Source organism: Sphaerisporangium sp. NPDC051017, assembly GCF_040683095.1.
Classification (GTDB): Bacteria; Actinomycetota; Actinomycetes; order Streptosporangiales; family Streptosporangiaceae; genus Sphaerisporangium.
The window spans coordinates 1-57,671 of sequence record NZ_JBFBCI010000037.1; the positions used below are offsets into that span (position 1 = coordinate 1).

Annotated in this window: 44 protein-coding genes and 1 pseudogene (1 of these 45 running past the window's edge); 24 read left to right on the forward strand and 21 right to left on the reverse strand. The window is 68.6% G+C overall.

The genetic code is table 11. From position 1 onward, the window contains the following. Together AB0M95_RS25855 and AB0M95_RS25860 are read left to right on the forward strand one after the other, a co-directional pair. The coding region (locus AB0M95_RS25855) for a DUF4082 domain-containing protein (protein WP_363769474.1) at positions 1-4,100 on the forward strand (4,100 nt) is incomplete at its 5' end. 66 nt (positions 4,101-4,166) lie between these two features. Then, positions 4,167-4,793, forward strand: a complete 627-nt coding sequence (locus AB0M95_RS25860; RefSeq protein ID WP_363769477.1) for a hypothetical protein — start codon at positions 4,167-4,169, stop codon at positions 4,791-4,793. A gap of 596 nt (positions 4,794-5,389) precedes the next feature. Here the strand turns inward: AB0M95_RS25860 and AB0M95_RS25865 are convergent. Both AB0M95_RS25865 and AB0M95_RS25870 read right to left on the reverse strand, forming a co-directional pair. Then, a complete protein-coding gene (locus AB0M95_RS25865) occupies positions 5,390-5,890 on the reverse strand; it encodes a hypothetical protein (RefSeq protein ID WP_363769480.1) in 501 nt (166 codons plus the stop codon). Positions 5,891-5,893: 3 nt separating this feature from the next. Continuing rightward, positions 5,894-7,672 (reverse strand): hypothetical protein, encoded by a 1,779-nt coding sequence (locus AB0M95_RS25870; RefSeq protein ID WP_363769483.1) that lies wholly within the window; start codon positions 7,670-7,672, stop codon positions 5,894-5,896. A 633-nt stretch (positions 7,673-8,305) separates the two neighbouring features. On the opposite strand from AB0M95_RS25870, the gene AB0M95_RS25875 reads away from it, so the two are divergent. The 7 genes from AB0M95_RS25875 (at position 8,306) to AB0M95_RS25905 (ending at position 13,190) form a co-directional block, all read left to right on the forward strand. After that, a complete protein-coding gene (locus AB0M95_RS25875; RefSeq protein ID WP_363769486.1) occupies positions 8,306-9,130 on the forward strand; it encodes a DUF6461 domain-containing protein in 825 nt (274 codons plus the stop codon). Between the two features lie 216 nt (positions 9,131-9,346). Then, complete coding sequence (locus tag AB0M95_RS25880; RefSeq protein WP_363769489.1) at positions 9,347-10,579, forward strand: helix-turn-helix transcriptional regulator; 1,233 nt, start codon at positions 9,347-9,349, stop codon at positions 10,577-10,579. A gap of 359 nt (positions 10,580-10,938) precedes the next feature. After that, complete coding sequence (locus AB0M95_RS25885; RefSeq protein ID WP_363769492.1) at positions 10,939-11,247, forward strand: hypothetical protein; 309 nt, start codon at positions 10,939-10,941, stop codon at positions 11,245-11,247. Between the two features lie 136 nt (positions 11,248-11,383). After that, the gene (locus tag AB0M95_RS25890) at positions 11,384-11,539 is read left to right on the forward strand and encodes a hypothetical protein (protein WP_363769495.1); all 156 of its coding nucleotides are present in this window, start codon (positions 11,384-11,386) and stop codon (positions 11,537-11,539) included. Positions 11,540-11,756: 217 nt separating this feature from the next. Next, on the forward strand, positions 11,757-12,203 hold the full coding sequence (locus AB0M95_RS25895) for an ATP-binding protein (protein WP_363769498.1): 447 nt from the start codon (positions 11,757-11,759) through the stop codon (positions 12,201-12,203). Positions 12,204-12,519: 316 nt separating this feature from the next. After that, on the forward strand, positions 12,520-12,759 hold the full coding sequence (locus tag AB0M95_RS25900; RefSeq protein ID WP_363769501.1) for a CopG family transcriptional regulator: 240 nt from the start codon (positions 12,520-12,522) through the stop codon (positions 12,757-12,759). Further along, a complete protein-coding gene (locus AB0M95_RS25905) occupies positions 12,756-13,190 on the forward strand; it encodes a PIN domain-containing protein (protein ID WP_363769504.1) in 435 nt (144 codons plus the stop codon). The genes AB0M95_RS25900 and AB0M95_RS25905 overlap by 4 nt, the downstream gene beginning before the upstream one ends. 66 nt (positions 13,191-13,256) lie before the next feature. Here AB0M95_RS25905 and AB0M95_RS25910 read toward each other — a convergent pair whose 3' ends face one another. From AB0M95_RS25910 to AB0M95_RS25920, 3 genes are all read right to left on the reverse strand, one after another. Further along, a complete protein-coding gene (locus AB0M95_RS25910; protein WP_363769507.1) occupies positions 13,257-13,679 on the reverse strand; it encodes a PH domain-containing protein in 423 nt (140 codons plus the stop codon). 184 nt (positions 13,680-13,863) lie between these two features. Next, the gene (locus AB0M95_RS25915; RefSeq protein WP_363769510.1) at positions 13,864-14,685 is read right to left on the reverse strand and encodes a cytochrome c oxidase assembly protein; all 822 of its coding nucleotides are present in this window, start codon (positions 14,683-14,685) and stop codon (positions 13,864-13,866) included. Beyond that, positions 14,637-15,200 carry a DUF2243 domain-containing protein gene (locus AB0M95_RS25920; RefSeq protein ID WP_363769513.1) on the reverse strand — a complete coding sequence of 188 codons (564 nt, stop codon included), beginning with the start codon at positions 15,198-15,200 and terminating at the stop codon, positions 14,637-14,639. Before AB0M95_RS25920 ends, AB0M95_RS25915 begins: the two co-directional genes overlap by 49 nt. A 298-nt stretch (positions 15,201-15,498) precedes the next feature. Here AB0M95_RS25920 and AB0M95_RS25925 point away from each other — a divergent pair, with 298 nt between their 5' ends. Next, entirely contained in the window at positions 15,499-16,509 is a 1,011-nt protein-coding gene (locus tag AB0M95_RS25925) for a LacI family DNA-binding transcriptional regulator (protein ID WP_363769516.1), read from the forward strand. A gap of 36 nt (positions 16,510-16,545) precedes the next feature. Here AB0M95_RS25925 and AB0M95_RS25930 read toward each other — a convergent pair whose 3' ends face one another. The 3 genes from AB0M95_RS25930 to AB0M95_RS25940 all read right to left on the reverse strand — a co-directional run bounded on the left by AB0M95_RS25930 (position 16,546) and on the right by AB0M95_RS25940 (position 20,580). Then, positions 16,546-17,919: an NADP-dependent succinic semialdehyde dehydrogenase gene (locus tag AB0M95_RS25930; protein ID WP_363769519.1), complete on the reverse strand. Its 1,374-nt coding sequence runs from the start codon at positions 17,917-17,919 to the stop codon at positions 16,546-16,548. A gap of 109 nt (positions 17,920-18,028) precedes the next feature. Then, positions 18,029-18,448, reverse strand: coding sequence for a hypothetical protein (locus AB0M95_RS25935; protein WP_363769522.1), 420 nt, complete (start codon positions 18,446-18,448; stop codon positions 18,029-18,031). A gap of 50 nt (positions 18,449-18,498) precedes the next feature. Continuing rightward, complete coding sequence (locus AB0M95_RS25940) at positions 18,499-20,580, reverse strand: ATPase (RefSeq protein WP_363769525.1); 2,082 nt, start codon at positions 20,578-20,580, stop codon at positions 18,499-18,501. 249 nt (positions 20,581-20,829) lie between these two features. Here AB0M95_RS25940 and AB0M95_RS25945 point away from each other — a divergent pair, with 249 nt between their 5' ends. Further along, complete coding sequence (locus AB0M95_RS25945) at positions 20,830-21,258, forward strand: hypothetical protein (RefSeq protein ID WP_363769528.1); 429 nt, start codon at positions 20,830-20,832, stop codon at positions 21,256-21,258. 85 nt (positions 21,259-21,343) lie between these two features. Here the strand turns inward: AB0M95_RS25945 and AB0M95_RS25950 are convergent, their stop codons facing one another. Then, on the reverse strand, positions 21,344-24,451 hold the full coding sequence (locus tag AB0M95_RS25950) for a tetratricopeptide repeat protein (protein WP_363769531.1): 3,108 nt from the start codon (positions 24,449-24,451) through the stop codon (positions 21,344-21,346). A 657-nt stretch (positions 24,452-25,108) separates the two neighbouring features. Between AB0M95_RS25950 and AB0M95_RS25955 the strand changes: the two genes are divergently transcribed. After that, positions 25,109-26,290 (forward strand): hypothetical protein, encoded by a 1,182-nt coding sequence (locus AB0M95_RS25955; protein WP_363769534.1) that lies wholly within the window; start codon positions 25,109-25,111, stop codon positions 26,288-26,290. Beyond that, positions 26,287-26,715, forward strand: coding sequence for a hypothetical protein (locus AB0M95_RS25960; protein ID WP_363769537.1), 429 nt, complete (start codon positions 26,287-26,289; stop codon positions 26,713-26,715). The genes AB0M95_RS25955 and AB0M95_RS25960 overlap by 4 nt, the downstream gene beginning before the upstream one ends. Here the strand turns inward: AB0M95_RS25960 and AB0M95_RS25965 are convergent. Together AB0M95_RS25965 and AB0M95_RS25970 are read right to left on the reverse strand one after the other, a co-directional pair. Further along, entirely contained in the window at positions 26,633-28,690 is a 2,058-nt protein-coding gene (locus AB0M95_RS25965; RefSeq protein ID WP_363769540.1) for a tetratricopeptide repeat protein, read from the reverse strand. The genes AB0M95_RS25960 and AB0M95_RS25965 overlap by 83 nt on opposite strands. A gap of 307 nt (positions 28,691-28,997) precedes the next feature. After that, positions 28,998-29,162, reverse strand: coding sequence for a hypothetical protein (locus AB0M95_RS25970; RefSeq protein ID WP_363769663.1), 165 nt, complete (start codon positions 29,160-29,162; stop codon positions 28,998-29,000). Between the two features lie 17 nt (positions 29,163-29,179). Here AB0M95_RS25970 and AB0M95_RS25975 point away from each other — a divergent pair, with 17 nt between their 5' ends. The 3 genes from AB0M95_RS25975 to AB0M95_RS25985 all read left to right on the forward strand — a co-directional run bounded on the left by AB0M95_RS25975 (position 29,180) and on the right by AB0M95_RS25985 (position 37,989). Continuing rightward, positions 29,180-29,848, forward strand: a complete 669-nt coding sequence (locus tag AB0M95_RS25975; RefSeq protein ID WP_358526247.1) for a hypothetical protein — start codon at positions 29,180-29,182, stop codon at positions 29,846-29,848. Positions 29,849-30,318: 470 nt separating this feature from the next. After that, a complete protein-coding gene (pulA, locus tag AB0M95_RS25980; RefSeq protein WP_363769543.1) occupies positions 30,319-36,162 on the forward strand; it encodes a pullulanase-type alpha-1,6-glucosidase in 5,844 nt (1,947 codons plus the stop codon). Positions 36,163-36,252: 90 nt separating this feature from the next. Next, the gene (locus tag AB0M95_RS25985; RefSeq protein ID WP_363769546.1) at positions 36,253-37,989 is read left to right on the forward strand and encodes a carbohydrate-binding module family 20 domain-containing protein; all 1,737 of its coding nucleotides are present in this window, start codon (positions 36,253-36,255) and stop codon (positions 37,987-37,989) included. 128 nt (positions 37,990-38,117) lie between these two features. Here AB0M95_RS25985 and AB0M95_RS25990 read toward each other — a convergent pair whose 3' ends face one another. Beyond that, the gene (locus tag AB0M95_RS25990; RefSeq protein WP_363769549.1) at positions 38,118-38,744 is read right to left on the reverse strand and encodes an ATP-binding protein; all 627 of its coding nucleotides are present in this window, start codon (positions 38,742-38,744) and stop codon (positions 38,118-38,120) included. A 220-nt stretch (positions 38,745-38,964) separates the two neighbouring features. On the opposite strand from AB0M95_RS25990, the gene AB0M95_RS25995 reads away from it, so the two are divergent. Next, the gene (locus AB0M95_RS25995; RefSeq protein WP_363769552.1) at positions 38,965-40,344 is read left to right on the forward strand and encodes a helix-turn-helix transcriptional regulator; all 1,380 of its coding nucleotides are present in this window, start codon (positions 38,965-38,967) and stop codon (positions 40,342-40,344) included. Positions 40,345-40,362: 18 nt separating this feature from the next. On the opposite strand, the gene AB0M95_RS26000 is transcribed toward AB0M95_RS25995, so the two are convergent. The 8 genes from AB0M95_RS26000 to AB0M95_RS26035 form a co-directional block, all read right to left on the reverse strand. Next, on the reverse strand, positions 40,363-41,337 hold the full coding sequence (locus tag AB0M95_RS26000) for a thiopeptide-type bacteriocin biosynthesis protein (protein ID WP_363769555.1): 975 nt from the start codon (positions 41,335-41,337) through the stop codon (positions 40,363-40,365). Positions 41,338-41,356: 19 nt separating this feature from the next. Then, positions 41,357-41,857, reverse strand: coding sequence for a hypothetical protein (locus AB0M95_RS26005; RefSeq protein WP_363769558.1), 501 nt, complete (start codon positions 41,855-41,857; stop codon positions 41,357-41,359). Then, positions 41,857-44,721 (reverse strand): lantibiotic dehydratase, encoded by a 2,865-nt coding sequence (locus AB0M95_RS26010; protein WP_363769561.1) that lies wholly within the window; start codon positions 44,719-44,721, stop codon positions 41,857-41,859. The genes AB0M95_RS26005 and AB0M95_RS26010 overlap by 1 nt, the downstream gene beginning before the upstream one ends. A 77-nt stretch (positions 44,722-44,798) precedes the next feature. After that, the gene (locus AB0M95_RS26015; RefSeq protein ID WP_363769564.1) at positions 44,799-44,933 is read right to left on the reverse strand and encodes a hypothetical protein; all 135 of its coding nucleotides are present in this window, start codon (positions 44,931-44,933) and stop codon (positions 44,799-44,801) included. Between the two features lie 36 nt (positions 44,934-44,969). After that, entirely contained in the window at positions 44,970-46,193 is a 1,224-nt protein-coding gene (gene fxlM / locus AB0M95_RS26020; protein ID WP_363769567.1) for a methyltransferase, FxLD system, read from the reverse strand. Between the two features lie 447 nt (positions 46,194-46,640). Then, positions 46,641-47,324, reverse strand: coding sequence for a DUF6879 family protein (locus tag AB0M95_RS26025; protein WP_363769570.1), 684 nt, complete (start codon positions 47,322-47,324; stop codon positions 46,641-46,643). A 91-nt stretch (positions 47,325-47,415) separates the two neighbouring features. Beyond that, positions 47,416-48,324, reverse strand: coding sequence for a helix-turn-helix transcriptional regulator (locus AB0M95_RS26030; RefSeq protein ID WP_363769573.1), 909 nt, complete (start codon positions 48,322-48,324; stop codon positions 47,416-47,418). Between the two features lie 276 nt (positions 48,325-48,600). Further along, positions 48,601-49,551, reverse strand: coding sequence for an endonuclease/exonuclease/phosphatase family protein (locus AB0M95_RS26035; protein WP_363769576.1), 951 nt, complete (start codon positions 49,549-49,551; stop codon positions 48,601-48,603). A gap of 340 nt (positions 49,552-49,891) precedes the next feature. On the opposite strand from AB0M95_RS26035, the gene AB0M95_RS26040 reads away from it, so the two are divergent. Then, positions 49,892-50,176, forward strand: a complete 285-nt coding sequence (locus AB0M95_RS26040) for an iron-sulfur cluster biosynthesis family protein (RefSeq protein ID WP_358526253.1) — start codon at positions 49,892-49,894, stop codon at positions 50,174-50,176. Positions 50,177-50,266: 90 nt separating this feature from the next. On the opposite strand, the gene AB0M95_RS26045 is transcribed toward AB0M95_RS26040, so the two are convergent. Beyond that, positions 50,267-50,827 carry a GNAT family N-acetyltransferase gene (locus AB0M95_RS26045; RefSeq protein ID WP_363769579.1) on the reverse strand — a complete coding sequence of 187 codons (561 nt, stop codon included), beginning with the start codon at positions 50,825-50,827 and terminating at the stop codon, positions 50,267-50,269. 524 nt (positions 50,828-51,351) lie between these two features. Between AB0M95_RS26045 and AB0M95_RS26050 the strand changes: the two are divergent. The 6 genes and pseudogenes from AB0M95_RS26050 to AB0M95_RS26075 all read left to right on the forward strand — a co-directional run. Next, positions 51,352-51,525: pseudogene (locus tag AB0M95_RS26050) on the forward strand (LacI family DNA-binding transcriptional regulator); the annotation flags it as partial. 191 nt (positions 51,526-51,716) lie between these two features. After that, positions 51,717-53,099: an extracellular solute-binding protein gene (locus AB0M95_RS26055; protein ID WP_363769582.1), complete on the forward strand. Its 1,383-nt coding sequence runs from the start codon at positions 51,717-51,719 to the stop codon at positions 53,097-53,099. Between the two features lie 70 nt (positions 53,100-53,169). After that, complete coding sequence (locus tag AB0M95_RS26060) at positions 53,170-54,087, forward strand: sugar ABC transporter permease (protein ID WP_363769585.1); 918 nt, start codon at positions 53,170-53,172, stop codon at positions 54,085-54,087. Positions 54,088-54,099: 12 nt separating this feature from the next. Beyond that, positions 54,100-55,104 (forward strand): carbohydrate ABC transporter permease, encoded by a 1,005-nt coding sequence (locus AB0M95_RS26065; protein WP_363769588.1) that lies wholly within the window; start codon positions 54,100-54,102, stop codon positions 55,102-55,104. Between the two features lie 104 nt (positions 55,105-55,208). After that, on the forward strand, positions 55,209-56,765 hold the full coding sequence (locus AB0M95_RS26070; RefSeq protein WP_363769591.1) for an alpha-amylase family glycosyl hydrolase: 1,557 nt from the start codon (positions 55,209-55,211) through the stop codon (positions 56,763-56,765). Between the two features lie 234 nt (positions 56,766-56,999). Then, on the forward strand, positions 57,000-57,671 hold the beginning of the coding sequence (locus AB0M95_RS26075; RefSeq protein ID WP_363769594.1) for a glycosyl hydrolase family 28-related protein. Its footprint extends 1,377 nt past the window's final position; 672 of the gene's 2,049 nt are visible here — the first part of the coding sequence; it begins with the start codon at positions 57,000-57,002; its stop codon lies off the right edge, out of view.

Below are 57,671 nucleotides of genomic sequence, written 5' to 3' on the forward strand. Positions count from 1 at the left end.
CCAGCTGGGCCAAGAAAGAGTGGGATCTCGTCCACTCGGTCAACGGCATCGTTCAAGCCTGGGCAGACGGCCAGCCGAACTACGGCTTCCAGCTCGCCGCGGGCAACGAATCCGACATCACCAACTGGCGCCGCTACCGTACCACCGAATACACCATCTGCAACAACGGCACAGCCTGCGAAACACACCCGCACCAGCCCCTGCTCTTCGTCGACTATGAACCTCTCATACTCGACAAGGTTACCTATATTCAGTCCGAGAAGCCTTCGGATACTCTTTCCGTCGCCGAGATGGAAGAAATGAGGACCAGGGAGAGCGATGTCGTTCCCACATTCCCGTACGTAAGCGATCAAGAATCGATACAGAGCGGCCGTGTATCCGATGCAAGGTTCACAGTGGATGCTGGTTCACTTGAACCGCCTCCGGATCTCACACCCGAGCAGCTCGAATGGCTCAAAGACCCAAACGAGGGGCCAGGATATTACGAAGCGAGCGACGATTCTGACCCACCCCCCGGACCGGACACCACCGCTCCGTCCGTATACACCACCAACCCTATGGTTGATGCCGTCGACGTTCCCGTCGATACCGACGTGAGGGTGATGTTCACCGAGGCCGTCAAAGATGCGAGCATAACTCTCAAAAACGCTGATGGAAAAGCCATCCCCGGGCACGCAACCGCTAGCGAGGACGGAAAGGGAATAACGTTTGCCCCACAGCAAGCTCTGACCTTCTCGACGAAGTACTCAGTTCAGGTATCCGACGCGCGAGATTCGGCTGGTCATGTGATGACAGCCTTCTCTTGGTCCTTCACCACTCGCGCTGGATATGCGCCAGACGGTGAACGCGCCCGTTGGAAGTTCGACGAAGGGACCGGGAAAAGCGCGGCAGACTCGACAGGCCACGGGTACGATGCCACTCTGAGTGATTCAGCATCGTGGGTAACCGGTAAGAGCGGAAACGCCGTTTCGAACACCGGCACCACAGGTGGGCATGAGGGCAGCTCGCCGGTGTCGGGTATGACGTTCGAGGATCATTCCGAAAGCGGGTACGTGGTGTTCACCGCCGCGGACGGCTCTCAGCTCACTTACAAGCACCAGGCGGACGGCGTTTACCGCCACGACTCCGATCCCGCTGACGCCAGTAAAGTAGTCAAGGATTCTGCCACCCAGTTCACCCACGTCGCAGCGGACGGCGTCAAAACCGTGCTGAAGGCGGTAAGCGTCCCTGCGAGCACCCCAGCACGCCTTTTCACTGATACGGCTGCCCCGGCGGTCGCAGCGGTCGATGAATCCGCCCCGGTGGAGTTGGGGGTGAAGTTCACCACCGACAAGCCTGGCCTCATCACGGGCGTGAGGTTCTACAAGGGGCCGGGAAACACCGGAACGCACATCGGAAACCTGTGGACCACCTCAGGGCAGAACCTGGCGACCGGGACCTTCACTGAGGAGACCGAGTCAGGGTGGCAGAGGCTTACCTTCACCGCCCCTGTTCAGGTGGTCCCCGGTGCGACATACGTAGCCTCGTACTTCGCCCCCGAGGGCCACTACTCATTCAGCGATAACTTCTTCAGCTCCGCCACTGACAGCCCTCCGCTGCATGCTCCAGCCACCGCCGACGCGTACGGCGGCAATGGCGTCTACACCTACAACCCCTCCTCTGCGATGCCGTCCGGCAGCTTCCATGGAGGAAACTACTGGGTAGATGTCGAGTTCGTTCCAAACGAGAGCCAACCCGATCCTGCTCTGTCGACGGTGAACACCACACACTTGTTCGACTCGGCTACCCCTGGGACCGCTGCCTCTACAGACTCCGACTCACTAGAGCTGGGGGTGAAGTTCACTGCGGATAGGCCCGGCTTTATCACAGGCGTTCGGTTCTATAAGGGGCCAGGGAACACCGGAACACACATTGGTACCCTGTGGACTGCAGGTGGGCAGAAACTGGCGACCGGGACATTCACAGAAGAGACCGAATCAGGCTGGCAGAAGCTTATTTTTGCTGCACCGGTCCAGGTGACATCAGGAACGACCTATGTTGCGTCGTACTTCGCTCCCGGCGGCCACTACGCGTTCGACGGCAACTACTTCGCAAAGGCGACGGACAATCCGCCGCTGCACGCCCCGGCTACCACAGAGATATACGGCGGCAATGGCGTGTACAGCTACGGCGCGGCTTCTCAGTTTCCCACTAATACCTACGGGGCCGGCAACTACTGGGTGGATGTAAGCTTCACCTCAGACTTGACGCGGTGGGTCATCAGTAGCGTCCAGCCGAAAAAACAACCCGTCGCCCAAACTGGTAACCCGGTGATTCGTAGTGATGAAAGTTTCACCGTGGCTGCATGGCTGCGCTGGGCCGACGAGAACGGCGACTATGCGGTCATCGAGCAGCGGGGAAGTCATGGGACTCCTTTCCGCCTGGGCAATGACCCTGCTCATGGATTGGTATTCACCTTCAGCAAGTCCGACACCGATGGTGCGGCGGTTGAGGGAGTGCTTTCGGATGTCGAAGCACCGGTGGGCGAGTGGTTCCACCTCGCGGGCGTCTACAGTGCTCCCGCTCAGACGGCATCCATGTATCTGAACGGCAAGTTGATCAAAACCGAATCCGTCAGCTTCCCTACCTGGACAGCAGAGGCACCCCTGGCGCTTGGCGCAAGCATGCAGGGTGACCTTGACGAAGTACGACTGTTCAACAAGCGGCTCACGAACGAAGAAATTGTCGCCCTTCGCGACGGTGTTGAGACCACAGCCACGACACCAAGCGTGACCCGCGGTGCGCCAAAATCTATAGACTCGCCCCATACGTCGCAGAAGGCGCGCGGCCTGGCCAGCGCTCCCCCCTCTGACGATCCATTGTATAACGCATGCTGGCGCAACGAAGCGCAAGCCCGCACCCCTTCTCGGCCCATCGGTCCCGGTCTCTTCACTCCAGGCGGGTACCACCTCAGCCGGCAAAACTGGTGCGGTATCCAGCATCTAGGGGCGGCCGAATACCAGCGGCAACCGCGACTACGAATAAAGGGGTTCGACTCCGCCCTGACCCTTATCGGATACACTTCGAATAGCAAAGCGTCCGATCCGCACGGCACCAGGGCTCGAATCTACGCCTTCGATGCCTATCTCGATCATTTCGAGTTCGTCGATTCTGGCTACAGAAGATGGGCTGAGATCGAAATCGGCATGAAAGATAGCCAGCCCGGCGATGGCTGTAACCTCATATCAAATGACGAGTCGTTTAAGGCGAAATGGTCTGAGTGGGATGCGGGAAAGCACGTAAGATGGACGTTTGCATCTCTTGAAGAGAACGGCAAGGGAGACGACAAGGTCCAGTACTGCCACCCCCGCTTCTATTCGAAGATCACGACTCTGGCGACGCAACCGAAGTTCACAGAGTCCTCAGACGCCTACCCGGATGTGAGATGTGACTCTGCATCGTACATAGTCAGCACCGTTGGCAGTGGCTGCGTTTTTCATATGGCGCAAGCGATCTACCAGACCCGTGAAGTACTTCCTGGCGACCCGACGAAGTCTTCAGAAAAGCCGGACCTCAAGGACGAAGTGCGGACCGCATATCGGAACGTTCCTTCACATATCTGGACTGCTCTAAACCTGCCGAAGCTGACGCAACCTCGTGACCCTGACAAGTCCATCCCGGGGAAGGCAGGGATGGGACTCGTCCGCTCCGTCGACAAGAAATGGAATGAGAAAAACAACGATAAGGTGAGAGACATATGCCGCAAAAACTTCAAGGAGTACGATGACACTGTCGATCCCGTTCTCGGCAAGCCTGGCACAAGAGGCAATCCCCCCATACCGGTTCCACCCAATCAGCGAAAAGTGTACGAGTGTGACGAATTCCCGTTCGAGTCCACTATGCAGGGAGCGTGGACGTCGGCCGAGCGCATCAACCAACCGGACGCCCGCAATTTCTCGGTTCGCCCGGTCTGGTGGAGCAACAACGGCAACGACGGTCAACAGCTTAGACTCTTCTATGAATACAATCGTATTCTCGGCGTCGACCGAGATAACCGCAAAACCGAATACGATTTCTTCCTCGTAGACCCTAAGGTGCCTCAGGCGCCTCCCGTTCCGTAGAATGAAGGCCAGAGCGCTCTAGGGAATGCTAGAGCGCTCTGGTCGGACCTGCATCAGGAGATAGCGATGTTAAGCGAGCTGATCGACCTTTATCTGGGTATCGCCGCAAACGATCTACCGGATGGCATCTGCTGGATAGTGGTTCAGCCCCTGTCCGGCGCGCTATCGGTGAACGAAGCCGTGACACGGATCGGAGGTCGGCCTGAAAACCTTCGCAACATGACTACATTGGACGCATACTCGATGTCTCCCGGCAACACGCTTTCCTTCGAAGAAACCGAGACGGCGGTATCCATATTGCAGATCGGCGGGTTCGCCGGCATGTTCCCGGAGATGATCGAGCCGCTCAGCCGCGGCGCCCGCGCCTGGGTTGCATACTGGGATGTCAACGCTAGCTTCAGCATGCTGCACTGGGTTGACGGTTCCTGTGTTGGCGGTTGGGATCCTTATGAGCCACGTGAAGGCTGGGCAACTGGGTTGGGGCCGATGGCTCAGTACGCCGACTTCTTCCTTCGGTACGATATTGACGACGATGATCAGGATCCAAACTACCGCGAAGCTGTAACGCTTGCAGTGATAGAAGCCGAGGGCGGCATACGTCTGGATCGGCCGTGGATCGATCGGGAGCATCCTACAATGATCGTTACTCAGGGTCTTAGCGTTGGTCTGGAATTTTCGCGATTGGATGACTGAGCGCTGGCCGGTTGCCGTAGACCGCTGAGCGGTGACCCAGCCAGGGCCCCGGCGTATCGAGGATCTGAATTGATCTGTGGGGATTTGTTCATAGCGAGAACAGTGCCAGCATTCGGTGTGGGACGTAGGCGTGGCGGCGTCGGGCGTGGGGTTAATGATACTTTTCTGCCGGAACGCCCCGATGACGAGGTTTCGTATCGCGGCTATCACATGCGGGAGCTGGCCGGTTCTGGCCTGATTGGCGTCCTCCCGGAAGGCGACATCCCGGACCCGGTGCCCGCGGTTTTCCACGCCCCAATGCAGCCGCACGTACCGGTTGAGGTGAGCGGGTCCGGCCAGGCCCTCCGGCGCCGGGTGGCCCGGAGGAGTCTCACCTCCGGGCTCCCACAGAACGGAGCGTGACAGTCTCTCGTCACTCCACTCGTCTCATCCAATCCGTTAGAACTCGGTCATCCAGGCCCAGTGTGCGAACAGGGCCGACTGCCGATTCAGCACCCCAGTCCACGACCGTTTGGCCTTTTTGAACGACCGCAGCCGTTTGAACTTCCGCCGCGCCCAGCGCACCAGGTAGGTGTTGATGCGCTTGAGGAAGGCATTCAGCGCGGTCCGGTAGAACTTGCCGGTTGAGTCGGGTCGGGGCGCGGTGCAGGCCTCACGGCCGACCCGTTTCCCCGACCCGCTCGCCGCACCCGGCGCAGCCGGAACCAGCAGCGCGCTCTCTGGATCTCGATATAGGCATGCGTGCAGAAGGAGCCGTGCCCGCTTCGCGCATCGCCGTCATCGCTGACCGAAGCCGCCCAAGTCTGCGCCTCATCCAGCAAGGTCTGGCATCGCACTTCCTCCGCGTCCAACGCATATCCCTGTGCCTGTTGCTGGACGATGGCCGCGCGCATCGGCGCGGGAAGCTCCATGCTCAGCCGCCCGGCGGCACCCGCGAGCCCAATGGCGTTCCCGGCGTGGCCCTCGGCCACGGCGAGCTGGCTACGGCGGAACATCGTCCGAGCCAGCATCAAATGATCGTCGATCTCGCTCGCCCACACCGCGGCTCGGTCGGTCCACCGCTGTGCCTGATCGATATCAAGTGTGAGCCCCGCCACCGCTCACGGCTTCAGCGTAAGCCTCTTCCTCGACGCACCCGGGAACACGACGACCAGGTGCTGCTCCTCTCCTGCATCGTCGACCCGCACATAGACACGGAGCCGGTAGCGGCCCTTCCCCGCGATCGCCAGGTTCGGCATCGGGGCACCCGCGCCCACGTCTCCGCCCTCGCCCATCTCCGGCACGGTGAGCCGGCCGCTGCGGCTGACGATCGGCACCTCGTTGACCTGATACCACCCGGCCGTCCGCTGTGGCGGCGGGGTGCGGAAGGCCTTCACTGTAAGGCACAGATCAACGACGTCTTCGACGTGCCCGATGAGCACCACGCTGCCGGCCACCCCGATGAGGGCGGTGTCGTCGTAGACCTTGTCCATCGCCAGCTCCGCCGCCTCGTCGGCCGCTTCGTCTTCGGGGTCGTGGACCAGATAGCCGGGGTCGCCGTCGACGAACAGGAAGTATTTGGCCGTGGCCTGGACGACACCCTTCGTCCGGGGCCACGGGTCGCGGCACTTCGCGTTCTCCTCGGCGATGTAGGCGGTGTTCGCCGCCTCCGTCTCCGTGGTCGACCGCAGCAGCTCGGGATGGGTCGCACCGACGATCTCCGGGCAGACGTAGACGAGGTCCCACGGGTCCGCGCCCCAGGCGGGCCGCGCGCTCCCGGCCCGCGTCAGAATCGCCTTCTGCTCGTCGCGGTCCTGTGTACGGCACAGCGCCCGCCCATACGCGAGGATCTCCTGATCCGACAGGCTGTCCGGGAACATGGGCGGGACTCCACCCTCTGTGCTCCGCCCCCGGCACAGGAACGCGGCGTCGCGTTCCACAGGTTTCAGGTCGCCGAAACTGGGCCGGTCATAGCAGTCCATCGACCAGCCGGTGTAGGTGAGGCGTGGGGTCTGCTCCGGGTGGATCAGTGCGATGATCGGCAGTACGGCCACGGCCGCCACCGCGACGCGGATCACGCGCCGCCGCGCGGGCGGAAGGTCCGCCGGGCGGCCCTCAGCGGGCAGTTCACGGGCGGTCGCCGCGATCCACACGGTGCTGACGAGCCCCACCGCGTCCATCATGACCAGCATCGCCAGATTGCCGCTGGAGATCCTTCCGAAGAGAACGTTGAGCGGGATCACCAGCGCGCAGACGCCCACCGACAACCACCCGGCGGCCTGCGTGCCGCGGCTCCACCGGCCGTCGCGCCGCTGCCCGACGACCGTGATGATGGTCGCCACCACTCCGCCCAGTATCAACGCCAGTTCGACGATGCCGCCCGATCCAAGCTCTGGGAGGTCGAGTTCGTCGAGCAGTTCGTTGGCCATCCCGACCATCTCGACCGCGAACATCGCTCCGGCCGCCGCGCGCAGCATGCCGGACCGCCAGCGGATAACGAGCAGGTAGAGGACGTCGATCGCGGTCCACAGCGCGAGCCGGAATGCCGCAACGACCGCGTCGGGAAGCAGCGCGATCGGGTACCACAGCACGAGGGTGTACGCCACCGTCAGATACAGCAGTCGGCGCAGCGCCTTCGCCCGGCGGTCCAGCGGTCCCGGCGCGGGGGCACGCAGGATCAGCCACAGGAGCGCGGCCTTCACCAGGGCGGCCACGAGCAGCGCCACAGCCGTCGGGGTGCCAAACCCGCCGGGCGCGTAGAACTGCGCATAGGTCGGCGGCGACCATTCGACGGCCACCCAGAGCCAGGCGTCGCCGAGCACCAGGCCCGCTACCGCCGCCGCAAGAACCAGACCTACTAATCCAATCCTGATAATCCGCCAGAAGCCATCCGAAAGCATGGGACGCGATCTTAGTGCGGCACCGCCGTACAGGCGGACACAGCGGAACGAGCGGTCCCGTCCCGCCGATCAGACTCCATGATCTTCGACTCGATACGGTTTCGATGATGGTGAGGCGCTGGGTGCCCAGGATGTCGCAGGCGACGTAGTCGGGGAAGGAGTGGTCCCAGGAGGGATAGACGCTGGGGATTCCATACCTTCGAGTGCCTGTCCGACGGTTCGACCCACACCCGAGGCGGAAGCCTCCAGCCTCCAAGCATCCTGCGGTGGCATGAGGCCCGCGTCTACACGCTCATCGGATGGAGATGACCAGGCCAGTACGGCGATAGAGCGGGGTCTTGGCCTCTACCCTCGGATACGCCGGGACCGGTTGTGCTGCTGCGTCTCGTTCAATCCGCAGACCTCATCCGGCAACGCGAAGTCAATGCTGGTCTCGAACAGGCCGTCACGTTGCTCCAGAAGGGTCCGGCGAGCGCCGCTCAACGCCACATGGCCGGTCAGATCCTTTCCGCCTTCCCCGCCAAAGCTCACAAGCTCGGAACTGCGAGGGAACTCCACGACCTATTGACCGTGCGGTCACCAGCCTCCCCATGAACGCCACACGCCCTGCTACCGGCCGATAGGTTCTCTTCCATGCCGGATCATGACGTCTCCCCGCTGCGCGTGTCGCACATCCTCTTGACCTGGGAGCTGAGCACTCGCATCCGTGAATGGGGGCGGGCCCAGGGACTGGGCATCAGCATGCGGGGCCGCATCGCCTCCCATGTCGTTGATGCCTTCTTTGCGGCCAATCCCGACGCCCTCGCGGCCGCGGATCGGATTGAGCTGGTCCGCGCCACCGTCCGGGAACCGGGTGACGGGCGCGCGACCCCCGACGACTACGCCTGGCAGGACGACCTCCAGGCGCTGGGCGTCATCTACACGCTCACCTTCGTCGAGCATCCGGACGAGCGTGAGGTCCTGCGCCGGTTCGGCGTCGCGCCCAAGGACATCGGCCCGCTCACCGACGAGGACGTGGACGAGCGTCTCCAGGCCAATGACGGCCAGTGTGACCTCGTCATGGCGCTCGGGCTCGGAGGTTGGACCTTCGCGGTGGAGAAGTACGGCTGGCAGGGGGCGCGCCCCGAGGTGCTCCGAGAGCTGTCGCGGGACGGCGCGCAGGCCGTCGCGGTCAGCCGCCACGACTATGCTCACAACCGCCTCGTCTACGCCGCCGATGGACAGGTTCTCACCTGCTTCGACCCGGCCTTCCCCAGCCGACGCGAGGGTGCCGCTCCCGGCCATCTCGACGGGCACCTGCGTGAGCTCGGCATCGACCCGACAGCCGGCGACCAGATCGACAACTACATGCCCGCCGCCCTGGCTCTGGCATCGAGGATCAGCGGGGTCACGCTCACTCTCGCCCACCTCCAAAAACCGCTCCTCGGCGGGCGCATCACCACCCCGCCCCCGGGCTGACCGTTTCCGAACGCGAAGACTTCAGGCGCCTGATCGTGCTAAGCCGGGTAAGCGAACGAATCGAATGTGACGTACGCCGTTCGCCACAGTGAGGCGATGACAGAGAACCTGATCACTGCTGGTCCTCACTGCCCGCTGGTGTGCGCGATGTTTGTGGCACGGGAAATCCCTGCGCCGTAGCCTGGAGCGAGGGTGACGTCGTCAAAGGGAGAAGCCGTGAACGACGGTGGCACGATGGACCTACGCCCCGAGATGTCCATTGGGGAGCGGCTCGCGGTCGCGCGGCGCTACCGGGGCCTGAACCAAGAGGTCCTCGCCGAGAGAGCCGGAGTGCACGTCGATACGATCCGGAAGCTGGAACAGGGCCAGCGCCACTCGGCTCGGTTCTCGACCATAAGCGCGCTGGCGAACGCGCTCGGCCTGGAAACGCCGGCACTGCTCTTGGGTGTGGTCCACCAGGAAGAACGAGAGGATCCCCATCTGCTCTCACTGCGTCGCGCGCTGCTGCCGGTAGGCGACTTCCTGCCCTCGGCCGACGACGACGCGGAGGACACCGCTCCCGGCATCACCGCCGTACGCCGTTCGGTCGAAGACGCGTGGGGAAGCTACCACCGTGGAGAGTTCGCCGAGCTCTGCGAGATGGTCCCGCGACTGCTGACCGAAGCCCGCATCACGGTGCGCGAGCACACCAATGGCACAGCCGCCCAGGCCAACGGCGTCCTCGCCAAGACCTACCAACTGGGTGCGCACCTCCTGGCACGCATGCAGATGGAGGACCTGGCCCTGCTAAGCCTGGACCGGGCTCGTGCCGCCGCCGAAGCGTCCGGCGACCCTCTTCTACCAGCTGTGATCACGAACAGCGTGGCATGGATCTTCATGCGTACCGGCAGGCTCGGTGATTCCGCGCACGTGGCCATAGCGATGGCCGACTCCATCGAGCCCACGTTCCGAAGCTCCGCCGACAGCCACGTCGCCGTTTACGGCGGGCTACTGTTGTCCGCGGCCGTCGCCGATGCCCGTCATCGCCGCTACGACACCGCCAGAGACCTGCTGAACGTCGCTCAAGCGGCTGCGCAACGTATCGGCGATGACTCAACCGATCGATGGGTCAGTGTGTTCGGGCCTACCTCCGTCGCCATGCAAGCGGTATCGGTGGAAACCGCCGCAGGGGAATGGGGCGCTGCCCTTGAGGCCGCCAGGCGGGTTCCCATGACCGGCAAGACGCCGAGCAGTTGGAATGCGACGTTCCTGCTGGACGTGGCGCAAGCTCAGATGGAGACCTACCGCGACATCGACGCCACCGAGACGCTCCGCGCGGTCCGGCGCTCGGCTCCGGAGTGGCTACGCCGCGCCGGGCTGGCCAAGGTCGTGGTTCGTGAGTTGCTGGGCCGGCCGAGCCCTCCTCGCGGTATCTACGCGCTCGCAGACTTCGTGGGGGTAGCGCACTAACGCCGGAGTATCAGCACTGCTGCGAGTGGTGGGTTTCGTCCCTGGGCGTGAGATCACGACGGCTTTAACGTCGAGGTCGTAACTCAACGTGTTCGCATCATCACGCCTATGTGCTGATGTAGCGCTAAAGACGGAAACCCGCCGAGCGCCGATAACGCTCGACGGGCTCCTTGATCAGGAAGTGAGTCCTGACCCGTGAGCAACCTTAGAGCTATCCAGATCGGGCGGCCTCCCAGCCATGCCTCCAAGTCGGCCGACCAGCGTCGACCCGTCCCCGCCACCTCGCCATACGACCGGGGTGGTTCCTTCGACCGACCCCCGGCGGGTCGGCGCAGGACGTATCGGCACGAGGTCACAGCGTGAGCCGGGTGGCGGGGCGACACGTGCTGGGCGGGCCGGTCTATGAGGTGCGCCCCGGGCGGTGGGACGAGGGCAAGAGGGCGGCGGCTGCTCAGCTCGATCAGTTGGAACCGGGGTGGCATGTGATGTATGGGGTGTGGAGCCGCCGGTTCTACGCCATCGCCGCGTGGTGCTCCGAGCCGCTGATCGTCGATGCGCGCGACGCCGTCGATTTGCGTGCGCAGATGCGTGAGGCCGAGTTGGGTGCGATGCCGTCGCAGCCTGGAGCGGGACCATCGACGGGCTCACGGCAGCCCTGGGCGGCATGAGCCACGGCTGGGCCCGTTAGACGCGCGGTGGGTCTGAGCCACCAAGACCAGGCCCACCGCGTTACCGATACCAGCCGACGCCATGTGTCGCTCATTCGCGTGGTCGGCACAGAGAACTTAGAAGGAAGACACACCCATGCCCTCAGCTCAGGGGCTCACCAGCGGTGATGTCACGGCGCTGGTGGTCGCCGGCTTGTTCACCGTCGTGTGTCTGGTGCTGGCCTGGCTGGAATACCGGGACGGGCCGGACGACCCTCAAGGCGACCGCCCTCATGACGACCAAAGGGTCTGACGAGGCCATTTTGGCCTTATGAACAGCGAAACACGACTTCACCGTGGGCCCTAAAAGAGTGCCGAAGCAGCGGCAGCCCTCGAAAACACAGCCCGAGCGGAGCGAGGCCCGTTTCCACGAGGTGAGCGGGCCCCTTTCCGCAGGCGGAGCGAGGACCTCTCGCGGGCAGCGAGCGATCAACGGAAGGCCCCTGAACCCCCGTCTTGGAGTAGAGCAGATGATCACGATTCCTGGCAGGCTGCGCTCGGCCGCCTGGGACATTCCCTACGACCTGGCGGCGGTGTGCGGCGTCCGGCATCGGGTCCAGGAGGCCCTCACCTCCTGGGGTCTCGCAGAACTGGCCGATGACGTCGTGCTGGTGGCCGGGGAGCTTCTCGGCAATGCCGTCTCGCACGGCGGGCCACCGATCCGGCTTTCCCTATGGCGGACACGGGGTGCGCTGTGCGTACGCGTCACCGATCACGGCACGGGACGTCCTCGGCAACTCGATGTGGGGCTGGATGCCGTCCGTGGGCGCGGACTCGCGATCGTGGAGGCCCTGGCCGGCGAGTTCGGCATCATCTCCCGGGACGGACGGCCCGGCACGGTCGTGTGGGCCAAATGGGCGGTGAAGCATGACCTCGCCTTCGACCGCGCGTCGGTTCCAGAGCAACGGCAGCCCTAAACACAGTCCGAGCGGAGCGACCGCCCGTTTTCCCGAGCGGAGCGAGGACATCGCCAGGAGCGCGGGTCGTTTCCAGGGCTGGGCGGGGTGACAGAGTGCGGCAGCGGCCCGCGCACACCGTGATCCGGTCGGCGCGGGCCATGGCCCGGACCACCTACCCGCAAGCGCTCGCCGCCGTCGCACACCAACTCGAAACCGGCAGGGGTGTCGGCGCGGCGCGGTGTAGAAGACGCGCTGGATTTACCGGCCGAACTTCAGACGCAGGACACTAGACACCCTCCTGATAGAAGTACGGTACATGTGTTAGCGTTGGTACATGTCGATGAAGAGAACGAACGTCTACGCCGATCCGGAGGACTTGGCGCTGATCAAGGAAGCGGCCAAGCAGCGCGGGGTGTCGGAGGCTGAGATCATCCGTGAGGGTATCCACCTCGCCGCCATGGCCAACCGTGTCTGGGACGAGCCTTTCGACTGGCCGACCTTCGACGGGGGCGGGGCACCTGCTACCAAGGACGAGGTCACGGCCACGGTCGCTCGTAGCGTAGTCGAGCGATGATCGTCGTTGCGGACACATCCGGCATCATCGCGGCGTCCGACCGAGGTGCCGTAGAAGCACCTGTGTGCCGTGACGTGCTGCGAAACGCCGGGACGGTGATCGTTTCCCCGCTTGTCCTGGCGGAGGTCGACCACATGGCCAAAGTACGGTTCGGGGTCGCCGCCAGAACGGCGATCATCGTGTTCATCCTCGAGCAGGTCCGCCGGATGCGGTTCCTGGTCCCACAGGCGACGTCGGAAGTTCTCGATACGGCGCAGGAGGTTCAGCGGCGTTACGCCGCACTTGACCTGGACCTCGCGGACGCGGTGAACATCGCGCTCGCGGCCGACTATCGCACCGACACTGTCTTGACGCTGGACCGGCGCGATTTTCGCGCTGTGCGTCCACTCACCCCGCACAAGGCCTTCCGGCTACTGCCGGATGACCTTTGACGCGCTCCCCGGGCTTGAGGGCCCGGGGATGCTGCGTGGGCGGCGGGCGGGTGGCTGAGGGGCTGGTCAGGCGGGGCGGAGGCGGTATAGCTCGTCGGCTGTTTCCATGCAGGACATACCCAGTTCGAACGAACTGAACAGGTGCAGGCTTTCGGGCGTCTCGATTTCCAGCAGGCTCCATCGCATGCCGTACCGCGTGTTCTCGGCGACCCGGATGTTGGTGATCTCGGGCCACAGGATGCGCCGGCGCCGGGCGAGGCCGGTCACCACCGTGAGCCCCTGGTCGTCGGCCGCGAGCCGCACCGGGGCCACCACGTCGTACAGGGCGAACCCGCCGAGCAGCAGGGCCCCGCCCACGCAGAGGATCATCCCGCGGATGTCGCCGGAGACGAACCCGAGCACGCAGAACGCGGCGGCGGCGGTCCACTTCAGTGCGGTGAAATCACGCCGGACCCGCCACTGCCGGGCCTGCCGGGATATGCCGGTCATAACCCGTACGTTACCGTCCGCCCTGCTCGCTCGCGTGTGGTGTGTCCAGACCGGACAACGCACTTCCTCGGCGATCTCGCGTATGTCGCGCGGCTCCACGTACGGCACCTCGCCCGGCAGGACGGCGTAGCAGGTCGGCGCGGCGCCTCCCATGCCCTCCGCGCCCGGCGGACGCGGCCGGGGTTCAGGATGCCTGGAGGGCCGGGGCGCGGCGGCGGGCCGGGCGCCAGGTGGTGACCATGGCCAGGGCGAGGAGCACTTCGGCGGCGTCCCCGCCGTAGTACATGAGCTCCGCCGCGCCGCGCAGTTCGCGCCCGGGGGCGGTGAGGCCGGTGAGCAGCCCGGCGTACATGAGCTGCGCCACCGTCGCGTGCGCGGCCACGGCCACGCCGAGGACGACCAGGCGGTGCGGCACCGAGGGACGGCGCGGCGCGGGGTCGGGGCCGGCCATGGCCCAGGCGAACAGGCACCCGGCGAGCAGGAAGTGGGCGTGCAGCAGGTGGCAGAGGGCCGGGTCCCCGGTCACCAGGCCGTACAGCGGCGTGCAGTACAGGGCGGCCATGCCGCCGACGCTGAGGACGAGCGCCACCCAGGGTCCGGTGAGGACGTGCGCGGCCCGGCTCGCGAGCGCCCGGCCCAGGGCCCGCCTGCCCGGGGGCGGGAGCGTCCGCAGGAGCAGCGTCACCGGCGCCCCGAGCACCAGTCCGACGGGGGCCAGCATGCCGATCAGCAGGTGCTGGAGCATGTGCCCGCGCAGGTCGTGCCCGAGTGCGGCCACCGGGGGCGACAGCCCCGCCGCGAGCAGCGCCGCGCCGGTCGCGAAGGCCGCCGTGCGCCACCCGCTCCAGCCGCGCGCCTCGCGCCGCCGAGCCGAGGCCGCCAGGAGGTAGACGGCGAGCAGTGCCGCCACCGAGCACGCGGACGCCCACGTCCCGCCGTCGTGCGTCCCGTGCACGGTCAGGCCCCGAACGCGGTGGACGAGGCCGACACGCGCGCGTTGTCGCACAGGCCGACCGGCGGGGCGCCGCGCTGGAGCAGCCACCCTCCCGCCACCAGCAGGGCACCGAAGATCAGGAACCCGGCGTCCCACCAGCCCTGGTACGGCCCCGTGCGCACGTGGTGGATGCCCAGGATCTGATGGTCGATGATGCCTTCGACCAGGTTGAACAGCCCCCAGCCGACCAGCCCCCACCCCCACAGGGCCCTCGACCGCCAAACCCGGCCGCGCGAGTGGGTGACGCGCGAGTACAGCAGGCCGAGGCCGGCCAGCACGGCGAGCCAGGTGACGACGTGGAACAGCCCGTCCCACAGGGTGTTCATCCGCAGGCCGGGGAGGGTGTCGGGCGAGTAGTACCGCACCCCGATGTTGTCGGTGTCCGTGCTGCTCAGCATGTGGTGCCACTGGAGCACCTGGTGCAGCAGGATGCCGTCGACGAAGCCGCCGAGCCCCACGCCGAGGACGATCCCGGGAAGGGCGACCCCCTTCCGTGCGGCGCCGTTCGCGGACGGCCTGTGCGCCATCGTGACCCCCTGTCCCGAGGCGGGGGCGACCGGAGCCGTCCGTCCCCCCGCAGGTGATCTCTGCCCTGATCTGACGACGCGCATGCGGACCGTGATCATCTGCGCATCGGTCACGTAAACCACAGATCACCCAAAGGCGTCATAGGTCATGCGGCTGACCTGTTCACACGGGGACGGGCCTGCGGGCCCGGCCGGGGCCGATTAGGCACGCCGGAAAACAGATGATTCGGCGCGGTACGATCACCGTGGTGGCTTCGCCGAGCGCGGCGGCCGGTGAAGCCGGTGAAGGAGGTCACCCGTGCCTTCCCGCGGCCGTCGGCCCAGCATCGGAAGGGTCGCCGAGCTGGCCGGGGTCAGCGCGTCGACCGTCTCCCACACGCTCAACGGGCACCGGCCGGTGTCGGCCGCGACCCGCAAACGCGTCCTCGACGCCATCGAGCAGCTCGGGTACCGCCCGAACGTCCTGGCCCGGGGCCTGCGCACGGCCAGGAGCCAGACCATCGGCCTGATCATCCCGGACATCACCGACCCGTTCTATCCGATGCTCGCGCGCGGCGTGCAGGACGTCCTCGGCCCTGCCGGGTACCACGAGATCATCACCAACACCGACGGCGAGCGCGAGCTGGAGCGTTTCGCGCTGGAGCAGATGATCGCCCGGCAGGTCGACGGCATCGCCTTCGCCGTCTTCCACACCCACGCCGGCGACCTGCGGCCCGCCATCGACATGGGCATCCCGGTGGTGCGTCTCGGCGGCAGGCTCGTCCAGCCGGGGGTGGATCTTGTGCACAGCGACGACGAGGGCGGCGCGGCCGAGGCGACCGGATACCTGCTCGACCAGGGCTACGACCGCATCGGTTTCGTCTGCGGCCCCCAGGCCGACGGCCCGGCGGCCGAACGGGTCACCGGCCACCTCGCGACGCTGGCCCGCCGCGGGTTCAGGCCCGAGCCGGGTCTCATCGTGCACACGCACTTCAGCCGCGCGGGCGGCACGGCGGGCACGCTGCGCCTGCTCGACCTGCCGCGGCCGCCGCGCGCGGTGCTGTGCGCGAACGACATCATGGCGATCGGCGCGCTGGACGCGGCCCGGCGGCGCGGGCTCGACGTGCCCGGCGACCTCGCCGTCATGGGGTTCGACGACATCGAGGCGGCGACGCTCGTCTCGCCTCAGCTCACGACGATGGCCAACCCGGCGAGGCTGATCGGCCAGGCCTGCGGGCGCATCCTGCTCGACCGGCTGTCGGGCGCGATCACGGGCCCGTCGTCGGAGACGATCGTCCCCGCGCGCCTGGTACGCCGCCAGTCCGCCTGACCGGCCCCGAACGGAGAGATCGCCACAAGCGCCCGCCTACCCGATCCAGACGCTCTTCACGTCGCAGAACTCCCGGATTCCCTGGACGGACAGTTCGCGGCCGTAGCCGGAGCGCTTCACGCCGCCGAAGGGCAGCTCGGGGTACGACCTGACCATGCCGTTGACGAAGACCAGGCCGGCGTCCAGCTCGCCGGCGAAGTACTCCTGCTCGGCCGGGTCGGTGGTCCAGACGCCGGCGCCGAGGCCGAACCGCGTCGCGTTGGCCAGGGCGATCGCCTCGGCGGCGTCGTTCACGCGGTAGAGCTGGGCGACCGGCCCGAACACCTCCTCCTCGAACATGCGCATGCCGGGACGGATGCCGGTGAGGACGGTGGGCTCGAAGTACCAGCCGGTCCGGGACGGCGTCACGCCCCCGCACAGGACGTGGGCGCCCCGCCCGGCGGCGTCGGCGACCAGGCGCTCGACGTCGTCGCGGCCCCGCTGGGTGGCGAGCGGCCCGACGTCGGTGGCCTCGTCCATCGGGTCGCCGAGGCGCAGCGCCCGCATGCCCTCCACGAACCGCTCGGTGAACTCGTCGTACACCTGGTCGTGGACGATGAACCGCTTCGCGGCGATGCAGGACTGGCCGTTGTTCTGGACGCGCGCGGTCACCCCGGTCCCGGCCGCCGCGGCGACGTCGGCGGACGGCATCACGACATAGGGGTCGGATCCGCCCAGTTCAAGCACGGTCTTCTTGACCTCGCCGCCCGCGACGGACGCCACCGACGCGCCCGCGGCCTCCGAGCCGGTCAGCGTGGCCGCGACCACCCGCGCGTCCCGGAGCACGTCCTCGACGCGGCCGGACTCGATCAGCAGGGTCTGGAAGCAACCGGCGGGGAAGCCCGCGCGGGCGAACAACTCGCCCAGGTACAGCGCGGTCTGCGGCACGTTGGAGGCGTGCTTCAGCAGCCCCACGTTGCCCGCCATCAGGGCGGGCGCGGCGAATCGGATCACCTGCCAGCACGGGAAGTTCCACGGCATGACCGCCAGCACCGGCCCGAGCGGCCGGTACCGGACCTCGGCGCGCCGGGCGTTCACGGCGGCCGCGTCGGCGGGCTCCGGCGCCAGGAACTCCTCGGCGTGCTCGGCGTAGAACCGCATGCCCTGGACGCATTTGGCCGCCTCCGCCCGTGCCTGGGCCAGCGGTTTGCCCATCTCGGTGGTCATGAGCCGCGCGAGTTGCTCGGTCTCCTCGTCCATCAGGCGGGCGGCGCTCAGCATCCATTCCGCGCGCCGCGCGAAGCCGGTCGAGCGGTACCGCTCGAACTCGGCCGCAGCGAGCGCGAGCCGCCGGTCCAGCTCGCGGTCGTCCATCGGCTCGAAGGTCTTCAGCGTCTCCCCCGTCGCGGGGTTGATCGTCGCGATCGCCATCGGTGCCCCCCGGAACCCGGCGAAGTGGTCCTGGTTCCAGTATCCGCCCCCTGACCTGCGCGGATGCAGGGCAGGGGGCGCAGCGGCCGGTCGGCGTCCCGGGCCGGGGCTAGAGGCGGATCTCGTACTCCGGCGAGCGGCGGCGCCCCGGCTGGCCGGACTCGGCGTTGGGGCCGACCTTGCGGATATAGCCGGCCGACTCCAGCAGGTCCAGCGCGGGGACCATCGCGGCGACGGTCTTGAAGCGCCGCGCGAGGCGGCGGAACACGTCCCGCCTGCGGAAACGCTCGGCCCCCATCCGGCGCACGCATTCCAGGACGGCGCGGGCGTCCTCGGGCAGGGCCTCGTCCGAGGGCGGCTGGGGGGCCGCCGCGCTGATCGTGCTGATCTGCATGCGGGAGGCGCTCTCGTTCCTGACGCGGGAGATCTCCAGGATGAGATCGTCCAGGTCCACGAGCATGCGCGTGGCGGCGCGGAAGCGCTCGAAGTCATCCTGGATCAGCAGCAGTCGCTGTGCTTCCTCTCGCATGGCTGAATAATGTCATTTTTGGCATTTGTGTCAACACCGTCTGGACTGGTTCATGCCGCGCCCTCAGCGTCCTCGCCGCCCGTGAGCGCGTAGGAGAGCGCGCTTTCCAGCTCCAGCTCCCGCCCTCGAGTGACGGCGTCCCGGAACCTCCGCTCCCCGAGGGCCTTCCTCGCCCGCGCCTCGGCCTGCTCGCCGGCCCCGTTCGGGTGGGGCAGGCCAAGGCGGACGCCGAAGGAGCGCTCGACCAGGTCGCCGATGCCGAGCAGCCGGGCCGCGCGCTCCATGTCGCCGAGACCCGCCGCCGTCCCGGCCAGGCCCTTGACGGCCGCCGCCATGCCGAAGCTGTCGTGCAGCACCCGCTTGGCGCGCAGGGACGCGCGGGCGTAGCGGTCGGCCGTCCGCATGTCCCCCCGGTCGATCTCGATCAGGGTGCGCACCAAGTCGCCGGAGGACCGCAGCCAGATGTCCCCGTAGGCGTCGCACAGCCGCCGCTGCCGGCGCAGGCACGCCAGCGCCTGCTCGTGCCTGCCGAGACGGCGCAGCACGTACGCCTCCCCGAGCAGCGCGTACGCCACGCCCGCCCCCGGGTCGCCGCCCTGCTCGTGCGCGCGGCGCGCCCGCTCGTACATCGGCAGCACCTCGTTGAGGTACCCCCAGTGCAGGCCGGTGTTGGCGCAGCAGATCGTCCCCCATCCGGCCGCCGCGCGGTGGCCCCCGGAGAACGCCTGGAACATGCACTCGGTGGCGAGGTCGTTGGCCTCCTCCAGGTCGCCCTGGAAGTCCGCCAGCCAGGCGCACGCCCACAGCGCCCGCGACCGGCTCGCGCCCGGCGCGTGGCACAGGGCGAGGGCCCGGCCCAGGTAGTGGCGGCCCTCGGCGACGAAGCCACAGCCGATCCAGAAGTACGTCAGCCGCCCGGCGAGGTCCAGGCCCACGGGGTGCTCGGCCTGGGCGTCGCCGAGGCAGAATTCCAGCGCCGAGCGCAGGTTGGGCAGCTCACGCCGCATGCGGACGTACCAGGCGACCTGGTCGGCGCCGAACCACTCGGCGTCGAACCGCCGGGCCAGGTCCAGGTAGTGGTCGCGGTGGCGGCGCCGCGTCCGCTCCTCCTGGCCGAGCTCGCGCAGCCACTCGGCGCCGTAGTCGCGCAGCGTGTCGAGCATGTGGAAGCGGACGCCCTCGCCGGTGTCGTCGCGGCGCACGATCGACTTGTCCACCAGCGCGTACAGCAGGGACTCGACCTGGTCGCGGCGGAGACCGGCGCCCGAGCCGGGGTCGGCGCAGACGGCCCGCGCCGCCTCCAGGTCGAAGTCGCCGGCGAAGACCGCGAGGCGGGCCCACAGCAGGCGTTCCAGCGGCTCGCACAGCTCGTGGCTCCAGCCGATGGCCGTGCGCAGCGTCCGGTGGCGGGGCTGGCCCGCCGGGTCGCCGCCCAGCAGCAGGCCGAAGCGGTCGTCGATGCGGCGCATGATCTGCTCGACCGACAGCGTGCGCAGCCGCACCGCCGCCAGCTCGATGGCCAGCGGGATGCCGTCCAGCCGCCTGCAGATCACCGCGACCTCCGGCGTCGCCGCGAACCCGGGCACCAGCGTGCCCGCCCGGTCCACGAACAGCGCCACCGCGCCGCCCCCCGCGGCGGCCTTTCCGGTCGCACCGGAAGGCCGCTCGGCCGGCTCCTTCGCGGGCTCCTCGACGGGCAGGGGTTCGACCTGGATGCACCACTCGCCGTCGATGCCCAGCACGCGCCTGCTCGTCGCCACCACCCGCAGCCCCGGGGCGGCCTCCAGGAGCGTGTCCGCCAGCGCGGCGCACTCGTCCGCCAGGTGCTCGCAGGTGTCCAGGACGAGCAGCGCGCGGCGCGGCTCCAGGAACTCGGCGAGGACCTCGATCTGCGTCCGCCCCACCCGCTGCGCCACGCGCAGGACGGAGCAGACGGCGTTCCCGAGCAGCTCCGGCTCGCGCAGCGAGGACAGCTCGACGAACCACACCCCGTCAGGGAAGGACGGCTGAAGAACCCGCGCCACGCGCAGGGCGAGCCGCGTCTTGCCGACTCCCCCGACCCCCGTCAGGGTGACCGAACGCGCCCGGTCCAGCGTCCGGACCACCTGGGCGACCTCGGCCTGCCGCCCCACGAAACTCGTCGTCTCGGCGGGAACACCCCCCGCCTTCGCCCCCGCAGGCACCCCACTCGCCGCCCCACGTCGCCTCGGCTCCGGCTGGCCCCGCAATCGTAATTCAGTACCGCGGATTTGCAAAGATCGTGCGATTCCAGTTGCTTATCGGCAAAAAGGGATAGGTGAGCGACTCGCGGTGCGTCATAACGGACGGCCATAAACCCGGCGGCCTATACGGATGCTCCAGGTCCGGGTGACAATCGGCGGATGAAGCGTCATCGCGCGTCGGCCGCCACGCGCATCGCCGCGCTTTCCACGGCGTTCGCCCTGATCTGCCTGACGGTGTATTTCATCGTGATTGGTCTAGATAATGCCGACAAACTGGCGAGTGTCCTCAGCGCGCTGACCGGCCTCACCGCCCTGGCCCTGACCTGGCACACCATGAGACGCCCCACCGAACCATCCCCGCCCACCCCCCCCGGGAAGACCCCCGACAAGGCCCCCGCGGCCCCCGTGCGAACGACCTCGAAGAGGGAAGGCGGCACCGTCCACAACGTCATCAGCGGTTCAGTACACGGCCCCGTGGTCCAGGGCCACGATTTCACCGGCCCCATCACCATCGGCGGCGCAGGAGCAGGCACAGCTCCTCCCCCGCCGCCCCCGGAATCCGACCGGAAACCACCCGCCGAGCCCTGATCCGCACGCCGGGACGACGCTGTTGCCTCACCGGACCCGCCGGGCCACCCGTCCACCCACGCCGGACGACACGGCCGCCCGGCTGTCAGAAGCCTCCGTCATCGCCGCCCAACCCGTCCAGGCGGATGCGGACCTCCTCGGCCTCGGGAAGTTCTAGCTGGATCAGCAGGTTGAGGGCCTGACGCAAGGAGATCCGGGTCGCCTCCAGGTCGTCGAGCCGCTCCCACGTGTCGGCGAGCCCTCGGTGCGCCCGCGCCTCCTGGTACAGATCACCGATGGCCCGCGCCGTCCCGATGGCCTGCTCGTAGGTGTCCCGCGCGGCCTCGTACCGCCCGGTCGCGAGATTCACGTCCGCGATCCCCACCAGTGCCCGCACCGCCTGATAGTCATCGGCGATCTCTCCGGCGATGCCTTTGGCCTTCTCGAAGTTGATCCGCGACTCCTCCGTCCCACCCATGTGAAGGTACGTACCGCCGATGCTGTTGAGGATGTCGGCCTGATTCCTCCGATCCCCGATCTCCAGGAACGTGGCCATGGCAAGGCCATAGCTCTCGAGCGCGGCCGAAAATCGGTGCTTGTACTGCTGTACGTCCCCGAGGTTGCTGTGCAGAATCGCCCGGTTCTGCTTGCCCTCGATCTGCTTGAAGATCGCCATGGACTCCTGGTACAGACGGACCGCATCCCTGTGGAACCCGCGGTGCTTCTGCACGTTGCCCATGTTGTTGAGGATCTTCCCCTCTCCACGCCGATCGCCGATTGCTCGGAAAGTCTCGAGAGCACGGGAAAGAAGATCCATTGACACCTTGTAGCGGCCCAGGTGCCAATGCACATTACCGCTGTGCCCGAGCGCCTCAGCCTCACCCCTGACGTTGCCAGCGGACCGATAGATCGCCCGCGCCTCCTCGTGAAGGGCGAGAGCCTCCCGGTATTCAGCCGTCGCCCAGCGGATGACGCCGATCTGGTCAACACTCCTGGCAACCGCGGACCTGTCGCCGAGGGAGCGGTACAACGACCTGGCCTTGCACGTGTGGACGAGCGCCTCCGCGTACCGGCCGATCTTGAATCGCGCCAGGCCAAGATCGAGCGACGCCCCCGCGACACCTCGCAGGTCGCCGAGGTCACGGCACGCGTGCAGCGCGCGGGCGTGCCCCTTCGCGGCCTCCTCCCACAGGCATTCCATATCGAGGTATTCCGCCATCACCCGCATGATCCGCGCTGTGTACGGCTTCCACTCGTGGTCGGCGGCGTGGTCGGCGAGCAGGAGCACCGTGCGCCACTCCTGCCCGAGCCACCGGCGCGCGTCCGAGACCATGGCCCGGTGTTCCTCCGGCCGCTCGCCGTCCGGGTCCGGCACTCGGCTGAGCACCTCGACGGCCTGTTCGGCCGTGCCCAGATAGTGTTCGAGGAGGCGCCCGACGGCCCGGCGGTTGTCGCCCTGGGGATCCTCGCGTTCCGCCCGGCCGTGGGCGTGACCACGGATAAAACCATGGAACCGGTAACGGCCGGAGGCTGCGGGCTGGAGCATATGGTGGCGGACCAGCACCTCCATCGCCTCCCGCGCGACCTCCTGTGTCGTCTCGCACAGAGCAGCGGCGGATGCCGGCGTGAGCTCATCGCCGGGCGAGAGCCCGAGCCGGCGGTACACCGCTCTGACGTCGGAGGGAAGATCACGGTAGGACGGCTCGAACACGGCGTCGAGTTCCGTCCGCCCCGTAATCCCGGGCCTGCCCTGGCCGGTGTCGCCCAGGAGGGGACCGGCCTGGATTCCCCGGGTCGAGCCCGTCGCACGCGCCGCCTCCAGCGTCATCGCGAGGGGCAGCCCCTCGCACAGCCGCACGATGTCGTCGATCCAGGACGGATCCGCATCGGGACCCGCGACTCTGCAGGCGAGCTTGGCCGCCTCCTCGCGGCTGAGCAGTCCGAGCGGGACCCGTCTCAGTCCCTCGGGCCCGTCGAAGGGGTTCCGCGTGGTGATCAGCACAAGGCTCGCCGACCGGGCGCCGAGAAGGGGCATCACCTGCGCTGGCCCTGCCGCGTCGTCCAGGATGACCAGGGCCCGTCGGCGAGCTAGCTCGGCATGCCACAGGGCGGCTCGCTCCCGTCGCGACGAGGGGATCCGGGCGGCTGGGACGCCGAGCATGCGCAGCAGCTCATGCAAGGCGGAATCAGTACTCAGGGGAGGACGAGCGGGGTCGTGGGCGCGCAGGTCGAGATAGAGGCGCGCGTCTGTGTGGTCGGCCGCCGACCTGTGGGCGATGTACAGGGCGAGCGCGGTCTTGCCGACTCCCGCCATGCCCTCGACGACCACGACCGGAGCCTCACCTCCACGGGCTGCGTCCACCATCCCGATCTCGGGCTCACGCCCGATGAAGTGCGGCGGGGCTGGCGGAAGCGTGTCGGGCGGCGGCGAGTTCTCAGGGAGGGGGACGGGACTGACCTCCAGATCGGAGTCGGCCCGGAGGACACGCAGATGGAGGGACCGGAGGGCCGGCCCGGGCTCCGTCCCGCGTACCTCTCTCAGATATCGACGGGTCCTGTGGTAGAGGTCCAGCGCGTCGGACCGTCGATCGGCGCGGTACAGCGCGGTCATGAGCTGTGCGACGAGGGTCTCGTCGTCTGGGTGCCTCGCGACGTGGTCGCGCAGCTCCTCGAGTACGCCCCGGTGGCGCCCAATACGCAACTCCAGATCGATGCGTTCTCGCCGGGCCGCCGCCCGTTCGTCCGCGAGCGTCCGCCCCATCCGCTGCGCCCAATCGCCCGGGAGCCCGGCCAGGGCGTTCCCCGGCCAAAGCTCCTCGGCCTCGCGGAACATATGGATGGCCCGGTCGAGTTCACCCCTGGCGGCCGTGTCCGACGCCTGCCGCCATAGGGCCCGGAACCTGTGCAGGTCGATGACCTGGGAATCGACGGCGAGCGTGTACGTACCGCTACGCGAGAGGATCTGGACGCGGTCGCCTACGACTTCGCGAAGTCGTCTGCGAAGGCGTGAAACGTAGCTCTGCAGGTCTTCCATCGCCTTGGGCGGGGGGCGCTCTCCCCAGACGTGGTCAATGATATCGGCGGCCCCGACGGGTCTTCCCGGCGAGAGCATCAGTATCGAAAGGATGAGCTGGGCTTTCGGGGGGCCGAGGGAGTGGTCCTTACCGACGGCGTACAAAGTCAGACCTACGCCAAGGAGCATCCTGAATAGCATCCAGCAACCTCCGAGCCATCCCCACGGCCCTTCCCCGCTCTAGGCGACAATGGCACGTTCCAGTTTCCTTACATATCCCCATCATGGTTAGTTATGCTATCTAGCCATATGGGGCGATTTGAGTTGAACCATTAGGATTTCAGGCTTTCTTTATAGAAGGTGCGAAGGGTCCCACAATGCGGCTAACATCAGATCTTGTCCGGAGGGCCCTCCAGTACGAGCCCGAGGTTCGGGCTGGACATTACTCTGTCACTACGACAAAGGAAGCATTGTGCGCACCAGAGTCCGCCGCATGCTGGCCGTGACCATATTGGGTTCCTGCGTCCTCCTGCTCGGCGCCACCGCGGCATCCGCCGACCCGGCAGGCCGGCCGCTCGGTCCTACACCGTGTTCCCCCCAAGGGATCTTTATGCCGTAGAGGGTCAGCTCACCTGCTGACCCATCACGGGCGACGGGGCCGGTCCGCATACGTGTCGGACCGGCCCCGTTGCGTGCCGGTAGAGCAAGCGAACCATCAACCCGTTCCCAAGGTCTCCGTCAACCCAGCCACCGCACACTCTGCCCATCCGGTCCATCCGAGGGCCGGCGACTGGTGCGGGAGGCACGATGGCATGTGAGCGGAGACGGCTGGCCGGGCCCTTCTCGTCAAGGGCGGGCATGGGGGACACCCACGGGGTCGAGCGCAGGGTCGTCATGGTGGTTCATCACCTGGCCGGGGCCACCCGCCTGGCGGACGTCGCTCATCTGGTGGACGAGGACCGGCGCGTACAGGTCGCGTACGCCGTACCGCCGTCCTCGGCGTACGCCAAGGGCGCCCACGACTACCTGGCGGACGCGGGACTCCTGGAGATGCCCTGGTCGCAGGCGGTCGAGACGCCGTGGGACCTCGTGGTGTCGGCGGGCGACGGGATGCTCGAACGGCTCTCGGGCCCCGTCATGACACTCAGCCACGGCGTGGGGCCGAACGGGTACGTGACCCGCCGGGACGGCCCCGGGCTTCCCGCGCCGCGCGCCGTCCCGGGGTTCGGCACGCAGGCGCTGACCATGTACGGGCGGGTCATCGCGTCGGCCATCGTGATGGCCCACGAGGACCACCGGCGAGTGCTCGCGGCCAGCTGCCCGGAGGCGCTTCCGGCCGCCGTCATCGCCGGTGACCCGTGTTTCGACCGGATCCTCGCGAGCCGGGCATATCGGACGGCGTACCGCAACGCTCTCGGAGCCTCGCCCGCGCACAAGGTGGTCGTGGTGTCGAGCCATCACGAGAGCGGGTCACTGATGTCGCGGTACCCGGAGATCCTCCAGTCGCTCGCGGAGACGTTGCCCGCCGAGCACTACCGCGTGGTGCTGGTCCTCCACCCCCTGATCTGGACGGCCCACGGAAAAGCGCAGGTGAGATCTTGGTTCTCCCGGTCGATCAGCGCCGGCGTGGCTCTGCTGCCGCCGGAGGAGGGATGGCGGGCGGCGCTGGTCGCCGCTGATGTGTGCCTCGCCGATCGCAGCAGCGTCGTTTGCTATGGGGCCGCGCTGGGCGTCCCGACCCTTCTGGCGCCGTTCGAGCCCGACGACGTGCTGCCGGGCTCGGTGTTCGCGCGGCTGGCGGAGGTCGCGCCCGTCCTGGACCCCGCCGTCCCTCTTGTCGGCCAGCTCGACGACGCCCGGCGCACGTGGTCCCCGGCGGACGCCGCCATGGTGCGCGCGCACCTGACCTCCGCGCCCGGCGGCGCGGCGCGGGAGATCCGCCGGACGATGTACCGCCTGTTACAGCTCACGGAGCCCGAGGTCGAGCCGGTCACGAGGCCCGTGCCGCTGCCTCACCCGTTCGGGCCGGTCGCGCGATGAAACTCCTGCGCGTCCTGATCAGCGAACCGGCTCCGGGAGGGCGATCCCGGGTCGTCGTGGCGGACGAACACGTGTGCGTGACGTCGGCCGAACAGCACCGTCTCGCCGTGGCCGATGTGATCATCGGCCTGGACCTGGGCGCGGGGACGGTCCGGGACCTGCTGGACCGTCATCCAGGGTGCCTGGTGGCGGCCAGGCCCCGGCCGGACGGCACATGCATCGTCGGGACCCGGGACGGCCAGGTCTCGGTGTTCGCGACGCGGAAGCCGTGGGTGGTCGCGGCGGCGGCACACGCCTGGACCGTGGCCGGCCGCCGCCTCGCCGCGCTGAGCACCGCGACGATCACGGCCGGCGGTGATCATCGCCGACGAGATCGTTCAGGCGGCGCAGGCTGTCCGTTCGTCGAGGTGCGCCGAGTTCGGTGAAGATCTCGACCGCCCGGGCGAGGTGATCTATCGCCCGGGCACGGTCACCGGTCGGCGCGAGCGCCTCGGCCAGCGACGTCCGGATGTCCGCCTGCTCGTAGCGGGCGCCGATGGTCTCGGCGAGCGACAGGGCTTCGGTCAGCGACTCCACCGCGTCCCCCGGGCGGCCCACCAGCAGGTACGTCCGGCCGAGGCCGTTCAGGACACGGACCTGGTTGTAGCGCTCGGACATCGCCCCGAACAGGCCGTAGGCGTCACGGAACCATTGGACCGCCTCGTCGAATCGGCCGAGGTCACGCGTGACTTCGCCCATCCGGCGGATGAGGAGTGCGACGCCACGCTGTTGCCCGATGCGCCGGTGAATGGCCAGGGCCTGCTCGAATCGCACGATGGCCTCACCGGGCCGGCCCATGCCGAGATAGGCCACACCTAGGCTGTCAAGCGCGGACGCCTCCCCCAGCTCGTGGCCAGAGGCATGGGACAGGTCGGCGGCCCGCCCGCACATTTCTGCCGCACGCTCGAAGTTCTGCAGGTTGAGATGCGCGGCGGCCAGCGCCAGCAGCATCCGGGGCTCCGCGCGCGGGTCGTCCGACTCGCGGGCCGAGGCCAGGCCCAGCTCGTGGGTCTCCACCCAGACGCTGTAGTGCTTGCGGTTGAGCAGGAGTGCCCAAAGAGACTCGCACGCCACCAGAACCAGACCGTGCAGTCTTCGCTCATGCGCGGCGGCCACCAACGCGCGCAGGTTGGGCAGTTCCGCCTCCAACCAGTCGAGCGCCTGCGCGGGCTCGGCGAAGTGCGCGTGCGCCGGGGCGTTCCGTTCGTACAGCGGACTCAGGTGCCAGCGGCCGGGGAGGGCCACCCGGTCGGCGGCGACGGCCGCCTCGACGTACCAGTAGGCGATCCGGGTGAAGGCGGCGCGGCGCTCCTCCGCCGTGTCGGTGTCCTCGGACTTGGCGTGCGCGTGGAGGCGTAACAGGTCGTGGAAGCGGAAGCAGTCCTCGTCCTCCTCCTGGACGAGGTTCGCCCCGACCAGCTCGTCCAGCAGGCGGGCCGCCTCGGCCGGGCCGATGCCGCCCGCGGCGGCGGCCGCGCCGGAGCCGAAGCCGACGCCCGGATGCTGGCCGAGCATGCGGTACAGTCTGGCCTCTTGGTCGCCGAGCGAGCCGTACGAGACGTCGAACGCCGCCTGGGGAGAGATGTCGTCGTCCGCGCTCATCAGCGAGAGGCGCCGGGTGGCGCCGCTGAGTTCGCCGACCAGGCGCCTGATCGGCCACCGCGGGCGCAGTGCGAGGCGGGCGGCGGACGCGCACACCGCTATGGGGAGCCGCCCGCACAGGGCCACCAGTTCGCGGGCCTGCTCCGGCTCGGCCCGGGTGCGATCGGTGCCGACCATGCGGCCGAGCAGGCCGAGGGCGTCGTCCTGGCTGAGCGGGTCCAGCTCCAGCACACGAGCGCCGTCCACTACCAGGCCGGAGAGCCTGCGCCGGGTGGTGACCACGACAAGGCTGCTTCCGGACGCCGGCAGCACCACGCGCACCTGCGCGGCGGAGAACGCGTCGTCCAGCATGATGATCAGCCGGCGGCCGACGGTGGCGGAGCGGAACAGCGCGGCCTGCTCGTCGAGGACGGCGGGAACGTACTCGGGGGCGATTCCGAGCGCGCGGAGAAAGCGTTCCAGCACCTCACCGGGGGAGACAGGAGAATCAGGCACGGAAGCGCGAAGGTCGGCGTACAACTGGCCGTCGCCGTACAGGTGACGGATTCCGTGCAACCACTTCAACGCCAGGGAACTCTTCCCTACACCACCGAGACCGGCGATGACAACGAGTCTCGGGGTGCCGGGTGATTGTTCTTCGACTCCGAGAAATCCGTCCAGCCGCGCGAGTTCGGCACGCCTGCCGATGAACACGGCGGGCGCGTGGGCGAGCTGCGCGGGCGGTGGAGTGCCCTGACGTGCTCCTACGGTGATCCGCACATCGCCGTGGATGGACTGGGCTTGGACGGCGGGACCGGTTACGGTACCACTGACCTCATTTGCCGCTGGTGTTGCGAATAACTCGGAACTTTCCTTTTGCTCCTCAGCCCCACTCATCGGCTACACTCCTGGCATCAGTCGAGTTCTCTAGAGAACTTCTCTGTTACGGCAGAAAGCAAGCCCGATTGTCATACATGGGCAACTGACGGCCGCGTTCGCCGCATGACAAATGCCGCAATTATGCACGAGATCCAGGAAAATCGAGAGATTGAATGGGCCACGGCCTCTCCACGAGGCGGCCGTCGGGCTACCGCGAGCCGCGTCTCACGGCCTCGGCGTGGCGTTCGCGGAGGCGGGTGCGGATCTGCTCCGGGGTGTAGGCGCGGCGGCGGCGTTCGGCGCGGGCTATCACCACGCCGGTCGCCGCGACGCCCGCGAAAGCGGCCAGTCCGAGTACCTTCCACCAGCGCATGTGCCTAGGCTACAGGCATGACCCGCGAGAGCATCGGCCTGGACGAGGCGATCGAACTCACGCGTACCGGCGACGTCTGGCTGTTCCGGGGGCGGACGGTTCCCGATCGCGCCATCCAGATGACGACCAACAGCCCGGTCAACCACGTCGGCATGTCGGTGGTGATCGAGGACCTGCCGCCGCTGATGTGGCACGCCGAGCTCGGCAGGTCGCTGCCGGACATGTGGACCGGCACCCACCAGCGCGGCGTGCAGTTGCACGACCTGCGGGACGCGGTGGTCGTGTGGGCCACGAAGTACGGCCAGCGGGCGTGGCTGCGGCAGCTCGACCCGGCCGTCACGCGCGAGATGGAGGACGCGCTGCTGCGGACGATCGCGCGGCTGGACGGCACGGCGTTCCCGTCCACCGCGGGCCTGGCAGGCCGCTGGCTGCGCGGGCGGGTGCCACTGCTGCGCCGGGGCGCGTCGCCCGCCGCGCTGGAGACGGCGTACTGCGCGGAGGTCGTGGCCGCGACGTACGAGGACATGGGGCTGCTGCCCGGCGGGCGCAAGCTCAACTGGTACGACCCGGGGCGGTTCTGGAGCGGCGACGAGCTGATCCTCTCGGCGGGCGCCCGCCTGGGCGGGGAGATCGCGGTACGGATCCCGCCGGACGCGCGCCCGTCCAAGCCCGCCGGGGCGGACTGAGCCCCCACCGGTCACCGGGGGCGGCGGAACGCGCAGTACGGGCGGGGCGGCGCGCCGGAGCGGAAGCGGTGGAGGGCGCAGAAGGGGCCGGAGCCAGACGTTCCCGGCACCGCGCGCCGCGGGGAACGTCTGCGGCACGGCGGCGGACGCCACGCCTTGAGGACCAGCGGCTGCCGCCAAAGCCCCAAATCGCCATTTATCCCACCAAAGAAGACATATAGCATTTTAGTTCGCATCTGATAGAGGGACCAGCAGGTACTCCGCTTTTGAGCGGCCCGAAATCTTCACCATCCGTGGCCAGTAAATCACCCGCCGGTGTGACCACCTGCCAGCGACACCGGCCCCCGCGATCCTCGAAGCATGCCGATTGGATATTTGCTGGAAATTTCAGTAAGGCATTGCATAGATCGGGGGTTGTGAGTAATTTCCGGGCAACACCCGTGAAATACACCAACCCGTGGAGGCCCCTGGTGGTCTGGCCACTCCCCCCACGGCTCGCGAGAAGGCCGTCCACGTCCGGGACCGGCCGCTTCGCGGCCGTGATTCTGCTCGGCGTGGCCCTGTGCGCGCCCCCTCTCGCCGCCGTCACCCCCCTCTCCCCTGCCTCCGCCGCGACGGCCCCGGCCTCCGCGACGTCCCCGCGGGCGGACGCGAAACCGCTGGTCTCGGCGCTCAGCCGCACGTCCGAGCCGTCCGACGGGGACCTCGCCCGCGACTCGGCCCGCGCCGACCTGACGCGCGAGCGCTTCTACTTCGCGATGACCGACCGCTTCTCCAACGGCGACCCCGGCAACGACCGGGGCGGCCTGTCCGGCGACCGGCTCGCCACCGGCTTCGACCCCACCGACAAGGGCTTCTACCAGGGCGGTGACCTCGCCGGGCTCCTCGGCAAGCTGGACTACATCAAGGGCCTCGGCAGCACGGCCATCTGGCTGACGCCCGCGTTCAAGAACCGCCCCGTGCAGGGCTCCGGGGCCGACGTATCCGCCGGGTACCACGGCTACTGGATCACCGACTTCACCTCTATCGACCCGCACCTCGGCACGAACGCGCAGATGAAGCAGCTCGTCCGCGAGGCGCACAAGCGCGGGATGAAGGTCTTCTTCGACATCATCACCAACCACACCGCCGACGTCGTGGACTACAAGGAGAAGACCTACTCCTACCGGTCCAAGGGCGCGTACCCGTACGTCGACGTCGACGGCAGGCCCTTCGACGACCGCGCCTACGCGAGCGGGGACGCCTTCCCCAAGGTCGACGCCGAGTCGTTCCCGTACACGCCGGTGGCCGCCAAGGGCGTCAAGACGCCGGCCTGGCTGAACGACCCGACGATGTACCACAACCGGGGCGACTCCAGCTTCAGCGGCGGCGAGAACGACGAGTACGGCGACTTCTCGGGCCTGGACGACCTGTGGACCGAGCGTCCCGAGGTCGTCAAGGGCATGATCGACATCTACAAGACGTGGGTCCGCGAAACCGGCATCGACGGGTTCAGGATCGACACGGCCAAACACGTCAACATGGAGTTCTGGCAGCGGTTCAGCCCGGCGCTGCACGGCTACGCGGCCAGGCTCGGCAACGAGCGGTTCTTCATGTTCGGCGAGGTCTACTCCGGGGACCCGTCCCTGACCAGCCGGTACTCCACGCGCGGCGGCATGGACGCCACGCTGGACTTCCCGTTCCAGGAGGCGGCGCGGTCGTTCGGCGGCGGCACGGCGGGCGCGTCCAGGCTCGCCCAGCTGTACGCCGGGGACGACTACCACACCAGCGCCGAGGACAACGCGTACTCGCTGCCCACCTTCCTCGGCAACCACGACATGGGCCGCATCGGCAGGTTCGTGTCACAGGACAACCCGGGTGCCTCGGACGCCGAGCTGCTGCGGCGCGACCTGCTCGCCCACGAGCTGATGTACCTCACGCGCGGCCAGCCGGTGGTCTACTACGGCGACGAGCAGGGCTTCACCGGCAAGGGCGGCGACAAGGACGCCCGCCAGACCATGTTCGCGTCCAGGACGCAGAGCTACCTGACCGACGACCTGATCGGCACGACGGCCACCCACGCGCAGGACAACTTCGTCACCACCCACCCGCTGTACCAGGGCATTTCGGCACTGGCGAAGCTGCGCGACGCCCACCCGGCGCTGGCGGACGGCGCGCAGGTCGAGCGCCTGGCCAAGGACGGCCTGTACGCGTTCAGCCGTATCGGCGCCAAGGAGCGGGTCGAGTACGTCGTCGCGGTGAACAACGCCGAGACTGCGGCGACCGCGGCCGTCCCGACGTACTCCTCCGGCATGGCCTTCGCCAAGGTGTACGGCGACGCCGCCGCGGCCGTGACCTCGGCGGCCGACCGCACGCTCACGGTGAGCGTGCCGCCGCTGTCGGCCGTGGTCTACCGCGCCTCGTCCAAGATCGCGGCACCCGCGGCGGCGCCCGCCGTCTCGATCGCGCTGCCCGGCGCGGAGGTGAGGGGAACGGCCGCCGACCCGCGGATCCCGGTCGCGGCGACCGTGCCCGGCGCGGGCTTCGACCAGGTCACCTTCGCCGCCAAGGTCGGCGACGGCGGGTGGAAGGTGCTCGGCACCGACGACGCGCCCACCGGCGCGAACCGGACGTTCCGCGTGTTCCACGACCTCACCGGCCTCGCCGCCGGGACGCGGATCACCTACAAGGCGGTCGTCAAGGACTCCGCGGGCCACCTGGCCTCCGCTGCCGAGACGGTCACCGTCGCGGCGCCGCCCGCCCCCGAGGACCCGGGCGCGGTGAAGCGCGACTGGCTGGTCGTCCACTACAAGCGCGCCGACTACGACGGCTGGGGCCTGCACGTGTGGGGCGACGTCGAGCGGCCCACCGACTGGGGCTCGCCGCTGCCGCTCACCGGCGAGGACGCCTACGGCCGGTTCGCCTGGATCAAGCTCAAGCCCGGCGCGGCGAGCGTCGGGATCATCACCCACAAGGGGGACGAGAAGGACGGCGGCGACCGCCTGGTCAACCCCCAGCGGACCGGCGAGATCTGGCTGTCCGAGGGCAAGCCGGACGTGTACCCCTCGCGCGCGGCGGCCCAGGGCTACGCGACCGTCCACTACCACCGCCCGGACGGCAACTATGACGGCTGGGGCCTGCACCTGTGGGGCGACGCCCTGGCCGACGGCGCGGGCACCGACTGGGCGACCCCCCGCCCGCCGGACGGCGCCGACTCCTACGGCGCGTTCTGGAAGATCCCGCTCAAGGACGCGGCCGTCCCGCTGAACTACATCGCGCACAAGGGCGACACCAAGGACCCCGGCCCCGACCAGTCGTTCATCCCGGCGGCGCGGCCCGACGTGTACGTGAACTCGGGCGACTCGCGGATCTTCCCGACCCGGGCCGCGGCCGAGAACGTCGCGATCCTGCATTACCACCGCCCGGACGGGAACTACGAGGGCTGGGGACTGCACGTCTGGACCGGCGCGGCCACCCCGACCGAGTGGGCGGCGCCCCTGCGGCCGGCGGGCCAGGACGGTTTCGGCGTGTACTTCCGGGTGCCGCTGGCGGAGGGGGCGACCGGCCTGAGCTACATCATCCACAAGGGCGACGAGAAGGACCTGCCGTCCGACCAGTCGCTCGACCTGACCACGACCGGCCACGAGGCCTGGCGCCTGGCCGCCACCGAGGGGTACCTGCTGCCGCAGCCCCCGGCGCGAGGCGCGGACGCCGACCTGTCCAAGGCGCGGGCGCACTGGATCGACCGCGACACCGTGGCCTGGGACGTCACGCCCTCGGCGGCGCTGCACTACGCGCTGGCGTTCTCCGGGAAGGGCGACCTCGCGTACGAGAAGGGCGACCTGACCGGGGACGTCCATCTGATCCGGCTGCTGCCGGGCGGCGGGCTGACCGACGCGCAGAAGGCCAAGTGGCCCCACCTGGCCTCGTCCGCCGCGCTCAAGGTGGACCCGCGCGACGCCGACCTGGTCAGGACGGCGCTGCGCGGCCAGGTGGTCGCGGTCGAGCGGGACGCGGCGGGCGCGCTGCTCACGGCGACCGGCGTGCAGATCCCCGGCGTGCTGGACGACGTGTACGCCAAGGCGGCCTCGGCCGAACTCGGCCCCGTATGGCCGTCGTCCTCCCCGGCGATCTCGGTCTGGGCGCCGACCGCGCGGACGGTGGAGCTGGCCCTCTACGACGGCCCGTCCGGCGCCGCGCGGACCGTCCACCCGATGCGGCGCGACGACGCGACCGGCGTGTGGTCGGTGCGCGGCACGCCCGCCTGGAAGGGCCGCTACTACACCTTCCTCGTCACGGTGTTCGCGCCGGCCGCCGGGAAGGTCGTGACCAACGAGGTGACCGACCCCTACAGCGTGTCGCTCGCGGCCGACTCCGTGCGCAGCCACCTCGTGGACCTGTCGGACCGCGATCTGCGGCCGGCGGGGTGGACGTCCCTGCGCAAGCCCCGGGCCGTGCCCCCGGAGCGGGCGTCGATCTACGAGCTGCACGTGCGCGACTTCTCCGCCTCGGACGCGTCCGTCCCTGCCGCCGAGCGGGGGACGTACAAGGCGTTCACCCGCGAGTCGGCGGGCATGCGCGAACTGCGGTCGCTGGCCGCCGACGGGCTGACGCACGTGCACCTGCTGCCGGCCTTCGACATCGGCAGCGTCCCCGAGCGCAGGGCCGACCGCACCGAGCCGTCGTGCGACCTGGCCGCGATGCCCGCCGACTCCGAGGAGCAGCAGGCCTGCGTGGCGAAGACCGCCGCCAAGGACTCCTTCAACTGGGGGTACGACCCCGTGCACCACACCGTGCCCGAGGGGTCGTACGCGACCGACCCCGACGGGTCGCGGCGGGTGGAGGAGTTCCGGTCGATGGTGGCCGGGCTGAACGGTGCCGGGCTGCGCGTGGTCATGGACGTCGTCTACAACCACACCTTCGCCTCCGGGCAGGACCCGAAGTCGGTGCTCGACCGGATCGTCCCCGGCTACTACCACCGGCTGCTGGACGACGGCGCGGTGGCGACGTCGACCTGCTGCGCGAACACCGCGCCCGAGCACGCCATGATGGGCAGGCTCGTCGTCGACTCCATCGTCACGTGGGCGAAGCAGTACAAGGTGGACGGGTTCCGCTTCGACCTGATGGGCCACCACCCGAAGGCGAACATCCTGGCCGTGCGGGCCGCCCTCGACAAGCTGACCCTCGCCCGCGACGGCGTGGACGGCAAGTCGATCATCCTGTACGGCGAGGGGTGGAACTTCGGCGAGGTCGCGAACGACGCCCGCTTCGTCCAGGCCACCCAGGCCAACATGGCGGGCACCGGCGTCGGCACCTTCAACGACCGGCTGCGCGACGCCGTGCGCGGCGGCGGCCCGTTCGACGCCGACCCGCGCGTGCAGGGCTTCGGCTCGGGCCTGGCCGACGCCCCGAACGGCTCGCCCGCAGGCGGCACCGCCGAGCAGCAGCGGGCCCGCCTGCTCCACTACCAGGACCTGATCAAGGTGGGACTGGCCGGCAACCTGCGCGACTACCGGTTCACGGCGTCCTCGGGCTCGGAGGTGAAGGGCTCGGAGGTCGACTACAACGGCTCGCCGGCCGGGTACACCGCCGCGCCAGGCGAGGCCGTGACCTACGCCGACGCCCACGACAACGAGACGCTGTTCGACGCGCTGGCGTACAAGCTGCCGAAGGACACGGCGATGGCCGACCGCGTGCGCATGCAGTCGCTGTCGCTGGCCTCCGTCCTGCTGTCCCAGGGCACCGCGTTCCTGCACGCCGGCAGTGAGCGGCTGCGGTCGAAGTCGCTGGACCGCAACTCCTACGACTCCGGCGACTGGTTCAACCGGCTGCTGTGGGACTGCGCGGCGGGCAACGGCTTCGGCGCCGGGCTCCCACCGGCGGCCGACAACGGCTCCAAGTGGGCGTACGCCAAGCCGCTGCTCGCCGACCCGGCGCTCAAGCCCGGCTGCGCGGACATCGGCGCGGCCCGGGGCCGGGCGGGCGAGCTGCTGAAGATCCGTTCGTCGTCGCCCGCCTTCTCGCTCGGCTCCCTGGCCGAGGTGCAGAAGCGGCTGTCGTTCCCCACGAGCGGCGCGGGCGAGACGCCCGGCGTCCTGACCATGCACCTGGACTCCTCGGGCGTCGACCCGCGCTGGAAGTCGATCACCGTCGTGTTCAACGCGACCCCGCGGCAGCAGACCCAGACGGTGCCCGCGCTCGCGGGCGCCCAGGTGACGCTGCACCCCGTCCAGGCGGCCGGTGGCGACCCGGTCGTCAAGCGGTCCGCCTTCGACTCCCCGACCGGGACGCTGACCGTCCCCGCCCGCACGGTGGCGGTCTTCGTCCGCTCGTAGCCTCTCCTCCAGGGAGGCACGCCGGGCCGGGCGCCACGAGCACCCGGCCCGGGCCCAGGGATCGCATCCATCCGAACCGGAGGCACCCCCATGAGATCCCGCACATCCCGCCCCCCGCTCGCCCTCGCCACCGTCCTCTCCTGCCTGCTCGCGCTGCTCGCCGTCCCGCTGGCGGCCTCCCCCGCGCAGGCCGCCCCGCCGGGCTCCAAGGACGTGATCGCCAACCTCTTCACCTGGACCTGGGACTCGGTGTCGGCCGAGTGCACCAACGTCCTCGGCCCGGCCGGGTACGGCGGCGTGCAGGTCTCGCCGCCGCAGGACTCGCTGAAGCGGTCCGGCGTCCACTCCTGGTGGGAGCTCTACCAGCCCGCCGCCTACGACATCGCCGGCCGCCTCGGCAACCGGGCCCGCTTCCAGGCGATGGTGCAGTCCTGCCACGCCGCCGGGGTCAAGGTGTACGCCGACGCCGTCATCAACCACATGACCGGCCAGGGCGCGACGTCCTACGGCGGCAAGAGCTTCAGCAAGTACACCTACCCCGGCACGTACTCATCCGCCGACTTCCACTACTACCCGGCCGCCTGCGGCAACTCCGACAACACCATCCACGACGCCGACTACGCGGGCAGCGCCGGCAACGTCCAGCGCTGCGAGCTGGTCGGGCTCGCCGACCTGGACACCGGCGCGAGCTACGTGCGCTCCCGCATCGCCGCCTACCTCAACGACCTGATCTCGCTCGGCGTGGACGGGTTCCGCGTGGACGCGGTCAAGCACATGAGCCCCGCGGACCTGTCGGCGATCTACGCCCAGCTCAACGGGTCGCCGTACATCTTCCAGGAGGTGATCTACGGCGCCGGGGAGGCCGTGCAGCCGAGCCAGTACACCGGCCTCGGCGACGTGATGGACTTCCAGTACGGGCGGTACCTGAAGCAGAAGTTCGAGGGCGACATCTCCGAGCTGCAGACCTTCGGCGCCTCGTGGGGCGGAATGCAGCCGAGCGCCAAGGCCGTCACCTTCGTCACCAACCACGACACCGAGCGCGACGGCTCGACCCTCACCTACAAGAGCGGCGCGACCTACACCCTGGCCAACATCTTCCAGCTCGCCTGGAACCACGGGACGCCGCAGATCTACGACGGCTTCACCTTCACCGACAACGACGCCTCCCCGCCCTCGGACGGCAACGGCTACGTGACCGCCGCGAACTGCTCCGGCTGGACCTGCCTGCACCGCGACTCCGCGATCAGCGGCATGGTGGGCTTCCACAACGCGGTCAGGGGCACGTCCGTGGCCAACTGGAGCGCGCCGAGCTCCAGCGTGATCGCCTTCAGCCGGGGTTCCACGGGGTGGGTGGCCATCAACAACGGCAACGGCTCCTACACCGGCACGTTCGCCACCGGCCTGGCCGCGGGGACGTACGCCAACCTGACCGGCGGCGGCACCGTGACCGTCGGGTCGGGCGGCACGGCGACCGTGACCGTCCCGCCCAAGGCGGCCGTCGCCATCCGCGTCGGCGGCACGCCGCCCCCGTCCACGTCGATCGCGACGTCCTTCAACGCCGACGTGACCACCGTCTGGGGGCAGAACGTCTTCGTCGTCGGCAACGTGCCCGAGCTGGGGTCCTGGGCTCCCGCGAGCGCCGTGCCGCTGTCGTCGGCGACGTACCCGATCTGGCGGGCCACGGTGAACCTGCCGGCGAACACCGCGATCCAGTACAAGTACATCAAGAAGAACCCCGACGGCTCGGTCACCTGGGAAAGCGACCCCAACCGCGCCTTCACCACCCCCTCCACCGGCACCACGACCAGAAACGACACCTGGCGCTGAACCCCTGAAGTGAACGCCCCGGCCGGACCGGCGGGATGTGAGCGTCCCACGCACCGCACACGACCCGCCGGTCCAGCCTCGTCCAGCACCGTCGTCGCCGTCTCCGCAGAGCACCGCGCAGAGCGTCGTCAGAGATGACAGGTGAACGACGCGTCAACGAGGTGCGGGAGAAAGAGATCCTCGCCTGGACGGGCCGGAAGGCCGAAGGCGACCGCCTTGCCGGAGACACCGGTGATGACGGTCCGGGTGGCGTAGACACGGCACCGGCCACCGGACAGTTGGTGAGCGAGCAACAGCCCCCGGCCGTTCTCGGAGAACGTGTCCACCTCCTCCGCCCCTGCGGACTCGAATCCCACCCGCTCCGGCCGCGAGGACTCGACTTCCAGCACTTCGGCCGCGTCCAAGGGGAGGCGGAGACACACCCCGGCGCGCAGCCGATCCAGAGTCCTGGACACCCCGTCAAGCTCCGGATCGCCGTCCACGACCTCACACCAGACCGGGACGAGCCCGAGACTGAGGACGCGCAGCTCGTACGGCTGCCGCGCGTGCCTCTCGCAGTTGGCCGCCAGCTCGGCGACGACGATCTCGGCATCCTCAATGGAGCCGTCCTCCACCCCGGCGGACTGGAGCATCTCCCTGACCACGGCCCGCGCCGTCCGCGCCGCCGCCCCTGGTGGAAGGATCCTGACCACCACCCGCAGATCGTCCTGATCCGTGTAGCCGGTTTCGGCCCGGCCCGCCTCGGCTGGTCGCATGCGCACGCTCCATTCACGTCTCGGTGACTCGCGCACAGCAGGAAACGTCACAGGGCCATGACGGCAAAGGCCGATTCCAGCCTCTTTCCCCCATGCCGCAGCCGTTGCCGATCTGGTGTCGTTTTCCGGACATTCACCGAGACCGAATGGTGCCACCAAGAAGATCTCATGACAATGAGTAGCGGTTCGATTACCGATGGCGAAACACGGGGGTGCGACGATGACCAAGCAACGTCGTTACGCGAGCCGTCCGGGCCTGGTCCGGGCGCGCAGGCGGCTCGGCCTGAGCCAGGAAGAGGCGGCAGCGGCGATAGGTGTGACGCCAAGGACGTGGGGACGCTGGGAGCGCGGCGACCAGGGAATGCGCCCGGTGTACCGCTCCCGGCTGGCCGCGCTGTTCAACGTGGACCCGGCCGAGGTGGAGCGATGGGTGGAAGGCGAAGCCCTCACCCCCGCCACCAAACTGTCCCCGATGACGGACTTCGGCCGGGGATCGCCTGCCGCTACGGTGAGGACGGCCGAGCATCTGTGGAGGTGCGACATGGATCTTTCCCGGCGGCACATCCTCGCGGCTCTGCCGTTCGCCCCAGCGGCCTTCGGTGAGTGGCTGTCGGCGTGGACGTACGACACGCGCGTCGTGTCGGCCGCCCATGCCGGGCCCGGGCAGGCAGTCGGCCTCGCCGATGTCACCCGCATCGAGGAAGCCCGGCAGGCGTTAACGCAGATGGACCACCGGTACGGCTCGGGGCTGGTGCGCCCCGCCGTCGTCGACTACCTGAACACCAAGGTCGCGCCTCTGCTGGGCGGACGTTACGACGATCACACCGGCGCCCGACTCATGACGGCGGCCGCAGGGATGACCGCCTTCGCGGGCTGGACGGCCTTCGACCTGGGCCGCCAAGGGCAGGCGCAGTACTACTACGGCCAAGCTCTGCACCTGGCCAGAGCCGCGAACGACTCCCTGACGGCGGCCTGGGTGTTTTCCACCATGGCGTTCCAGGCCATCCATCTGGAGCAGCCCCGGTGGGCGATCAGGTTGTCCCGCGCCTCGGTCGACGCCGCCCGGAGAGCCCAGGCGTCGCCCCGCGTCATGGCCCGCCTCTACAGCAGAGAAGCATGGGCGACGGCGTTGCAGGTGAAGCTCGCCGAGACCCCTGACGGTCAGAGCATCAAGCGCGTCCATCACCTGTTGAGCGAGGTCGAGCAGCAGTACGCCCGAGGGACCACCCATCGCGACCCGTCGTGGGTCGAGTGGTTCGAGGCGACAGAGCCGGTAGCCGAGGCGGGCATAGCGTGGAACCTGATCGGCGAGCACCAGCGGGGAGCCGCCTGCGCGGAGGCCGTACTCAAGGAGTACACCGAGCGCCGCAACCGATCCGCCCAGCTCAGCCGCGTCAGCGCGGCGGAGGCGTACTTGGGGATGGGCGAACTGGAGCAGGCCCTGGACTCGGCCGGGAAATCGCTCTCCATGGCGAAGACCTTGACCTCAAGCCGCTCCCTCGAACGCCTCTACCGCTTCGACAAACACCTCACCCCGTACGCGAATACCATCCACGTCCGCGAATTCCGCGCCCACCTGACCCAAACCCTCACCGCCTGAACATCGCCCAGGAGCCAATCAGGAAGGAGGTGCCGGCGGAACAGCCCCAAGAAGCCGCCGAAGGATTAGAAGAAGTGGATTGGGAACGCTCCGCCACGCTGCTCGCCGATGAGGTGCATCGTCCCACGCCACCATGTCGTGGGCCGGTCCTGACCACTCCGCGTCATCTGCTGGCGCCCCGGTAGTGGTGAACATTTGACGGCGTTCGTGGAAGATCACGTTGATGGCGAGGGCGGCGAGGGTCGCTTGGTCGATGCCGGTGAGTCCGGCGCGGTTGAAGTGGAAGATCAGGTGGTGGGCGAGGACGGCTCGCAGCCCGCGTTCGAGTTGTCCAGTGTCATTGAGGCGGGCGAGCGTTCGTCCAGTCTGTTCGAATGCGGTGATCCACTCCTGGTGGCAGGACAAGGGGCCATCCTGCGCGAGGTCGCACAGCCCGTGGGCGTCGGCGGTCAGAAGGGTCCGGGTCGCGTCGTGAAGGTCTCGGGCTTTGCCCGTGTCGGCGGGGATTGCCGGCTGGTGGGTAGCGCGGAGGTCGATGACTCTGGACCAGACGTCGCCTTGTTCGAACCAGTCCAGTCCTGCTCCGCGCAGGAGCGCGCTGCACAGCAGCACGGATGTTTCCCGTTGCCCGAGCGGCCGGTCGGTGGCGAGCCGTCGCAGCAGGTGCTGGCTGTCTGCGTGAAAGAACTCGCACGCTGCGGACAGACCGGAGGGGCCGCCGAACGCGAGGGGTTCGAATTCGCAGACCACCGAGGTCCATGTCACCGACCTGTCAGCGTCGGTGAGCATCCGGATGATGGTGTCAGCGGCTTCCGGGCTGGTGGGCAGCCAGCGGAACCGCCATTGCTGTTTGCGGAGGAAGAACCAGGCGGTGAGGAGGCCGTGGTCTTCGGCGTCGATCAGGGCGGGGCCGATCCGGGTGATGAACGTGTGTTCGGCGTTGCGTCGGTCGGTGAACGCGGCGTTGGTCTGCCGCCAGCGGGAGGGCTGCACGGAAAGGGATCTTCCTTGGTCAGCGGAGCAGGAGGCATGCGTCCCAAGCCGTCGCCGATGGCGTGTCGCTCGCGAGGTCGTGGAGGGCGAGGGCGTATCCGGCTCGCCCGGTGAGAAATCCTGGTGCGTCGGCCGCGGGCTGCCGGTTGAGGAGTAGTTCGGTGATGTGGTGGAGCGGCAGGTCCTGGGGGTGGAGAGCGTCAAAGGCGAAGGCGGTCACGGTCATGTACAGGCCCGCGGAGCCGTGGCAGAGGCCGGAGTCGATGATTCGCTGGAGTTGGCAGGGGTCGTTCAGGCAGCCGGTCATCGCGGCTTCGGCGGTGTCGCTGGCCGCCTTGGCGAGCCAGGCGTGGGCGTGATCCCATGTGGAGACGCCCGTGCGGGCGCGTTCGACGTGGAGCAGCGCGATCCCGGCGGCGCCCCCGCTGAGGGACTGCGCCGATCCCCGAGTCGGGAGCGGCGGGAGGAGCTGCTGGGCGATGCTGTCGGCGCGGACCCTGGCTCGATTCGCCCTGCCCATCACACGCTCCTGGTGGCTCGGGCGAGCCGGGTTTGGGCGGCAGCCCTGGCCAGCCGCAGACAGGTCTTCTCCGACGCCCCGTCAAGCCCGATCATGCGGACATGGTGCAGGTGCACCAGGTCGATCATGTGAGCGTCCACGTCGGACGGGTCGCAGAACAGGCGGTAGGCGGCCAGTGTTTCCTGGCGGCGTTCCAGCAGGCCGGGAGACAGTTCGACTGGATACTGTGTCTCCTTGACGGTTTGTCGGTCCAGGGGTGGACCTCCACCGTGGGTGAGGTGCTCCACGAGCCAGGCGGGTCCCTGGTCGCCGAGGAACCCTTCCGCGAGGCTGAGGATGCCGACGGCGGTCGCGGCTTGGGGGTGCATGGTGGTGTTGAGTTGCGCGACCGCCACCGCGGAGTCCGCGGCGAACACGGCTTCGGCCGCAGCGAGAGCCTCGCCGGTGCCGAACCGGCCGACCTCGGGCCGGTATGTGTCCAAGACGACGTCCCGGACCAGGCCCGCCTTTTGAGCGGTGTGCGCCCACTGGCCGACCGCCCTCGCGGCGGGCCCGTACCGGTCGGTGTGGTGCAAAGGTATCCTCACGCGCAGGTGCGGGACGGGGTCGTTGTACCGGATGAACCACCAGTCGCCGGGACCGTGCCACCAGCCGTCGAGCAGGTCGTGCAGCTGGTTGAGGAGGTCATTCTGCCGTCCTGGATGCCCGTACAGTTTCGCGTGCAGCCAGGACGAGAACCCTGGCAGGTGGCCCGGGCCATGGTGGAGGCGCTCGGGCCGGAAGGTACGCGCCAAGGGCGTGGGTGGGGCAGTGGAGGCGAGCGGCACGACAATCTCATGGGGGCGGCCCGCGATCCAGCCGTCGTCAGCCAGGTCCTCGGCCACCGTCGCAGCCCCGGTCCGGTCCAGGTGACGGCGCAGAAGTTGGAGGTGAGAGCGGTCGGTCAGGTCCAGGCTGATCAGAACGTCATCGTCACCGAACCGCACCCGATCCGGGACGCGCCGGGCACGCCGATAGCCGTCGAACGCCTCCGCCCACGCCTCGTGGGCGGAGGCGGTGGCGGGCAGGGCTTTGGCGGTAAGGGTCCAACGGGCCGAGGCCAAGACGCTGCGGCCGTGGCGGACACGCGGCAGGAACGCGAACGTCTCAGCGACCGAGCCCCAGTAGAACGGGGTGCACGGGGCGGAGGTCCCGGTGCTGACTTCGAGAAGGAACCGGGCGAGCGGATGCACGCCGCGCCTCAGGTCGACCGCGTTCAACATCAGCGGCTCGACCGCCCGTCCCCGCGACAGCGACATCAGGGTAAGCCGGTGGATGTCGGCGGTGACCGCCAGATCGTCCACGTCCACCGCAGTGTCTCTCGGGTGGCGGTGCTCACCCACGGACAGAATGGGCAGGATCTCGGGCACTCTGGTCAGCCCGTCGCCGCGCGCCCACAGAATGGGCGTGGCCAACTGGACGGCCAGCGCACCGACCGTCGCGGTGGGGAGCGCCCGGTATGCCTCGCCGATGCGTTCCTGGTGCCGCTCGTCCAGGAGGTGCAGGAACCGGCCGACGGAGGTCCCGGCGTGGCGGGACGCGCACTTGACGGTGAGGATGAAGTCGCCGCGGTCCACCGCGGCCGGGGTGGGAGCGGCGATCGTCACTCGCAGTTCGGTGTGGGGGAAGTATCCGGCGGCGGGAGTTGTCTCCAGGTCGGCCAGCAGCTCCTCATCGAGGAGGAGTTCGGTGCGGCCGTCCAGGGCGGCCTGCTGGGCGAGGGCGGCCAGCGTGAGGTCTCTGCTGGTCGTGGGCCGGTGGTCAGTGAAAATCGAGCCGCGATACCCAGCTGGGTAGCCCAAACCGCGGTCCGGGTCCACCAGGTCCCGGACGGCGACCACGGCGCCGGGACCGTACCGGTCGGTGAACGCGGCGTGGTAGGCGGCCCATACGGGTCGTGGAGGGGCGATCCGCGCCAGCAGCGCCGCGGTCTTCTCCACCTCGGCGATCACCGTGGGCGGCAGGCCGACCTTGCAGTCAAGCAGCACCCCGGTCTCGGTGTGGCCGGGGGGCAGGGCGGGAACGGCGGCGTCCAGGCCCTCCCGTTGCGCGGCGATATAGGCGATATAGGAGCGCGGGTCGGTGACGGTCACCGAGGGCCGGACGCTAGTCAGGAGGATCCGGCGCCGCACCAGCTCCGTCAGCATCTCCTCGATGACCGTGACCGGGGTCTGCGGAGCTTCGGCGGCGAGTTTGGCCATCAAGTCGGCCAGGACGATCGGGGTCCGGGCTTCCTGCATCACCATGCGGACCGCCGCGGTGTTCCGCACCGACACCTCCGACACGGTGGTGTCGGAGGTGGGCTGGCAGGGAAGCACCCAGTCCCCGCCGCGAGCGAACCCCACGTTGTTGGCCATGACCGAGAGCTGCCGGAGCAGATCCGGTTGCGCTTCCAGGGCGCTGATCGCCTCCGCGAGCCAGGACGAGGCCGCACGCCGCACGACCGTGTGCCGGTGCCCGAACCACACCGACGCACTGTCGGCTTGTTCGACGAGTGCGACCCCGGCGAACAGGCCGAACGGGGTGGCACGGCTCGTCCACCGCAGCAGATAACGCATCAGCGACGCAGCGGCGCTGCGCGCCCGGACCAGCTGGAACGCCCCAGGGTTCGCCGACAGGGCGGTGAGTGCTTCGGCCAGGGCAGGGCTCGAGACGTTGACGGCCTCCGCGACCGAAGGAAGGGGCCACACCTCGCGGACCCAGTCCGCCAGCACGGACACGTCATCGGAGTCGAGGTCGGGCCAGGGCGGCAGGACCAGGCCGTCCGGAACGGTCGACGCCCGGATGATCACGCCGTCTAGGGCCCGGAAACCCGGCTGATGCATGGACGATCCTCCGCTCGTAGGGGGCGTGTGCCCGGCCGGAACGCAACCGCTCCGGCCGGGGCAACATCCGACGGGGTTCAGCAGTTGGCGATGCCGGCGCTGCCCGGAGTGTCCGTGCAGTTGTCGCTGGTGCATTCCTCGGTATCCACCAGCGCCGTCGCGGGTCCGGCCGCCACAACCCGGACGTTGAGCGTGAAGTCGGCCTGTTCCATCACTGACTCCATTCCATTCGAAAAAAGGGGGTGGTGCTACCTGGCCGACGGCCAGGAGATCACGAGTCGGGAATGCCGTTTGTCCAGCACGTACCCGTCGGGAAGGTCAGCGTCCGGGGTGCCCGCAGGGCGGACCGACAGGCGTGGGGCCGGACGCCCGGCCCGGTCCCACGCGGCGATCTGATCGGCCAGCAACTGCGCAGTCTCCTGCGCCCTCGGGCCGTGCGCGAATGCGCCGAACTCGTACACCTCGTCGTTGACCTTGCGGGGTTTGGGGCGGTAGGTGAGGTTCGGGCCGTCCACAAACGCGGGTGTGCCGAACTGCCAGGGCAGGGCCACAACACCATCGTCGATCGCTTGCTGAGAGCAGGTGATCAGGCAGAAGCCGGGCATCGTCGTGGCAAGCCACAGGTCCTGATCGGAGAACACCACGCCCGCGCCGACTGTGATCCCGGTCCACGTCTCCACTCGCGCCAGGTCCAGGACGCCAGCCAGCTCTGCGGTGTCGATGCCGTCCCGCTCATCCAGCCATAGACCCACCCGGGGATCGTCCAGGAGCGGAATCCCGGTCCCGCGGTGCTCTCCGGCTCCCCGCATCGGCACGAAACCACACATCTTATGGTCCCGGCTCACCAGGTGGCCGTCCCGCTGCTCCAGCAGCCAGGACCGGGTCATGCCCTTGAAGCGGACCGGGACGACGAGCCTGCCGCCTTCGGCGAGCTGCTCCGCCCAGGCCGGGGGGATGTCCCACGATCCGACCGTCACGATGATCGCATCGAATGTCCGGCCGCCGTCGAGGACGAATTCGGCGTCCGCGCAGACCACCTCAACATCGTCATAGCCCGCCCTGGCCAGGCACCGCACCGCCCTGGCGGTGATCTCAGGATCGATGTCGACGCTGGTCACCGACCCCGACGGGCCGACAATCTCGCGAATCAAGGCCGCGTTGTAGCCGCCGCTGCCTATCTCCATGACCCGGTCGCCAGGCTTCAGCTCGGCCTGGCCGATCATCACCGACTGGAGCCAGGGCGCCGACACCGAACTTGTGGAGATACCCCGCTCATCGCGTTTGGTAATGATCGCTGTATCTTCGTAGGCCGTCTTCAGGTCCGCGTCGTCCTCGGTGAACAGGTGACGCGGCACCGTCAGCAACGCCCGCGCGATGTCGGCATCCAATACCATGCCGATCTTCTCGTGCCGCTCCGCGATCCCTTCGACCATCGCGGCGCGCAGTTCGTCGGTGCTCATCGTGTCCAACATGGGTGCCTTCTTTCTGATGGAGTCCTCGCCCTCAGCGGGTTCAGCTGATGGGGCGCCCGACGGGCGCTGCCGATCAGCCCGCTGGGAGAAGGAGTAACCACGGCGGGTCGTAGGCCGCCTCAAGTTGCTCCAGATGTTCCCGTCCAAGGGCCGGATCGGTGAGCGGATGAAGCCTTCCACGACCTGGTGGTGATCGCAGGCGAAGCTCCTATCCGACGTCACGATCTTCCCGAAGACCTCCCTCGGGGCAATCTGCCGAACGGCTCGGAGTTTCTACGCTCCGAGCTCGATCGCCAACTGAAGAATCGTCTGCCCTATCCCGCGCTGCGGGCAGTTAGTCTCGGTCCGCATCCCTCAAGGTGAGGGGTGCGTAGCTGGACCCTCGCACCCCGGCTCTGGCGACGACCAGAAAGTTGGCAGAGGTTGGCACCCCTGCCAACGCATGGTCTACTGCGGCTTGTACTCGGCGTGCGGGATGCCTCGGTCCCAGGCCATCTCGAACGCTCCTCCGAACTCCCGGGCGACCCGCGGATCGGAGCTGTAGGTGTAGACGCGGGGGTTGGAGTCGTCGCCCCGCTGGAAGTTCCACCGGATGATGCGGTGGTCGAAGACCCAGCAGTCGGCGCCGGGGAGCAGCAGGTCAGCGGCCTTCATCCTGGGGAGCCACCGGATGTCCTCCCCCGCCTCGACCGCAGTGTGGGTGCCGGAATGCTCCCACCTGATGTAGTCGGACACCGGCTCGCTGATCACCCGGAGCCGCCGCCAGCGGACTCCCCGCGCGACGGCCGAACGGACGAGATCGGGCCATGCGCCCCAGTCGAAGGTGTCGACACCGGTCTCCTTCCAGTGCAGGAAGGCCGGCTCGGCCTCGTAGGCGTCCCGCAGCTCCAGCCGGATGATCGAGTGCTGGGTGTTCTCCACCAGGTACTCGAATGTCGGCTGCCCGTGCCCGTGCCGCCCCTCGCCGTAGGTCTCGTCCAGCGCCTCGCGGAGCGCGGGGAACAGCCGGTCGGGAACCCAGATATCGGTCTCGTCCTCGCCCTTGGCGACGTCATCGGCGAACCGCTCGATCAGCGCCGGGTCGGTGACGGTCTTCCCCCGGATGTGCAGGCCGCCCGGCGCAGCCCACACGGCGGGACACTCCTGGGTGTGCGATTCGGGGTCTTGTCCGATGAAATGCACCACGTGCTACCCCCTCAGGGTTCGGCTCTTGCCTGAACCCTCACCCGTCGCCCCGGCCGGGGTCAAGCCTCTCCAAAGCCCGCCTGACCAGCGCTCTCGCCTCCGCACCACGAACTGCGATAGACCTTAGATCATCCCACGCGGTCTGATACATCTCCAGGTCATCGAGGTGATTCAAGGTGAGTAGCCCCGACAGCAACTCCACCATCACCTCCCGATGACCCGGGAAGGTGTTGATGTCGAACGACTCCCGAGGCCGGACCCCCTCACGGTCCACGTCCATCGGGACGATCCACAACGTCACCGCCGGAAGGCGCGACACCTCCATCAGATGGAGCAACTGCTCATGGTGAACATCGTCACCGTACGGCCGGTACCGGAGTACGGCCTCCTCAAGCATGAACTCGAACCGCTTACCTGGCACCCGCAACCACCGCTGCCGCGCGAGCCGCTCCGTCACGGCCTCCGTCACATCGTCCGGTTCAACGTGCCGCTCGCGCCGGACGCCCCGCAGGACCCCGGTCATGTACCCGGGCGTCTGAAGCAAACCGGGAACGACCTTCGTCTGGTAGGTCCGCACCGAGCTGACCTGGGCGAACATCTCCCCGATCGTCATCCGCTGCGTGGCGTTCAGCCCGATCTTCCGGCCAAGCTCCCGGTTCGAGACCCACATGCGAGCTACCGACTCTTGGTCAGCAAGCAGTTCGTCCCGCCGAAGATCAGATACCCCGCACAAGCGGCACCACAGCCGGATATGGTCCGCCGTGATCGCCCGCTGCCCCTTCTCCACCTTCGTGACACTCGTGGCGTCCGCCCAGCCCGCCCGCCGCGCAAAGTCCCGCCCCGAAAGTCCGGAGGCCTCCCGTATCTTCCGCAATTGCCCGCCAAGACGCAGCCGTGCGGCTTGCACGGACGACGAAGGCATGGGGGAATCGGGCATCACCCACATCTTCCCAGCCTGAGGCCCCGGGCCATCGCCGGATTGGCGAGGGTTGGCACCGCTTGCGTCCGTTGACTGAGCTCACTTCCTAGTTGGGGCTCTCCTCGACATGCAGCCATGCAGCTGCGATCCGGTTAGGGGTCGAGTCGGAGGGTCGTGACGCACCTCGCCGGCGCGCTGGCCCCGTGCGGCGTCCCGGACGAGACGATCGGCACGATCGCCGCCGCCCGGGCCCCGCTCAAGGAGGAGATCGTCGAGAGCAGTCCCCCACCTGACGGCCCGCAGCTAGACGCCGAAGCGGGCGTAGAGGGGGGCGTGGTCGGAGTCGGCGGCGTCGCGGCGGGCCTTCGGGTCCTCGGTGACCGACGGCAGGCCGTGGCCGACCACGGACCGCATCTCGTCGACCCGCTCGATCAGCGCCCGGCTCACCAGAATGTGGTCGATCAGCTCGCCCTTGCCGTTGTGGACCCGTGAGTACCGCTCGTTCTCCGGCATGATCCGCGTGGCGAGGTTCCACAGACGATAGGCGTCACCCTTGTCCGGGCGGAGCGCGCCCGGCGTGTCGAGTTCGGAGCCGGGCGGCCCGAGCACGATCTGGGTGGTGGCGGCCTGCGGCTCGTCGTTGAAGTCGCCGACCACGACCACCGCACGCTTCTGCCCGTGCCCGGCGACCAGCGAGTCGGCGAGGCCGCGCAGCGTCGTCGCCTCCGCCGCCCGCCGGTACAGCGCGTACGCCCCGTACCTGGCGCGCTCTCCCTCGTCACGGGCGGCGAACCTGCCCCCGGGGAAGCTGAGCAGCTTGGACTTCAGGTGGCAGACGGCGACGTCGAGCGTGGTGCCGGGGGTGGGCTCGACCTGGACGGCGAGCATGCCGCGGCTGGTCTGGTCGGTGCCGGGGCCGGCGTCGTCGTGCTGGACGGCCGCCAGCGGCGCGGTGAACGCGCTCACCTCGCGGGCGGCCGTGAGCGGCAATCTGCTGATCACGCCGACGCGGATGCCCCGGGCGTCGGGGTGGCGCGAGAGCGCGACGTGCCATTCGCCGCCGATCGCGTCGGTCAGGTCGGTCAGCGCCGCGGGGTGGCCGACCTCCTGGACGCCGAGCACGTCGGGCGCGAAGCCGTTGATCGTGGCGGCGAGGGCCTTGATCTTGGCCTTGTAGGCCGTCTCGTCGCGCGGTCCGAACTCACCGCCCGGACGGTACAGGTTCTCCAGGTTCCACGTGCCGACGACGACCATCACCGCTCCCGCCCCTCTGGTGCGGGACAGGGATCCGGTTACGTCCCGCCGCTCCACTATGACCCTCCGTGCGGGGGCGCGCCATGCCTTCGCGGCCAGACGCGGGGTGTGTCGCCGGAGATGAACACCCCGTTCATCCGGCGGTCACCATGGACCCGATCACGCCGTCCCGTGCGGCCTCACGAGCACCTCGGGGGCCGGGGGCCGGAGGTCACGCCAACGCGGCGTCAAGGGTCCTTAGCGAGAATTCGACCCACGGAACCCGGCAAAACGGTTTATTGACCTCAGGGGAGGCAAAGGCGGAACTGTTGGAACACGTCAACCCTGGCGAGGAGACGCAATGCTCACGCTGACAGACACCGCCGCCAAGGTGATCCGGGACCTCAACGCCCAGTCCGAGTCGACCGACAAGGGCATCCGCATCTCGTCCCAGGGCGACGACGCGGGCTCTCTGATGCTCTCCGTCGCGGAAGGGCCCGAGAGCTCCGACAAGGTGGTCGAGAGCGAAGGCGCCAAGGTCTACCTCGACCCCGTGGCCGCGACCGTGCTCGAGGACAAGTCCCTGGACGCCAACATCGACGACCAGGGCGGAATCTCGTTCCACGTGGAGGACCAGCCACACTGACCAACACCGCTCCCCCCGCCTGCGCCCACCTGGGCCACGGCCCGGGCGCTTTCATGTGGCGAATGTCCGGCGGGGACCGACGCGTACTCGTCAGGCGCCGGTGTGGGCCCAGGTGCGCAGGCTCAGCCTCCGGCCCTTCTCCTCGAGGACCGTGGGCGGGGCGTTCGTGAGCCCGAAACCGGCCGCGCGGGCGACGCGCACGCTGGCCTCGTTCTCGTTCTCGATCTCCAGGTACACGTGGGTGAGCCCGGCCGAGGAGTGGGCGTACTCCACCATCACCTGGACGGCGCGCACCGCCAGCCGCCGCCCCCGGTGGGCGGCGCCGACGGCGTAGCCGATGCTGCCCGTACCGGCGCCCCAGCCCACCCGGCTCAGCAGGATCTCGCCCTTGGCCTCGCCCCCGTCCGTGGTGATCGCCAGGTTGAGCCGCTCCCCCGCCGTCCGCGACCGCCGGGCCGCCTCGATGTACCGCCGCGCCGCGCCGAGATCGAACGGGCTCGCCAGCGGCGTCCAGTACGCCACGTCCGGATCGTCGAACAACTCAGACATGACCGGAATGTCGTCCACGGTCCACTCCCGCAGAACGAGCCCATGCCCGCTCAGCCGGACCTCGGACGGAAAGGCGGGACGCGTACCGTACTCGATCGTCATGGGGACCTCTCGATGGCGGGGACCACGCCCATAGGGTGCCAGATCCACCGCTCCCCCGAGCGCCGCATGAGACGGTTTTCCACGCACACGGCCACATCCCCGGCCAACGTCTCGCCGCTCATCCCATGAGCACGCTCTCCCGGAGCACATCGACGTCACTCGACCCCGCGACGCGCGGCTGTTCCCCTGGGGAGAGCGGCCGCCGACGCCTCACCCGTCCGGGTTCCGCGGCTCCTCCGGGGCGCCGAGGGCCTCGGGGACAGGCGCGTCCTCCTGCCCCCGAGAACCCGGTCCGGCGCGCCGCGGCCGAGGAGGCGCGGGCGTCGTTCGTCCTGCGGAACTGCCCACACCTTAAGATGACGGCCCCACAACTGCAATGTTTCGATGGAAACACGCAAGATAACGACTACATCACGACATCCCGGGATGGGAGGCCCAGCCGGGCGGGTTCGTCAAGAGGCGCTGTGAGCCATCCGACCATAAGTCGCAAACCGTTTGCATGTTTATGCCGTATATTTGCGGGCGTGACAAGCGACAATGCGACCGCACGGTCGACCACACGTCGACTCGCCGAGGTCGCGAAGAAGGTCGGAGTCAGCGAGGCCACCGCAAGCCGGGTGCTCAACGGCAAACCGGGAGTCTCCGACGCTACCCGCGCGGCCGTGCTCACCGCGCTCGACGTGCTCGGGTACGAGCGGCAGCCCATCCCACCGGCGTGACGTCAAGGCCATGTAGCCGCGGCTACGAGGCCACTGTCACTCTTTTGCATCATGGACGCCAAAGTCTTGCTGTCATATGTCCACCTCTATATGTTGCTCCCAACCGGTTCGCGAAGCCCGTACCAGATCTTGAGCCTCGTAGTCGGGGGCAGTCCAGGAGGGAAACATCTATGAAACCCCGCAACTTTGCGATCCTGCTAGCGGCAGGTCTCGCCCTTGGCGCCGCCGGGTGTTCCGGCAGCGACTCCGGCAGCACTCCTGAGGCCTCGTCGTCCCAGGGCTCCGCGGCTCCGAGCGCCGACGCTCCCGTGACCATCTCCGTCGGGTGCAAGCCCCCCAAGAACAACCCCAAGGAGGCCGCCCAGTGGGACTCGGACGTCGCCGCCTTCCAGAAGCTCCACCCCGACATCACCGTCGAGGGCAAGGACGCCTTCCCCTGCATCGTGCCGGAGACCTTCCAGGCGAAGCTCGCCGGCGGTGAGATGGAAGACGTCTTCTACGTCTACTACACCGACGTCCAGAAGATCATCGCGGCGGGGCAGGCGGCCGACATCACGCCGTACCTGGACGGCGCTCCCGCTCTGAAGACCGTCCGCCCCGACGTCATGAGCGTCTTCAAGAGCGGCGAGAAGGTCTACGGCGTCCCGCGCGTCAACTACTCGACGGGTCTGGTGTACAACCGCAAGCTGTTCACGCAGGCCGGCCTTGACCCCGATTCCCCGCCGAAGACCTGGGCCGAGGTCCAGGCCGCGGCCAAGAAGATCGCGGCGCTCGGCCCCGGCTACGTCGGGTACGGCGAGTACAGCGCCGGCAACACCGGCGGCTGGCACTTCACCTCCTCCCTCTACGGGCGCGGCGGAGACGTGGTCGGCGCCGACGGCAAGACGGCCGCCTTCAACAGCCCCGAGGGCAAGGCCGTCCTCGAGAACCTCAAGACGATGCGCTGGACCGACGACAGCATGGGCACCAAGCAGCTGCTGCGCTGGGAAGACCTGATGCGGATGATGGGCAGCGGCAAGCTGGGCATGATGATCGGCGCCCCGGACGTCGTCAAGGAGGTCAACAACACCTTCAAGGGCAAGTTCGACGACTACGGCGTGGCGGGGCTGCCCGAGGCCACCAAGTCCCTCAGCGGCGGCGACGGCTACATGTTCAACCCGAAGGCCACCCCCGAGCAGATCAAGGCCGGTCTCCAGTGGCTTGAGTACAAGTTCCTGACGCCGGGCCAGGGCCAGTTCAACTACGAGCGGGCCAAGGCCGACGGCCTGGCGGTCGGGCTGCCGGACATCGACCTGTTCGGCGACACCGAGCCGGGCACGAAGATCCAGGAGCTGCGCAAGCAGTTCGCGACGATTCCCGTGGAGCACTTCCAGCCGTACGTCGACGCGAACGCGACGGTGGAGTTCAAGCTGGAGCCGCCCAAGGCGCAGGAGATCTACGCCGTGCTCGACACCGCGATGTCCGCGGTGCTGACCCGGCAGGACGCCGACATCGACCAGCTTCTCTCCGACGCCGAGAAGAAGGTCAACAACATCCTGGCCAAGTCAAGCTGATCTGAGCCCGGGGTGCCGGCCCGCAGGCCGGCGCCCCCGCCGGTCACCGTCGAAATCAGGAGCTCAACCGATGACCACAATGACCGTGAAGGGATCACGGCGCAGCACCACGGGGGCGGTGCGACGCGGTGTGCGCCGCAACCTGACGGCGTACGGATTCCTCTGCGCGGCGCTGATCTGCTTCGCGTTCTTCTCCTGGTACCCGATGGTGCGGGAGTTCCTCCTCAGCTTCCAGAAGACGAACTTCGTCGGGCCGCCCGAGTGGGTGGGCCTGGAGAACTTCCGCACGGTGATCGACGACTCGGCGTTCGCCCCGGCGTGGATCAACACCGCCGCGTTCACGGGCCTCGCGCTCATCGTCGGGTACGCCGTGCCCTTCGTGGCCGCCATCGTGCTCAACGAGCTGCGCCACGCCAAGGCGTACCTGCGGTTCGTGGTCTACCTGCCGGTCATGCTGCCCCCGGCGGTCGCGGTGCTGCTGTTCAAGTGGTTCTACGACCCGGGCCCCGGCCTGTTCAACCAGATCCTGGACTTCGTGCACCTCCCCGGCCTGAGCTGGCTGGACTCCACCAGCACCGCGCTGGTCTCGCTGGTGCTCGTCTCCACCTGGATGAACCTCGGCACCGGCACCCTGATCTACCTGGCCGCCCTGCAGAGCATCCCGGGCGAGCTGTACGAGGCCGCCGAGCTCGACGGCGCGGGCCTGTTCAAGCGGGTCTGGCACGTCACCATCCCCCAGACCAAGCTGATCCTCCTGGTCATGCTGCTGTTGCAGATCGTCGCCACCATGCAGGTGTTCATCGAGCCGTTCCTGCTCACCGGCGGCGGCCCGGAGAACGCGACGGTGACCGTCGCCTACCTGATGTACCAGTACGCCTTCAGCTTCGGGAACTTCGGCGGCGGCGGCGCGCTGGGACTCATGCTCATGATCGTGCTGATGGTGTTCTCGGCCGTCTACCTGCGCGTCTCGCGGGACGACGAGAACTAGAAGGGAGCACCGATGTCGAACAGCACCGTCCGGTCGGCGGGCAGTGAGGTGCGCCCGAGCCGCCCCGCCGGGCCGGGGGCCCCGCAGACGCCCGGCCCCCGTGCAGCAGAACGACGACGCAAGCGGGCCAGGGAGCCCCAGCGCCGGTTCCGCGGCGTCGTGTCGCCGCAGACGCTGAGCACCCCGCACGGCAAGGTGATCTATTGGATCGTTCTGATCACCGTCGTGGCGCTCTTCACCGCGGTCTTCGTGTTCCCCCTGTACTGGATGGTCACCGGGGCGCTCAAGTCGGCCGACGAGTTCGCCCAGATGCCGCCCACGTTCTTCCCCAAGTCCGTCGACTTCGGGGTGTACAAGGAGGCGTGGGACCAGCTCGACCTCGGACTGTTCCTGCGCAACACGCTGATCTACGCGGCGGGCGCCTGGTTCTTCACGCTGGCCATCGACGTGACGGCGGCGTACGCGCTGTCGAAGCTGCGACCGGTGCTCGGCAAGCTCGTGCTCGCCCTGATGCTCTCGACGCTCATGATCCCGCCGATGGTGATCCTGCTGCCGGCGTACCTGACCGTCAAGGACCTCCCGATCTTCGGGTTCAACCTCCTCAACACCCCGTGGGCGATCTGGCTGCCCGCCGCCGCCAACGGGTTCTTCATCTTCCTGCTCAAGCGATTCTTCGACTCGATCCCCCGGGAACTGCTGGAGGCGGCCGAGATCGACGGCGCCGGTCCGGTGCGGATCCTGTGGTCGATCGTGCTCCCGGTATCCCGGCCGATCATCGGCGTGGTCTCCATCCTGGCAGTCGTGAACGTCTGGAAGGACTTCGTCTGGCCACTGCTCGTGCTGCCCGACACCGACAAGATGTCGATCAGCGTGGGCATCTCCTCTCTGTCGGCGCAGATGCCGCAGAACGTGCTCATGGCGGCGCTCGTCATCGCGAGCATCCCGGCCATCGTGGTCTTCTTCATCTTCCAGCGCAGCATCATGGCGGGCCTGACCGCCGGAAGCCTCAAGGGATGACCCGGGGCCGGCCCTACAACGCCCACGCGCAGCCGTACACACGGCCGGGCCGCCCGACGCGGCGGCGTGAGCCGTACACCGAATCTGTAAGGAGAGATTCCAGCATGTCCGAAACGTGGTGGCGGGGAGCCGCGATCTACCAGGTCTACCTGCGCAGCTTCGCCGACGGCAACGGCGACGGCATCGGCGACCTGGCCGGCCTGCGGTCCCGTCTTCCGTACCTCTCCGATCTCGGTGTCGACGCCGTCTGGCTCAACCCCTGGTACCCCTCCCCCATGGCGGACGGCGGCTACGACGTGGCGGACTACCGCGACATCGAGCCGGCCTTCGGCACGCTCGCCGAGGCGGAGAAGTTCATCCAGGAAGCGCACGCAATGGGCATCAGGACGATCATCGACATCGTCCCGAACCACGGCTCCGACCAGCAGGAATGGTTCGTCCAGGCGCTGGCCGCCGGCCCGGGCTCGCCCGAACGCGCGCGGTTCTGGTTCACCGAGGGCCGGGGCGAGGGGCTGCCGCCCAACGACTGGAAGTCCATCTTCGGCGGGCCCGCGTGGACGCAGGTGCCCGACGGCCAGTGGTACCTCCACCTGTTCGCCCCCGAGCAGCCGGACTTCAACTGGACCAACCCGGAGGTCATCGAGGAGTTCCACGACGTCCTGCGGTTCTGGTTCGACCGGGGCGTGGACGGCATCCGCATCGACTCCGCCGCCGTGCTGATCAAGGACTTCACCAGCGAGGAGGAGTCCTACACCGACCACGACGGCGTCCACGACATCTACCGCGGCTGGCGGCGCATCGCCGACGAGTACGAGGGCGAGCGCATCCTGATCGGCGAGGTGTGGCTGCCCGACCAGGAGCGGTTCGCGCTCTACCTGCGCCCCGACGAGATGCACACGGCGTTCAACTTCGACTTCATGTCCCGCCCCTGGGACGCGCGGGAGCTGCGCGAGTCGATCGACATGACGCTGACCTCGCACCTGCCGATCGGCGCGCCGCCGACCTGGGTGCTGTCCAACCACGACGTCCCGCGCCCGGTCACCAAGTACGGCCGCGAGAACACCGCCTTCAGCCACGCCGACCGCCGGGACGGCGTCCCGTCCGACCTGGTACTCGGCGAGCGCCGGGCCCGGGCGGCGGCGCTGCTGGCCATGGCCCTGCCGGGCAGCCTGTACGTGTACCAGGGCGAGGAGCTCGGGCTGCCGGAGGTCGACGACATCCCCGGCGAGCTGCGCCAGGACCCGATCTGGACCCGGTCGAAGAACACCGTGCCCGGCCGGGACGGCTGCCGCGTGCCGCTCCCCTGGTCGGGACAGGAGGCGCCGTTCGGCAACGGCACCGGAACGCCGTGGCTGCCACAGCCCGCCTCCTGGGGCACCCTGACCGCCGAGGCGCAGGACGCCGACCCCGCGTCCATGCTGTGCCTGTACCGCGCCGGCCTGCGCGTCCGCCGCGGCAAGCTCGGCGACGGGGCGCTGCGCTGGCTGGACGCAGGCGAGAACGTGATCGCCTTCACCCGCGAATCGGGGCTGGCCTGCGTGGTCAACTTCGGCGCCGAGCCGGTCGCGCTGCCCGAGAACCAGGGCGTCGTCCTGGCGAGCGGGCCGCTGGAGGGCGAACTGCTCCCCACCGACACCGCCGTCTGGCTGCGCACCGCCTGAGCCGGCAAGACCCTGTCCGCACGACATCCGACCGACGTCCGGCCCGCGTCCGACCGACGCGCGCCACACGTCCGCACGATGTCCGCACGACCCGCACCCCGTCCGCCACGCAGGGCCGGCCGTCTTCTCGGGGACACGGACGCCCTCTGTCTTCACCGTCCCTCCACCACGGGCCGGTCCCGCCCGGACCGGCCCTTCTCCGTCCGCCACTCCTGAGAAGGCGAGTTCACCCCCATGCAAGGAGCTGTCTTCAGGCTGCCCGCCGTGGTGGCCTGTGCCGCGCTGGCGCTCGCGGGGCTCACTACGGCCGCGAACGCCCAGTCCCCGTCCCAGTCGGCGCGCGAGTCCTTCGCCGCCTCCCCCGCCGTGACCCCCACAGTGACCCGCGCCGCCCTCGACCCCGCGCTCGTCGCGGGCCGTGGGGCCTCCGTCGCCTTCGCCGAGCAGGAGGCGGAGAACGCGACGACCAACGGCATGGTCATCGGCCCGGACCGCACGGCGTACACGCTGCCGTCGGAGGCCTCCGGCCGTAAGGCGGTCAAGCTGACGCCCGGCCAGTACGTCGAGTTCACGCTGCCGAGCGCGGCCAACGCGATCACCGTGCGCTACAGCATCCCGGACGCGCCGAACGGCGGCGGCATCACCGCGCCGCTGAACGTGACGGTGAACGGCGGGGCCAAGCAGACCCTCACCCTCACCTCGCAGTACGCGTGGCTGTACAACCAGTACCCGTTCGCCAACGACCCGAACGCCGACCTGCTGCACCCGGACTGGTGGATCACCGAGTGCCAGTGCGTCCCGAACGCCACGACGCCCCCGCCGGCGATCACCAAGCCGTTCCGCCCGAGCCACTTCTACGACGAGCAGCGCCTGCCGCTCGGCAAGACCTACCGCGCCGGTGACAAG

Excerpts from the sequence above, each read along its gene's own strand:
- AB0M95_RS25860 (WP_363769477.1), top strand. The coding sequence starts at position 4,167 with ATGTTAAGCGAGCTGATCGACCTTTATCTGGGTATCGCCGCAAACGAT.
- AB0M95_RS25870 (WP_363769483.1), bottom strand. The coding sequence starts at position 7,672 with ATGCTTTCGGATGGCTTCTGGCGGATTATCAGGATTGGATTAGTAGGT.
- AB0M95_RS25875 (WP_363769486.1), top strand. The coding sequence starts at position 8,306 with ATGCCGGATCATGACGTCTCCCCGCTGCGCGTGTCGCACATCCTCTTG.
- AB0M95_RS25890 (WP_363769495.1), top strand. The coding sequence starts at position 11,384 with ATGCCCTCAGCTCAGGGGCTCACCAGCGGTGATGTCACGGCGCTGGTG.
- AB0M95_RS25895 (WP_363769498.1), top strand. The coding sequence starts at position 11,757 with ATGATCACGATTCCTGGCAGGCTGCGCTCGGCCGCCTGGGACATTCCC.
- AB0M95_RS25900 (WP_363769501.1), top strand. The coding sequence starts at position 12,520 with ATGTCGATGAAGAGAACGAACGTCTACGCCGATCCGGAGGACTTGGCG.
- AB0M95_RS25905 (WP_363769504.1), top strand. The coding sequence starts at position 12,756 with ATGATCGTCGTTGCGGACACATCCGGCATCATCGCGGCGTCCGACCGA.
- AB0M95_RS25910 (WP_363769507.1), bottom strand. The coding sequence starts at position 13,679 with ATGACCGGCATATCCCGGCAGGCCCGGCAGTGGCGGGTCCGGCGTGAT.
- AB0M95_RS25920 (WP_363769513.1), bottom strand. The coding sequence starts at position 15,200 with ATGGCGCACAGGCCGTCCGCGAACGGCGCCGCACGGAAGGGGGTCGCC.
- AB0M95_RS25930 (WP_363769519.1), bottom strand. The coding sequence starts at position 17,919 with ATGGCGATCGCGACGATCAACCCCGCGACGGGGGAGACGCTGAAGACC.
- AB0M95_RS25935 (WP_363769522.1), bottom strand. The coding sequence starts at position 18,448 with ATGCGAGAGGAAGCACAGCGACTGCTGCTGATCCAGGATGACTTCGAG.
- AB0M95_RS25945 (WP_363769528.1), top strand. The coding sequence starts at position 20,830 with ATGAAGCGTCATCGCGCGTCGGCCGCCACGCGCATCGCCGCGCTTTCC.
- AB0M95_RS25950 (WP_363769531.1), bottom strand. The coding sequence starts at position 24,451 with ATGCTATTCAGGATGCTCCTTGGCGTAGGTCTGACTTTGTACGCCGTC.
- AB0M95_RS25955 (WP_363769534.1), top strand. The coding sequence starts at position 25,109 with ATGGGGGACACCCACGGGGTCGAGCGCAGGGTCGTCATGGTGGTTCAT.
- AB0M95_RS25960 (WP_363769537.1), top strand. The coding sequence starts at position 26,287 with ATGAAACTCCTGCGCGTCCTGATCAGCGAACCGGCTCCGGGAGGGCGA.
- AB0M95_RS25970 (WP_363769663.1), bottom strand. The coding sequence starts at position 29,162 with ATGCGCTGGTGGAAGGTACTCGGACTGGCCGCTTTCGCGGGCGTCGCG.
- AB0M95_RS25975 (WP_358526247.1), top strand. The coding sequence starts at position 29,180 with ATGACCCGCGAGAGCATCGGCCTGGACGAGGCGATCGAACTCACGCGT.
- AB0M95_RS25985 (WP_363769546.1), top strand. The coding sequence starts at position 36,253 with ATGAGATCCCGCACATCCCGCCCCCCGCTCGCCCTCGCCACCGTCCTC.
- AB0M95_RS25990 (WP_363769549.1), bottom strand. The coding sequence starts at position 38,744 with ATGCGACCAGCCGAGGCGGGCCGGGCCGAAACCGGCTACACGGATCAG.
- AB0M95_RS25995 (WP_363769552.1), top strand. The coding sequence starts at position 38,965 with ATGACCAAGCAACGTCGTTACGCGAGCCGTCCGGGCCTGGTCCGGGCG.
- AB0M95_RS26005 (WP_363769558.1), bottom strand. The coding sequence starts at position 41,857 with ATGGGCAGGGCGAATCGAGCCAGGGTCCGCGCCGACAGCATCGCCCAG.
- AB0M95_RS26010 (WP_363769561.1), bottom strand. The coding sequence starts at position 44,721 with ATGCATCAGCCGGGTTTCCGGGCCCTAGACGGCGTGATCATCCGGGCG.
- AB0M95_RS26015 (WP_363769564.1), bottom strand. The coding sequence starts at position 44,933 with ATGGAACAGGCCGACTTCACGCTCAACGTCCGGGTTGTGGCGGCCGGA.
- fxlM (WP_363769567.1), bottom strand. The coding sequence starts at position 46,193 with ATGTTGGACACGATGAGCACCGACGAACTGCGCGCCGCGATGGTCGAA.
- AB0M95_RS26030 (WP_363769573.1), bottom strand. The coding sequence starts at position 48,324 with ATGTGGGTGATGCCCGATTCCCCCATGCCTTCGTCGTCCGTGCAAGCC.
- AB0M95_RS26035 (WP_363769576.1), bottom strand. The coding sequence starts at position 49,551 with ATGGTCGTCGTCGGCACGTGGAACCTGGAGAACCTGTACCGTCCGGGC.
- AB0M95_RS26040 (WP_358526253.1), top strand. The coding sequence starts at position 49,892 with ATGCTCACGCTGACAGACACCGCCGCCAAGGTGATCCGGGACCTCAAC.
- AB0M95_RS26045 (WP_363769579.1), bottom strand. The coding sequence starts at position 50,827 with ATGACGATCGAGTACGGTACGCGTCCCGCCTTTCCGTCCGAGGTCCGG.
- AB0M95_RS26055 (WP_363769582.1), top strand. The coding sequence starts at position 51,717 with ATGAAACCCCGCAACTTTGCGATCCTGCTAGCGGCAGGTCTCGCCCTT.
- AB0M95_RS26060 (WP_363769585.1), top strand. The coding sequence starts at position 53,170 with ATGACCACAATGACCGTGAAGGGATCACGGCGCAGCACCACGGGGGCG.
- AB0M95_RS26065 (WP_363769588.1), top strand. The coding sequence starts at position 54,100 with ATGTCGAACAGCACCGTCCGGTCGGCGGGCAGTGAGGTGCGCCCGAGC.
- AB0M95_RS26070 (WP_363769591.1), top strand. The coding sequence starts at position 55,209 with ATGTCCGAAACGTGGTGGCGGGGAGCCGCGATCTACCAGGTCTACCTG.